40 protein-coding genes, 1 tRNA gene and 2 pseudogenes are annotated in these 52881 nt (G+C 70.0%); 24 read left to right on the top strand and 19 right to left on the bottom strand.

All coding sequences use genetic code 11. The features are described from left to right. Positions 1-27: 27 nt before the first annotated feature. From AN216_RS23675 to nth, 5 genes and pseudogenes are all read right to left on the bottom strand, one after another. A complete protein-coding gene (locus AN216_RS23675) occupies positions 28-2307 on the bottom strand; it encodes a transglycosylase domain-containing protein (protein WP_070198747.1) in 2280 nt (759 codons plus the stop codon). 165 nt (positions 2308-2472) lie between these two features. Further along, a pseudogene (locus tag AN216_RS23670) lies at positions 2473-3117 on the bottom strand (MarP family serine protease); the annotation flags it as partial. 59 nt (positions 3118-3176) lie between these two features. Continuing rightward, positions 3177-4376 (bottom strand): MarP family serine protease, encoded by a 1200-nt coding sequence (locus AN216_RS31170; RefSeq protein WP_070198746.1) that lies wholly within the window; start codon positions 4374-4376, stop codon positions 3177-3179. A gap of 123 nt (positions 4377-4499) precedes the next feature. Then, positions 4500-5213 (bottom strand): NUDIX hydrolase, encoded by a 714-nt coding sequence (locus AN216_RS23660; RefSeq protein ID WP_070198745.1) that lies wholly within the window; start codon positions 5211-5213, stop codon positions 4500-4502. A gap of 130 nt (positions 5214-5343) precedes the next feature. Then, entirely contained in the window at positions 5344-6354 is a 1011-nt protein-coding gene (nth, locus tag AN216_RS23655) for an endonuclease III (RefSeq protein WP_420855792.1), read from the bottom strand. A 200-nt stretch (positions 6355-6554) separates the two neighbouring features. Here nth and AN216_RS23650 point away from each other — a divergent pair, with 200 nt between their 5' ends. Beyond that, positions 6555-7229 (top strand): Crp/Fnr family transcriptional regulator, encoded by a 675-nt coding sequence (locus AN216_RS23650; RefSeq protein ID WP_070198743.1) that lies wholly within the window; start codon positions 6555-6557, stop codon positions 7227-7229. A 197-nt stretch (positions 7230-7426) separates the two neighbouring features. Here the strand turns inward: AN216_RS23650 and AN216_RS23645 are convergent, their stop codons facing one another. The 4 genes from AN216_RS23645 to AN216_RS28405 all read right to left on the bottom strand — a co-directional run bounded on the left by AN216_RS23645 (position 7427) and on the right by AN216_RS28405 (position 10069). Further along, positions 7427-8263, bottom strand: coding sequence for an MBL fold metallo-hydrolase (locus AN216_RS23645; RefSeq protein WP_070198742.1), 837 nt, complete (start codon positions 8261-8263; stop codon positions 7427-7429). Further along, positions 8260-9240: an NUDIX hydrolase gene (locus AN216_RS23640; protein WP_070198741.1), complete on the bottom strand. Its 981-nt coding sequence runs from the start codon at positions 9238-9240 to the stop codon at positions 8260-8262. The genes AN216_RS23645 and AN216_RS23640 overlap by 4 nt, the downstream gene beginning before the upstream one ends. A gap of 203 nt (positions 9241-9443) precedes the next feature. Then, positions 9444-9911, bottom strand: a complete 468-nt coding sequence (locus tag AN216_RS23635; protein WP_079166917.1) for a RidA family protein — start codon at positions 9909-9911, stop codon at positions 9444-9446. Next, positions 9908-10069, bottom strand: a complete 162-nt coding sequence (locus AN216_RS28405; RefSeq protein WP_107402080.1) for a Sp36 family protein — start codon at positions 10067-10069, stop codon at positions 9908-9910. The genes AN216_RS23635 and AN216_RS28405 overlap by 4 nt, the downstream gene beginning before the upstream one ends. Positions 10070-10174: 105 nt before the next feature. Between AN216_RS28405 and bagA the strand changes: the two genes are divergently transcribed. After that, a complete protein-coding gene (bagA, locus tag AN216_RS23630; protein WP_070198739.1) occupies positions 10175-11152 on the top strand; it encodes an ATPase BagA in 978 nt (325 codons plus the stop codon). A 140-nt stretch (positions 11153-11292) separates the two neighbouring features. Then, complete coding sequence (bagB, locus tag AN216_RS23625; RefSeq protein ID WP_107402083.1) at positions 11293-12621, top strand: ATPase BagB; 1329 nt, start codon at positions 11293-11295, stop codon at positions 12619-12621. Positions 12622-12772: 151 nt separating this feature from the next. On the opposite strand, the gene AN216_RS23620 is transcribed toward bagB, so the two are convergent. From AN216_RS23620 to AN216_RS23595, 5 genes are all read right to left on the bottom strand, one after another. Continuing rightward, positions 12773-13129 carry a WhiB family transcriptional regulator gene (locus AN216_RS23620; protein WP_070198738.1) on the bottom strand — a complete coding sequence of 119 codons (357 nt, stop codon included), beginning with the start codon at positions 13127-13129 and terminating at the stop codon, positions 12773-12775. A gap of 1069 nt (positions 13130-14198) precedes the next feature. Beyond that, positions 14199-15125, bottom strand: a complete 927-nt coding sequence (locus tag AN216_RS23610; RefSeq protein ID WP_079166914.1) for an alpha/beta fold hydrolase — start codon at positions 15123-15125, stop codon at positions 14199-14201. 4 nt (positions 15126-15129) lie between these two features. Next, positions 15130-15594 (bottom strand): phage holin family protein, encoded by a 465-nt coding sequence (locus AN216_RS23605; protein WP_070198735.1) that lies wholly within the window; start codon positions 15592-15594, stop codon positions 15130-15132. 658 nt (positions 15595-16252) lie between these two features. Continuing rightward, positions 16253-18217, bottom strand: coding sequence for an acetate--CoA ligase (gene acs / locus AN216_RS23600; RefSeq protein WP_070198734.1), 1965 nt, complete (start codon positions 18215-18217; stop codon positions 16253-16255). A 188-nt stretch (positions 18218-18405) separates the two neighbouring features. Then, positions 18406-20037, bottom strand: coding sequence for a SulP family inorganic anion transporter (locus tag AN216_RS23595; protein WP_079166913.1), 1632 nt, complete (start codon positions 20035-20037; stop codon positions 18406-18408). Between the two features lie 276 nt (positions 20038-20313). Here AN216_RS23595 and AN216_RS23590 point away from each other — a divergent pair, with 276 nt between their 5' ends. Next, positions 20314-21588, top strand: coding sequence for a polysaccharide deacetylase family protein (locus AN216_RS23590; RefSeq protein WP_070198732.1), 1275 nt, complete (start codon positions 20314-20316; stop codon positions 21586-21588). Positions 21589-21636: 48 nt separating this feature from the next. Here AN216_RS23590 and AN216_RS23585 read toward each other — a convergent pair whose 3' ends face one another. Beyond that, positions 21637-22635 (bottom strand): ATP-binding protein, encoded by a 999-nt coding sequence (locus AN216_RS23585; protein ID WP_070198731.1) that lies wholly within the window; start codon positions 22633-22635, stop codon positions 21637-21639. A 105-nt stretch (positions 22636-22740) separates the two neighbouring features. Between AN216_RS23585 and AN216_RS23580 the strand changes: the two genes are divergently transcribed. Further along, a complete protein-coding gene (locus tag AN216_RS23580) occupies positions 22741-23619 on the top strand; it encodes a Fic family protein (RefSeq protein ID WP_070198730.1) in 879 nt (292 codons plus the stop codon). Between the two features lie 436 nt (positions 23620-24055). On the opposite strand, the gene AN216_RS23575 is transcribed toward AN216_RS23580, so the two are convergent. After that, the gene (locus AN216_RS23575; protein WP_070198729.1) at positions 24056-24880 is read right to left on the bottom strand and encodes an HAD family hydrolase; all 825 of its coding nucleotides are present in this window, start codon (positions 24878-24880) and stop codon (positions 24056-24058) included. A gap of 454 nt (positions 24881-25334) precedes the next feature. On the opposite strand from AN216_RS23575, the gene ssd reads away from it, so the two are divergent. From ssd to AN216_RS30920, 7 genes and pseudogenes are all read left to right on the top strand, one after another. Further along, positions 25335-26489, top strand: a complete 1155-nt coding sequence (gene ssd, locus AN216_RS23570; RefSeq protein WP_070198728.1) for a septum site-determining protein Ssd — start codon at positions 25335-25337, stop codon at positions 26487-26489. Between the two features lie 71 nt (positions 26490-26560). Beyond that, the gene (locus AN216_RS23565) at positions 26561-27706 is read left to right on the top strand and encodes a TadA family conjugal transfer-associated ATPase (RefSeq protein ID WP_070198760.1); all 1146 of its coding nucleotides are present in this window, start codon (positions 26561-26563) and stop codon (positions 27704-27706) included. Continuing rightward, positions 27703-28632: a type II secretion system F family protein gene (locus tag AN216_RS23560; RefSeq protein ID WP_244502624.1), complete on the top strand. Its 930-nt coding sequence runs from the start codon at positions 27703-27705 to the stop codon at positions 28630-28632. Before AN216_RS23565 ends, AN216_RS23560 begins: the two co-directional genes overlap by 4 nt. A gap of 2 nt (positions 28633-28634) precedes the next feature. Further along, positions 28635-29465 (top strand): type II secretion system F family protein, encoded by an 831-nt coding sequence (locus AN216_RS23555; RefSeq protein WP_079166912.1) that lies wholly within the window; start codon positions 28635-28637, stop codon positions 29463-29465. Positions 29466-29546: 81 nt separating this feature from the next. Next, the gene (locus tag AN216_RS30750) at positions 29547-29762 is read left to right on the top strand and encodes a DUF4244 domain-containing protein (RefSeq protein ID WP_079166920.1); all 216 of its coding nucleotides are present in this window, start codon (positions 29547-29549) and stop codon (positions 29760-29762) included. A gap of 286 nt (positions 29763-30048) precedes the next feature. After that, positions 30049-30372 carry a TadE family type IV pilus minor pilin gene (locus AN216_RS23550; RefSeq protein ID WP_244502622.1) on the top strand — a complete coding sequence of 108 codons (324 nt, stop codon included), beginning with the start codon at positions 30049-30051 and terminating at the stop codon, positions 30370-30372. Next, positions 30369-30707, top strand: a pseudogene (locus AN216_RS30920) (Rv3654c family TadE-like protein); the annotation flags it as partial. The gene AN216_RS23550 and the pseudogene AN216_RS30920, both read left to right, overlap by 4 nt. Before the next feature lie 75 nt (positions 30708-30782). Here the strand turns inward: AN216_RS30920 and AN216_RS23545 are convergent. Beyond that, entirely contained in the window at positions 30783-33128 is a 2346-nt protein-coding gene (locus tag AN216_RS23545; RefSeq protein ID WP_070198727.1) for a DEAD/DEAH box helicase, read from the bottom strand. A 172-nt stretch (positions 33129-33300) separates the two neighbouring features. On the opposite strand from AN216_RS23545, the gene bldG reads away from it, so the two are divergent. The 12 genes from bldG to AN216_RS23485 all read left to right on the top strand — a co-directional run bounded on the left by bldG (position 33301) and on the right by AN216_RS23485 (position 50908). Continuing rightward, positions 33301-33642 (top strand): anti-sigma factor antagonist BldG, encoded by a 342-nt coding sequence (gene bldG, locus AN216_RS23540; RefSeq protein WP_070198726.1) that lies wholly within the window; start codon positions 33301-33303, stop codon positions 33640-33642. A 139-nt stretch (positions 33643-33781) separates the two neighbouring features. Continuing rightward, entirely contained in the window at positions 33782-34225 is a 444-nt protein-coding gene (locus AN216_RS23535; RefSeq protein WP_070198725.1) for an ATP-binding protein, read from the top strand. Positions 34226-34451: 226 nt separating this feature from the next. Continuing rightward, positions 34452-36845, top strand: coding sequence for a sodium-translocating pyrophosphatase (locus AN216_RS23530; protein WP_070198724.1), 2394 nt, complete (start codon positions 34452-34454; stop codon positions 36843-36845). A 248-nt stretch (positions 36846-37093) separates the two neighbouring features. Further along, positions 37094-37663: a small secreted protein gene (locus AN216_RS23525; RefSeq protein ID WP_070198723.1), complete on the top strand. Its 570-nt coding sequence runs from the start codon at positions 37094-37096 to the stop codon at positions 37661-37663. 220 nt (positions 37664-37883) lie between these two features. Then, positions 37884-39485: a DUF7059 domain-containing protein gene (locus tag AN216_RS23520; protein WP_070198722.1), complete on the top strand. Its 1602-nt coding sequence runs from the start codon at positions 37884-37886 to the stop codon at positions 39483-39485. A 198-nt stretch (positions 39486-39683) separates the two neighbouring features. Continuing rightward, positions 39684-39881, top strand: coding sequence for a hypothetical protein (locus AN216_RS23515; RefSeq protein WP_070198721.1), 198 nt, complete (start codon positions 39684-39686; stop codon positions 39879-39881). Positions 39882-40245: 364 nt separating this feature from the next. Next, positions 40246-41031 carry a class I SAM-dependent methyltransferase gene (locus AN216_RS23510; protein ID WP_079166910.1) on the top strand — a complete coding sequence of 262 codons (786 nt, stop codon included), beginning with the start codon at positions 40246-40248 and terminating at the stop codon, positions 41029-41031. A 207-nt stretch (positions 41032-41238) separates the two neighbouring features. After that, a complete protein-coding gene (gene topA / locus AN216_RS23505) occupies positions 41239-44154 on the top strand; it encodes a type I DNA topoisomerase (RefSeq protein ID WP_070198720.1) in 2916 nt (971 codons plus the stop codon). Positions 44155-44331: 177 nt separating this feature from the next. After that, the gene (gene tmk / locus AN216_RS23500) at positions 44332-47508 is read left to right on the top strand and encodes a dTMP kinase (RefSeq protein WP_070198719.1); all 3177 of its coding nucleotides are present in this window, start codon (positions 44332-44334) and stop codon (positions 47506-47508) included. Between the two features lie 185 nt (positions 47509-47693). Further along, complete coding sequence (locus tag AN216_RS23495; protein ID WP_079166909.1) at positions 47694-49031, top strand: DNA polymerase III subunit delta'; 1338 nt, start codon at positions 47694-47696, stop codon at positions 49029-49031. Between the two features lie 64 nt (positions 49032-49095). Beyond that, positions 49096-50718: an alpha/beta hydrolase gene (locus AN216_RS23490; RefSeq protein WP_070198718.1), complete on the top strand. Its 1623-nt coding sequence runs from the start codon at positions 49096-49098 to the stop codon at positions 50716-50718. Positions 50719-50834: 116 nt separating this feature from the next. Then, positions 50835-50908, top strand: a tRNA-Thr gene (locus AN216_RS23485). A gap of 43 nt (positions 50909-50951) precedes the next feature. Here AN216_RS23485 and AN216_RS23480 read toward each other — a convergent pair. Further along, positions 50952-52349 (bottom strand): tyrosine-type recombinase/integrase, encoded by a 1398-nt coding sequence (locus tag AN216_RS23480; protein WP_070198754.1) that lies wholly within the window; start codon positions 52347-52349, stop codon positions 50952-50954. 62 nt (positions 52350-52411) lie between these two features. Continuing rightward, positions 52412-52615: a helix-turn-helix domain-containing protein gene (locus AN216_RS23475; RefSeq protein ID WP_070198717.1), complete on the bottom strand. Its 204-nt coding sequence runs from the start codon at positions 52613-52615 to the stop codon at positions 52412-52414. Positions 52616-52881 lie beyond the last annotated feature (266 nt).

Here is a 52881-nt window from a genome sequence, read left to right as displayed (position 1 = left end):
ACGGGCCGGGGCCGGGGCCGCGGGCCGTTAGCGGGGCTGCGGCCAGCCGCCGTTGCCACCGCCATTGCCGCCGTTCCCGCCGCCGCCGATCATGCCGGGCGGCAGGGTGATGTCCGGCAGGGGGTTCTCAGGGGCCTCCGGAAGCTCCGGCACCTCCGGCACCCTGGGTGGCTTCGGGTCGTCCGGTTGGTCATCCTCCGCGTCGTCGTCGCCCTTGTCCTCGTCCTTCTTGCCGCCCTTGTCCTTGTCCTTGACCTCGACGGTGGGCAGCTTGCTCGCGGGCTTGTCCGCCAACGCGCCGTTCATCGCGTCCCGCCAGATGGGGCCGGGCACGCCACCGCCGAACACCTTCTCGTGGTACTTCCCGCCGATCGTGATGTCGACCATCCGCCGCTCGTGGGCCGGGTCGCCGACCCAGACCGCGCTGGACGCCTCCGGCGTGTAGCCGACGAACCAGGCGGCGTAGCGCTCGTCCGAGGTGCCCGTCTTGCCGGCGCTGTCCCGGCCGCTCAGCCCGGCCTTCTTGCCCGTACCGTCCTCAACGACGCCCTTCAGCAGGGAGTTCACGGTGTGCGCGGTCTTCTCGGACATGGCGCGCTTGCAGGTGGACTCGGGCACCTTCAGCGACTTGCCGCGGGCGTCGGTGATCGACTCGATGGCGATCGGAGTGCAGTGCACGCCGTTGTTCGCGAAGGTGGCGTACGCCTCCGCCATCGTCAGCGGCGTCATCTCCTGCACGCCGAGGGTCATCGAGGGCACCTGCTGCAGCTGTTTTCCGTCGGCCCGCTCCAGGCCCATGCGCTCGGACAGCTTGGAGACCGGGCAGATACCGATGTCGCTGATCAGCTGGACGTAGTAGGTGTTGACCGACAGGGCGGTCGCTTCCTTCATCCGGTACGGGCCCTTCTCCGTCTCATTCTCGTTCTCGACGGTGGAGCCACCCCCGGTCCACTGCTCGCCGCCGCACTTGCTGACCGGACTCGGGTATTCCATCTTGTACGGCGCCGAGTACTTCTTGTACGGGCTCGTCCCCTGCTCCAGCGCCGCCGCCGCGACCACCGGCTTGAAGGTGGACCCCGGCTGGTAACCGCTGCCGCCACCCATCGAGCGCTTGACGGAGAGGTTGATCTCGGTCTCGTCCTCCCCGTAGCCGTACGGCCGGGACTGGCCCATGGCGAGGATCTTGCCGGTGCCGGGCTCCACGATCGAGGTCGCCGCCGCGACCTGGTCGGAGCTGCGCACGTGCTTCTCCAACGACGCCTGGACGGAAGCCTGGGCGGTCGGGTCCAGGGTCGTCTTGATGGTCATCCCGCCCCGGTCCCAGCGCTTCGCCCGCTCCTTGCGGCTCTTGCCGAAGGCCTTGTTGGTCAGGAAGACCTCACGCACGTAGTCGCAGAAGAAGCTCGCGCCGTCGACGGCGGTGATGCAGCCGTTCTTCGGCTGGCTGACCTGGAGCCCGAGTGGTTCCTCCTTCGCCTCCTTCGCCTCCTTCTTGCTGATGTCGCCCAGCTCGGCCATCCGGTTCAGCACGACGTTCCGTCGCTTCTCGGCCGTTTCCGGGGAGCTGACCGGGTCGTACGCGCTGGGTGACTGCACCAGGCCGGCCAGCAGCGCGGACTGCGCGATGCTGAGTTCCTTGGCGGAGGTGGAGAAGTACCGCTGGGCGGCTGCCTCGACGCCGTACGCCTGCCGCCCGAAGAAGGTGATGTTGAGGTAGTTCTCCAGGATCTGCTTCTTGCCCAGCTCCTCCTCGACCTGGATGGCGTACTTCAGCTCCCGGATCTTCCGGCCCACGCCCTCGGGCCCGGTGCGCTGGGTCGCCTCGGCGATCTCCTCCTGGTCGTTGCCCGCCTCCTCGACGAAGACGTTCTTGACGTACTGCTGGGTGAGGGTCGAAGCGCCTTGGACCTCGCTGGACTGGCGGTTCTGGTTCAACGCGCGCAGGATGCCCTTGAGATCGATGGCGCCGTGCTCGTAGAAGCGGGAGTCCTCGATGGCGACGATCGCCTTGCGCATGTGCGGCGAGATCTGGTCGAGGTCGACGACCGTGCGGTCCCGGGAGTAGACCTTGGCGATCTCCTCGCCGTCCGCGTCCAGGATGGTGGTGCGCTGGCTCAGTGGCGGACGTTTGAGGTCCGTCGGGATCTCGTCGAAGCTTTCCACCGAGCCCTTGGCGGCGAGCCCGGCCAGCCCCGCGCCGGGCAGCGCGAGCCCGGCCAGCACCGCGCCGGAGAGCACGCTCACGCCGAGGAACTTGGCGGCCTGCTGAGGGACGGTCGGCCCACTGCCGGGACGCTTCGAAGCCATGCAGAGCAGCTTAAACCGTCCGGCCGCCCGGATGCCGCCGGCGTCCCTGGTCCGCACGGGACGCGGCGAGGAGACGTACGGCGGCTGGTACGAGCCCGGGCGCGCGGCCGGGCGGTGCGGCCGGGCGTACGGCAGCCGACGCGGCGCCGGGTGCGGCGTACGGCGTCAGAGCGCGCAACCCTGGCTGTCCACGGGGCGTTCGGCCGTACGACCCCGCTGGATGTCCGGGCGGATCTCGTCCACCGTGAGGGCGTAGCCGGTGTCGTCGTCCTCCATGGACTTGGCGAAGATGACGCCGTAGACCTCGCCTTGCGGGGTGAGGAGCGGTCCGCCGGAGTTGCCCTGCCGGACGGTGGTGTGCAGGGAGTAGACGTCCCGCTGCACGGTGCCGCGGCGGTAGATGTCCGGCCCGCCGGCGTCGATACGGCCACGCACCCGCGCCGCGCGCACGTCGTACGCGCCGTTCTCCGGGAAGCCGGCGACGATGGCGCTGCTCCCGGTGCCGGCGTCCTCCTCGGCGAACTCCAGCGCGGGGGTGTCCAGTCCGGGTACGTCCAGGACGGCGATGTCCCGCTCCCAGTCGTAGAGCACCACCTTCGCGTCGTGCAGCGGGCCCTCACCGCCGATCTGCACGGTCGGCTCGTCGACACCGCCGACGACGTGAGCGTTCGTCATCACCCTGCCCTCGTCGAAGACGAAGCCGGTGCCCTCCAGTACCTTGCCGCAACTCGTCGCCGTCCCCACCACCTTGACGATGGACCGCTTGGCCTGGGCCGCCNCTTGGCCGTACAGCAGGAGCCCGGGCGCGCGGCCGGGCGGTGCGGCCGGGCGTACGGCAGCCGACGCGGCGCCGGGTGCGGCGTACGGCGTCAGAGCGCGCAACCCTGGCTGTCCACGGGGCGTTCGGCCGTACGACCCCGCTGGATGTCCGGGCGGATCTCGTCCACCGTGAGGGCGTAGCCGGTGTCGTCGTCCTCCATGGACTTGGCGAAGATGACGCCGTAGACCTCGCCTTGCGGGGTGAGGAGCGGTCCGCCGGAGTTGCCCTGCCGGACGGTGGTGTGCAGGGAGTAGACGTCCCGCTGCACGGTGCCGCGGCGGTAGATGTCCGGCCCGCCGGCGTCGATACGGCCACGCACCCGCGCCGCGCGCACGTCGTACGCGCCGTTCTCCGGGAAGCCGGCGACGATGGCGCTGCTCCCGGTGCCGGCGTCCTCCTCGGCGAACTCCAGCGCGGGGGTGTCCAGTCCGGGTACGTCCAGGACGGCGATGTCCCGCTCCCAGTCGTAGAGCACCACCTTCGCGTCGTGCAGCGGGCCCTCACCGCCGATCTGCACGGTCGGCTCGTCGACACCGCCGACGACGTGAGCGTTCGTCATCACCCTGCCCTCGTCGAAGACGAAGCCGGTGCCCTCCAGTACCTTGCCGCAACTCGTCGCCGTCCCCACCACCTTGACGATGGACCGCTTGGCCTGGGCCGCCACCGGGCTGTTGGCCAGGCCCGGGTCGGGGGCGGGGACGTCGGTGATGGGCTCGTTCGAGAAGGGGGAGAAGACCTGGGGCAGGCCGTTCTGCGCGAGCACCGAGGAGAAGTCCGCGAACCAGCTGTTGGCCTCCTCCGGGACCACCTGCGAGACACCGTGCAGCACCTTGGAGGCCCGTGCCTCCTTGCTCAGCGTCGGCAGCGCGGACTGCGCCAGCGACGCCCCGATCAGCCAGGCGACCAGCAGCATCGCCAGCACGTTGACCAGCGCGCCGCCGGTGGCGTCCAGTGCCTTGGCCGGGGACCAGGTGATGTAGCGGCGCAGCTTGTTGCCCAGATGGGTGGTGAACGCCTGGCCGACGGAGGCGCAGACGACCACCAGGGCGACCGCCGTCACCACGCCGAGCGTCCCCGGTGGCGCGTCGTCCGTCAGCTCCGCCCACACCACGGGCAGTACGAAGATCGCCGCGAGCCCGCCGCCGAGGAAGCCGACGACCGACAGCACGCCGACCACGAAGCCCTGGCGGTAGCCGACGATCGCGAACCAGACGGCGGCGAGCACGAGCAGAATGTCCAGCACGTTCACCGCGTCACCCTCCAGAGTCGTCGGCACCGCGCCCAGCGCCGCGCGGGCGGCGGCGGGCGTACGGGGCAGCGTACGGGCAGGGTACGGGCGGCGGCTGGGTGGGGAACCGGCGTGCGGGGGCCATCAGGAGTGCCAGTCGAGCGGGAGGTGCCGGTCGGTGTCCCAGGGGACCTCCCAGCCCGCGAAGTGGAGTATCCGGTCGATGACGCCGGCGGTGAAGCCCCACACGAGCGCGGACCCCACGGTGAACGCCGGTCCGCGGTAGCCGCTCGGGTGTACCGCCGTCGCGCGGTTCCCGGGGTCGGTGAGTTCGCTGACGGGCACGGTGAACACCCGGGCGGTCTCGGCCGGGTCTATCGGCGCGACGGGCGTACGCTCCCGCCACCAGCCCAGCACCGGCGTGACGACGAACTCGCTGACGGGGATGTAGAGCGCCGGCAGGGTCGCGAACACCTGTACCCCGTCCGGGTCGAGCCCGGTCTCCTCCTGGGCCTCGCGCAGCGCTGCCCGTAGGGGCCCGGCACCAGCCGGGTCGCCGTCCTCCGGGTCGAGCGCGCCACCGGGGAAGGACGGCTGGCCGGCGTGCGCGCGGAGGGTGCTGGAGCGTTCCATCAGCAGCAGTTCGGGCCCCTCGGGGCCGTCGCCGAACAGGATGAGTACGGCCGACGGGCGCCCCGCGCCGCCCGCTGGCGGCAGGAACTGGCTGAGCTGTCTGGCCTCGACCGAGTGTGCCGCGCGGTCCACGGGCTCCAGCCAGCCGGGCAGGCCGTCACTGTGGATCGTGGGCGTTGGGAACGGGGTCGGGGCCGGGTCGGGACACTGGCTGGCGCGGGTCATGCGCACCGCCGCCCGGCCGCCATGGTGGGCCGTACCGCCGCCAGGGCGCGTGAACCCACCGCGCCCGCTGAACGCTCCGCGCGCACTGGCTTCTCCGCTCGCTGCCCGAGCCGCAGCGAGCGAAGCCTGCTCACCGGCCCTCCAGCGGCGGGGCTGGCTGGCCCGGGAAGTCCGGTGGCGGCCTGAGCCGTTGGCCGGGTCGGCCACCCAGCTCGTACTTCAGCAGTTTGCGTGCCTTGTCCGGGTCCAGCTCCCCCTCGCCGTACGCCGGGCACAGCGTCGCCAGCGGGCAGGCGCCGCAGGCCGGCTTGCGCGCGTGGCACACCCGTCGGCCGTGGAAGATGACGCGATGCGACAGCATGGTCCAGTCCCGCTTGGGGAAGATCTCCGCGATCTCGGACTCGACCTTGTCCGGGTCCTCCGCGGTCGTCCAGCCGAAGCGCCGCACGACGCGCCCGAAGTGCGTGTCGACGGTCAGGCCCGGCACCCCGAAGGCGTTCCCGAGGACGACGTTCGCCGTTTTGCGGCCGACGCCGGGCAAGGTGACCAGGTCAGCGAGCTTCCCCGGCACCTGGCCGTCGAAACGGTCGCGCAGCGCCACCGCGATGCCCTGTACGGCCTTCGACTTGGCCCGGAAGAAGCCGGTGGGGCGGAGAATCCCCTCCAGCACCTCCGGATCGGCGACGGCCAGGTCCTCCGGGGTCGGATAGGCGGCGAAGAGCGCGGGCGTGGTCTGGTTCACCCGCAGATCCGTCGTCTGGGCCGAGAGCACCGTCGCGATCAGCAGTTCGAAGGGGTTCTCGAAGTCCAGCTCGGGATGGGCGTACGGATACATCTCGGCCAACTCGCGGTTCATACGGCGCGCACGGCGCACCATCGCGAGCCGGGACTCCGCCTTGCGGCCACCGGCCCGTTGAGCTGGCGACCGTTTCGAGGGCCGGCCGGAAGACGGTCCGGACTCCGCTCCGGTCCGTTCAGCGTCGGACGCCTCCGTACCGGATGGCTCCGCACCGGCCGCCGCGTCGCTCGCCGCCCCTCCTGCCGTCCTGCCGCCCTTCGTCCGGGCGTGTTCGCCCACAGCGGAACCCTCTGACGCCGTCACCCGCGCGGCCCCCTCTCTCCGAGCTGCACCGCTCTCCACCGGCTACTGGACACCCGGCCAGCGTAGAGGGGACAACTGACATTCGCCCCGTACGGAGCGGAATCACGCCCCGATCCGACCCCTGCCGCACGATACGGGCGGGTAGTGCGTCAAACTTGTGACTGATCGCACTGCTTTACCGTCCGGCATCATGGGGTGCCACAGCGCCCCTCATGGGCAGGTCGACAAGGAGAGAACTCGTGGACGACGTTCTGCGGCGCGCCCCGCTCTTCGCGGCGCTCGATGAGGAGCAGGCCGCTGAGCTGCGCGCCTCCATGACCGAAACGACACTGGCGCGCGGCGAGGTGCTCTTCCACGAAGGGGACCCCGGCGACCGGCTCTATGTCGTCACCGAAGGCAAGGTGAAGCTCCACCGCACCTCTCCCGACGGCCGGGAGAACATGCTGGCCGTGCTGGGCCCCGGCGAGCTGATCGGCGAACTGTCGCTGTTCGACCCCGGGCCGCGTACGGCCACCGGCTCCGCGCTGACGGAGGTCAAGTTGCTCGGCCTGGGGCACGGTGACCTGCAGCCCTGGCTGAACGTGCGGCCGGAGGTGGCGTCCGCGCTGTTGCGCGCGATCGCCCGCCGGTTGCGGCGTACGAACGACTCGATGTCGGACCTGGTCTTCTCCGATGTGCCGGGCCGTGTCGCCAAGCAGCTCCTCGACCTCTCGCGGCGGTTCGGCGTGCAGTCGGAGGAGGGCATCCACGTGGTGCACGACCTCACGCAGGAGGAGTTGGCCCAGCTGGTGGGCGCCTCCCGGGAGACCGTCAACAAGGCGCTGGCGGATTTCGCGGGCCGCGGTTGGCTGCGGTTGGAGGCTCGCGCGGTGATCCTGCTGGACATCGAGCGGCTGGCGAAGCGCTCGCGCTGACTCCGGGTCCGACCCTGGAGGCTGACCCGTGGTTCACGGACCGGCCAGCGGGCGGGTCCCGCGGCTGGGTCGGGAGCCCGGCCCGCCCCCGGCCGTACGGTATGACCGGCGGCGCAGGCTGGCATGGTGGCGCTGGCACGGCACCGGCTGGCATGGCGGCGGTGGACGGCGCGGCCTCGGGGAGGGGAAAGCGGCGTCTACGGCCGCGTCAGCCCGTGTTCCCACAGATAGTCGAGCTGGGCTCGGACGGACAGCTCCGCGGCCGGCCACAGCGAGCGGTCCACGTCCGCGTACACGTGCGCCACCACCTCCGGCGCCGTCCGATACCCGCTCTCGACAGCGGTCTCCACCTGGGCGAGCCGCTTCGCCCGGTGGGCCAGATAGAACTCCACCGCTCCGCGCGCGTCGGCCAGCAGCGGCCCGTGGCCGGGCAGCACGGTGTCCACCCCGTCATCCACGGTGAGCGAGCGCAACCGGCGCAGTGAGTCCAGGTAGTCGCCCAGCCGCCCGTCGGGATGGGCCACGACGGTGGTGCCTCGTCCGATGACGGTGTCGCCGGTGAGGACGGCGCCGTCGGCCGGCAGGTGGAAGGAGAGCGAGTCCGCGGTGTGCCCCGGGGTCGGCACGACGCGCAGCTCCAGGCCGCCCGTGGTGACGACGTCCCCCGCCGCCAGTCCCTCGTCCCCCAGCCGCAGTGCCGGGTCCAGCGCGCGTACGGGCGTACGGGTCAGCTCCGCGAACCGGGCCGCGCCGGCCGAGTGGTCCGCGTGGCCGTGCGTGAGCAGGGTCAGCGCGACCCGCCGCCCCGCTCGGGTGACGGTGTCCACGACCGTCCGCAGGTGGGTCTCGTCCAGCGGCCCGGGATCGATGACGACGGCCCGGTCCGAGTCCGGCTCGGTGACCACCCAGGTGTTCGTGCCGTCCAGGGTCATCGCCGAGGGGTTCGGCGCCAGTACGCACCGCGCGCGGGTGGTGCCGGTGCCGTCGATGGGGCCGCCGCGCGGTTGCCCGGGGAGAGCGGCTGCGTCGGTCACGGTGTGTCTCGTTTCGTGGGGTGCTCGGTGCCCGGAGGCCGCTCGGCGGACTGCTCCGGTGCCCGTACGGCATGGGGCTCCGCTGCCCGTACGGGATGAGGTGGTGGGACCCGCTTGGTGAACTCGGCGTGCCCCGGCCAGCTCAGCACGATCTCCCCGTCCTCCAGCCGGGCCCGCGCCACCACCGGAGCCAGGTCGCGCTCCGTGCTGCCGGCCAGCGCGTCGGCCGCGCGCTCGTAAGGGCGCAGCTGGCGCAGTGTGGCGATGGTCGGGGGCATCATCGTCAGCTCCCCGCGGTCGTACCCCTCGGCGGCCCGGGCCGCGCTCGTCCAGACCGTACGGTCGGCCTCGGTGGAGGCGTTGCGGGTGCGCTGCCCCTCGGGGAGTACGGCGACGAAGAACCACGTGTCGTACCGCCGCTCCTCGAACTCCGGGGTGATCCAGCGGGCCCACGCCCCCAGCAGGTCGCTACGCAGCAGCAGGCCACGGTGGTGGAGGAAGTCGGCGAAGGAGGTCTCCCGGTTGACGAGCGCGGCTCGGTCCGCCTCCCAGTCCGTGCCGGTGGTGTCGGACACCACGGTGTCCGCGTCCGGCCCGGCCAGCAGGACGCCGGCCTCCTCGAAGGTCTCCCGGACGGCCGCGCACACGATGCTCTGGGCGGTGGCCTCGTCCGTGCCGAGCCGTCGGGCCCACGCGGACCGGGAGGGGCCGGCCCAGCCCAACGGCGGCCGGCCCGGCTGCGACTCGGCGTCGCGCGGGTCGACGGAGCCGCCTGGGTAGGCGTACGCGCCGCCGGCGAACGCCATGGACGTCCTCCGGCGCAGCATGTGCACCTCGGGCGGGCCCTCGGCGGAGTCCCGCAGCAGCATGACGGTGGCCGCCCGTCGCGGGAGCTCCGGGGTGATCTCGCCGGCCGCGTGCGCACGGATGCGCTCGGGCCATTCCGGCGGATACCACTGGCCGTTGGGGGAGGACATGAGCGGATGCTACGGGCTCCGCTCGGGATGTTCGAGACCCCGGCCCCGGCCCCGGTCCCGGGGCTCCGGACACCCACGCCCCGTGCGTAAGTCCCGTGCACGGGTCGAGGCCACCGGCTGAACGCGCGGGTGTGCCCCGCCGGACGCGCGCTCCTTGCGTCCGGCGGGGCTGGCTGCGGCCGCCTCGCGTGCCGGGAGCTGGTTCAGTCGGCCAGTTCCACCTGGATCTCGACCTCCACCGGCGAGTCCAGCGGAAGCGCCGCCACCCCGACGGCGCTTCGCGCGTGGACGCCACGGTCGCCCAGCACCTCGCCGAGCAGTTCGCTGGCGCCGTTGATGACGCCCGGCTGCGCGGTGAAGTCGGGGGCCGAGGCGACGAATCCGGTGACCTTCACCACCTGTGCGATCCGGTCCAGGTCGTCCACCACCGAGGTCACCGCGGCCAGCGCGTTCAGCGCGCACACTCCGGCCAGCTCCTTGGCCCGTTCCGGCGTGACCTCGGCGCCGACCTTGCCCGCGGTCAGCAGCTTCCCCTCCACCAGCGGCACCTGGCCCGAGGTGTAGACGTACGGCCCGCTGCGCAGCGCCGGAACGTACACCCCGGCCGGTGCGGGGACCTGAGGCAGGGTCATGCCAAGCTCGGCGAGCCTGCTCGTCACCCGCCCGCTCAAGACTGCTTCTCCCGCTTGAGGTAGGCCACCAGTTGCTCGGAGCTGTTCGGCCCCGGCACCACCTGCACCAGCTCCCAGCCGTCCTCTCCCCAGGTGTCCAGGATCTGCTTGGTCGCGTGCACGAGCAGCGGCACGGTCGCGTATTCCCACTTCGTCATGCGCCCGAGCCTATGCCTCCGCCCGGCACCCGGGACAACCGGACGGGCTACCGGGCGCGGCCGGGTGCTGGTTCGACCGATCCGCGACGAATTAGGGTCCGGAGAGTGAGCAGGTTGCACGTAGTGACGGGCAAGGGCGGCACCGGGAAGACGACGGTCGCCGCGGCACTCGCGCTCGCCCTCGCGGCGGAGGGCCGCCGGACGCTGCTGGTGGAGGTCGAGGGTCGGCAGGGCATCGCGCAGCTCTTCGAGACCGAGCCGCTGCCGTACGAAGAACGCAAGATCGCGGTGTCCTACGGTGGTGGCGAGGTGTACGCCCTGGCCATCGACGCCGAGCGGGCACTGCTCGACTACCTACAGATGTTCTACCGGATGGGCAGCGCGGGCCGGGCGCTCCGCAAGTTGGGCGCCATCGACTTCGCCACCACCATCGCTCCCGGGCTGCGCGACGTACTGCTGACCGGCAAGGCGTGCGAGGCCGTACGCCGTCGGGACAAGCGTGGTCGGCGGGTGTACGACGCGGTGGTGATGGACGCGCCGCCCACCGGCCGGATCACCCGGTTCCTCGGGGTGAACGACGAGGTCGCCGGTCTGGCCAAGGTCGGTCCGGTGCACAACCAGGCGCAGGCGGTCATGCGGGTGTTGAAGTCCTCGGAGACCGCGGTGCACCTGGTCACGCTGTTGGAGGAGATGCCGGTGCAGGAGACCGTGGACGGGGTGGCGGAGCTGCGGGCCGCCGGGCTGCCAGTGGGCAGCGTACTGGTCAACATGGTGCGGCCGGCCTCGCTGTCCGGCACGGACGTACGGGCGGGCGCGGGGGCGGTGCCGGAGCTGGCCGCCGCCCTCGCCTCGGCCGGGCTGGCCGGGGGCGAGCGCGGGGGGCGCGGGGAACGCCTCGCCGAGGCTTTGTTGCGGCAGGGGCGGGAGCACGCCGAACGGGTCGCGCTGGACGAGGAGCAGCGGGCCGAGATCGACACGCTGGGGCTGCCGGTGCACGAGCTGGAACTGCTGCCGGACGGCGGTGACCTGGCCGGCTTGTACGGCCTGTCCGTGGTGCTGCGGGAACAGGGGGTGCGGGCGTGACGGCCGCGCCGAAGGCGTACGGGAGCGGGAAGGCGTACGGGGGCGGGAAGGCGTACGGGAGCGAGGCGGGGCACGGAAGCGAGGCGGGGCACGGGTCGAAGCCCGCGTCGGCGCGGGGGAGCGGCTCGGGGCGCACGGAGCTGGACGACGTCCCCCGGCTCGAGCTGGACCCGCTGCTGGACGATCCGGAGACTCGGATCGTGGTGTGTTGCGGGGCCGGTGGCGTCGGCAAGACCACGACCGCGGCGGCCCTCGGGGTGCGCGCGGCGGAACGCGGACGCCGTGCGGTCGTCCTGACCATCGACCCGGCGCGCCGGCTCGCCCAGTCCATGGGCCTGAGCGAGTTGGACAACACCCCACGCCTGGTCCCCGGGGTCGACGGCTCGGCCGGTGGCGAACTGCACGCGATGATGCTCGACATGAAGCGGACGTTCGACGAGATCGTCGAGACGCACGCGGACGAGGAGCGCGCCCGCGCCATCCTGGAGAACCCGTTCTACGAGTCGCTGTCGGCCGGATTCGCCGGCACCCAGGAGTACATGGCGATGGAGAAGCTCGGGCAGCTGCGCGCCCGGGAGGAGTGGGACCTGATCATCGTGGACACCCCGCCCAGCAGGTCCGCGCTGGACTTCCTGGACGCGCCGAAGCGGCTGGGGTCGTTCCTGGACGGCACGTTCATCCGCTTGCTGACCGCTCCGGCGAAGGCGGGCGGTCGGGCGGGCATGAAGTTCGTCAACATGGGCATGGCCGGGCTGTCGATGTTCACGGGCCTGCTCAACAAGCTGCTTGGCGCTGGGCTGTTGCGGGACGTGCAGACCTTCGTGGCCGCGATGGACACCATGTTCGGCGGATTCCGCACGCGTGCGGACGCGACGTACCGGCTCCTGCAGGCGCCTGGTACGGCGTTCCTCGTGGTGGCCGCTCCGGAGCGGGACGCGTTGCGGGAGGCGGCGTACTTCGTGGAGCGCCTGGCCGCGGACCGGATGCCGCTGGCCGGGCTGGTGCTGAACCGTACGCACGAGACGGACGCGGTCGGCCTGAGCGCGGAGCGGGCACTGGCCGCCGCGGAGAGCCTGGAGGAGGGCGCGGGCCCGGACCTCGAAGCGGACGCGGATCTCGATGGGGGAAACGCTTCGGAATCGGCGGCGTCCGCGGCGTCCGCGGCGCCCGCGGAGGCTGAGGGGGCCGCGGAACGCCTGGCGGCGGGGCTGCTCAGGTTGCACGCCGAGCGGATGCGGGTGGTGGCTCGGGAGCGCCGCACCCGGGAGCGATTCGCGGCGCTCCACCCGGAAGTGCCGGTCACCGAAGTCGCGGCGCTCAGCGGGGACGTGCACGACCTGAGCGGGCTACGGGCCATCGGGCACCGCCTCGCCGCCACCACGCCGGATGTTCAGGACGTTCAGGACGTTGCGGATGTTCCGGCGGACCCGGGCGATCCGAAGGGCGCGACGGGGCGCCCCGCTTCGTAGTGGGTTCTCATGGCCGGTCAGATGCGGACAGGCCAAGGCCCCGGGGCCGAGCCCGCGCCTGTCCACGACACGTGCCAGACCCGCCGCGGGTGGGCCTGGCACATCCGGGCCCGCCGGGCCGATGCTCAGCCGCGGGTTGTCGTGTGTGGATTCAGCCGGCCGCCACGGCGTAGCCGGCACGCTCCTCCCCGACCGCGTCGAGCTCCATGGGCAGCGGGTTCTCGCCCGTGCCGCGCTCGTACTCGCTGCGTGCGGTCTCGAGCAGGCGGCGCCACGAGGTGACTGTGGGGCGGCGGCGTAGCAACGCTCTCCGCTCCCGCTCGGTCATACCACCCCAGACGCCGAACTCCACCCGGTTGTCCAGGGCGTCGGCCAGACACTCCGTACGCACCGGACATCCGGTGCAGACTGCCTTGGCGCGGTTCTGGGCCGCCCCTTGTACGAATAGTTCGTCCGGATCCGTCGTGCGACAGGCTGCCTGCGCACTCCAGTCGGTTACCCAGCCCATAGCCGGTGCCGTCCTCTCCCGAATCGAGGCTCCCCCACGGCGGCAGCGGCATATTCACCGTTGCCAGTTGAGGACGTTACGTAAGGCGCGCAGGGTGCAACACCCCCGCGCGGCCCAATCTTGGATGGCCCGAACGGACTATGGGTGCGCGCCAGATCACCCACCGGAGTGACATGGCGGTGAGCTGCGGGTTTTGGGCCGCCGAGGGATGTTCAACTGTCAGTTGATAAACCGGGCGCAGGTGAAGAAGCAGTGAAAATCGGGCGGTTGAGTGGGCGCCTGGAGTCTAGGCGAACATCTGCGCGCCGGCCGGGATTTCGTGCGACCCCACAAGCCGTCACGCGTACGGAAGCTGGTCGGGACCGCGATCCGGCCGTGGTGCCCACGGACCCTGTTGCACCGGGCCTGGTACCCCGTTCGTGGCCTCGCACGCAGGGCTCGCGCTCCTGATGCCCGTACTCGCGACACATGCCTTCGGCGCCTGCGGCTTCGGCACTCACGCACGACGCGGGGCCGGGGACGGGTGCGTAGCCTCGCGGGATCTCACGCGTGCCCAGGGGCGCGTCGCCTCGCCCCGCCCCGGTCGCGACTCAACCCCGCGGGTGCCGCATCCTCGCACCAACCCAGCGCGCGCGACGACGCAGAATGCGCGGTATGCCGCCAGGGGAGTTGGCTCTCCGGGCAGGTCGCTGAAGGAGTCGGTTCGGACGTCGGACCGGGAGGAACCGCTCCGACGCACTGCCGGGATCGTCTGTCACGTCACGATGACCGTGCGTCCAGCTCATTCCCGCCTCATGCCCGTGGCACAAGGTCCATAACCATCAGACGGCCGCTCGGCCGAGTCCACATGTACGGGCAGGTCAGCCGTAGTTGAGGTGCCGGGCTGCGTCCGCCGCCCCCTTCGGTCGCCGTCGGTCCCCCTGCGCGTACGCCTCCTCGCCGTGCCCGCATCCGGTCTGGCTGCGTAGGGGCGTGGGCCCCGGTCCCCGGTCTCCGAACTCGGTCCCCGGGCGTGCGAGACCGAACTCGGCCCCCGGGCGTACGAGCTGCCGCGGACCCGAACGCTGGCTCACCGGTCCGGTTCCGGATCGCGCAGCCAGTCGATCAGCTCGCCGGAGAACGCCGTCGGATCCTCCTCCTGCGGGAAGTGCCCCAACCCGTCGAACAGCCGCCAGCGGTAGGGCGCTTCCACATACTTCCCGGAACCAGCCGCGCTCCGCGTGCGGAGCACCGGATCAAGAGAACCGTGCAGATGAAGCGTAGGCACCCGAACCGGCCGCTTCATGCGCCGATTGAACTGGAAACCGTCCGGTCTGCCCAGCGAGCGGACCAGCCAGCGGTACGGCTCCACCGAGCAGTGGGCCGTGGACGGCACGCACATCGCCCGCTGATAGTTCTCCACCGCCATCGACGCGCCCTGCGCGGGCCCGGACCATTCCCGGATCAGTCGCCCCACCAGGGCCCCGCCGTTCGCGACGAGTTGACGTTCGGGCAGCCAGGGCCGCTGGAAGCCCCAGACGTACGCGCCCGCCACGGTCTGCCGCACATCCCCGAGCATCGCCGCTCGCCACCGCCGTGGATGGGGCATGGAGGCAACCACCAGCCGGCGGACCAGCTTGGGCCGCATCACTGCCGCTGTCCAGGCCAGATAGCCACCAAGGTCGTGTCCGACGAGCGCCGCGTCCGACTCGCCCAGCGAACGGATCACTCCGGTCACGTCCAGCGCGAGGTTCGCCGGATCGTAGCCGCGGGGCGTACGGTCACTGCCGCCGACACCGCGCAGGTCCATGGCCACGGCGCGGTATCCGGCGTCCGCGAGTGCCGTCAACTGCGCTCGCCAGGTCCACCAGTACTGCGGGAAGCCGTGAAGCAGCAGGACCAGCGGTCCGTCTCCCAACTCCGCGATGTGGAACCGTGCTCCGTTTGCCGCCACATCGCGGTGTGTCCATGGCCCCGGCGGGCGTACGACTGGTTCCGCGCTGTCCGGAGCCCTCATGCGTTCAGCGTGTCACAACCGTGGGCTCCGTGGCGGTCCCTTCGGCCGCTCCCCTCGTGTCACCGCTCGCACGCGGGTGCGGCTTCGCGTGGGAGAGCACGGAGGCGGACTGCTTGGCCGAGGCGATCGTGCGCTTCGGCGGCTCGATGCGCTTCAGGATGATCTTGGCCACCAGTGCCAGCAGCAGCGCCAGCAGGATGAACGCGCCACCGACGATCAGGAACGACCAGGCCAGACCAAGGCCGAGGTTGTGGATGCCGTACGCCGCGGCGAAGCTCAACACCGGCAGCGAGAAGAGGATCAGCACGATGGCGACGATGCCGGCCCCGCTGCCGATCACCCCGCGCTTGACGTCCTGCCGAATCTCGACCTTGGCCAGCGCGATCTCGTCGTGCACGAGTGCGGACAGCTCGGTGGTGGCCGAGGCGACCAACTGGCCGAGGCTGCGGCCGTCGTCGGCTGCGCTCATCGGTGTCTCCTGTCATTTGTTCTGTGCTGTGGCGAGGCGTGAGGTGAGTGCTGGCGCACGGTCGCCCGTGCGTCGAGCGGTCCCTCAGATCATGCCGGACATCATCATCCGCCGCGCCGCGGTTCCTCAGCCGGCAGGGTGGCCCGCGCCTGACCGTACGTCCCCAACCGACCGTACGCCCCTGCGCCGCACGGGTTACCGACCGGTCCGCCCCCCGGCGCGCCCGCAAGGGTCGGGGTGCGGGCCGGCCCCGGCACCGCCGTCGTCCGACCTCCGGTGCTGGTCGCCCGACCTCTGCCGCTGGTACGCCCGGTCTCTGCTGCCAGAAAGCCGCTCTTCCCGCGGTCGTACACCGGCCGGTGGCGAGCGCACGTCGGGCGAGGACGGCGTGCGACCCGGGACGGTTGGTGGCACTCGCCGAGGCGGGGCCGCGCTGTACGCCACACCCAGCCCACACACACGCGTGCGTCCACATCCACGTGTACGCCTACGTGGCCCGCGGCATCCGGCCCAGCTGGTCAGCGCGGTCTCGTCGTCACGCGCCCACGGGCGGGACCCACGGTCACCCGCCCGTGGGCCGCGTCGACATGTACCTATTCGTCCGCGTACCCGCCTGCGCACTCTCCTGTGTGCTGGCGTGTGGGTGCATAAGCGGCCGTCAGTCGTCGTCCGCACCCGGCAGCTTGGCCTGGATCAGGTCCATCACCGAGGTGTCGGTCAGTGTGCTGACATCACCCAGCGCGCGGTTCTCCGCGACATCGCGCAACAACCGCCGCATGATCTTGCCCGACCGGGTCTTCGGTAGCTCAGCCACGGGCAGAATCCGTTTCGGCTTGGCGATCGGCCCGAGTTGCTTGGCGACGTGCGTGCGCAGCTCCTCGGTCAGACCTTCCGCCTCCGTCACGGCGCCACGCAGGATGACGAACGCGCAGATCGCCTGAGTGGTTTCCGGGTCGGTGGCGCCGACGACCGCGGCCTCGGCCACCTTCGGGTGTGCCACGAGAGCCGACTCGACCTCCGTGGTGGAGATGTTGTGTCCGGACACGAGCATCACGTCGTCCACCCGGCCCAACAGCCAGACGTCGCCATCCTCGTCCTTCTTCGCGCCGTCCCCGGCGAAGTAGCTGCCCTCGAAGCGGGACCAGTAGGTGCTCCGAAAGCGCTCGTCATCTCCCCAGATCGTGCGCAGCATGGCCGGCCACGGATCAGTGAGCACGAGATAACCGCCCCCACCGTCCGGCACCGCTTGTCCCTCGTCGTCCACCACGGTCGCGGAGATACCCGGCAGCGGCACCTGAGCCGAGCCCGGCTTCGCGTTGGTCACCCCCGGCAGCGGGCTGATCATGATGCCGCCGGTCTCGGTCTGCCACCAGGTGTCCACGACGGGCGTACGGTCGCCGCCGATGTGGTGCCGGTACCAGACCCACGCCTCCGGATTGATCGGTTCCCCGACCGAGCCCAGGATGCGCAGGGAGGTCAGGTCGAACTTCGCCGGGATCTCGTCGCCCCACTTCATGCAGGCACGGATCGCGGTCGGCGCGGTGTAGAGCAGCGTGACGCCGTACTTCTCGACGATCTCCCACCAGCGGCCCTTGTGCGGTGAGTCGGGCGTGCCCTCGTACAGCACCTCGGTCGCGCCGTTGGCCAGCGGTCCGTAGACGATGTACGAGTGGCCGGTCACCCAACCGACATCGGCGGTGCACCAGAAGACGTCCGACTCGGGCTTGAGGTCGAATACCGCATGGTGCGTGTAGGCGACCTGGGTGAGGTAACCGGCGGTGGTGTGCAGGATGCCCTTCGGCTTACCGGTGGTGCCGGAGGTGTAGAGGATGAACAGCGGGTGTTCGGCGTCGAAGTCCTGTGGAGTGTGCTGCTCCGGCTGCCGATCCACCACCTCGTGCCACCACAGGTCACGCTCCTCATGCCACTCGACGTCCGGCTGTCCGGTGCGGCGCACCACCAGCACATGCCGCACACGCTCCGTCCCGGGCCGGGTCAGGGCCTCGTCGACGGCTGGCTTGAGCGCGCTCGGGTTGCCCTTGCGGAAGCCGCCGTCCGCGGTGATGACGACCCGGGCGTCGGCATCCTCGATACGAGTGGCCAGAGCGTCCGCCGAGAAACCCCCGAAGACGACCGAGTGCGGCGCTCCGATCCGGGCACAGGCCAGCATCGCGACGATCGTCTCCGGGATCATCGGCAGGTAGATCGCGACCCGGTCGCCCGCGGTGACGCCCAGCTCTGTCAGAGCGTTGGCCGCCTGGGACACCTCGCGCTGCAGGTCGGCGTAGGTGATCGTACGGGTGTCCCCGGGCTCGCCCTCGAAGTGGATCGCCACCCGGTCGCCGAGTCCCGCCTCGACGTGTCGGTCCACGCAGTTGTACGCGACGTTGAGCTTGCCGTCGGCGAACCATTTTGCGAAGGGGGGGTTGGACCAGTCCAGAGTCTCGGTCGGTTCGGTGCCCCAGGTGAGCCGACGGGCCTGCGTCGCCCAGAACCCCAATCGGTCGTTCTCGGCCTGCTCGTAGGCGGTAGCGGTGACGTTGGCGCGCGCGGCCAGCTCGGCCGGTGGTGTGAACCTCCGCTCCTCCTTGAGCAGGTTGGCGAGGGAAGGACTCTCGTTCATATGGGGCTCCCGGTTCTCGCAGTGGTGTAGACCAGTAACCGCATGCTTAGTGATCAATGCAGACAAGGTCAACCCTGCCGATCCTGGCACTAACGGCCGTACGGGTACAGCGTCCACTCGAGACCTGTGGATAACTTGGCTCCCGGCGGCCCGGCCATGAGTCGCCCAGCCGCTCGTGCCAAGGGGAGTCAGCTGGTCGCGTGGGCGCCAGGCCCGACCCGTCCGCCGTGCCACGCGCCGTCCCCGCCGCCGTCGCCGTGCCCGCCACCGCCGCGATTGCCGACAGCACCGCCCTCCCCGCCGTCACCGGGATACCGGCAGTTCGCGGAGATCCGTACGCTGCCGCCGTGCGCGGCGTGCGTCGCCTGCCACTCGTCGAGCGTCTCGTACGCCGCGTGGTCCATGAAGGAACCATCCAGGTCCAGCAGCACGTGACTGCCCTCCGGCAGGCGCCCCAGCACCCGGCTCAGCCGGGGCACCGCGAGAAACGTCAACTGCCCGTGGACCTGCACGTGCTGGCCTTCGTCCGTTACGCGGTGGACGACGCGTGTGCGTGCCAGTCGGTGCAGAGCCATCGTCACCGCGACCACTCCGCCGACCGCGATCCCCTGCAGCACGCCCAGCAGCACCACGCCGACGGTCGTGGTGACGTACACGAGGGCCTCTCGGTGCCGGGTCACCGCGCGGATGTGCGTGCGCTTGACCATCCGTACGCCGACGACCAACACCAGTGCCGCCAGCACCGCGAGGGGGATCAGCTCCAGCACCGGAACCAGTAGTCCGGCGGCCAGCAGGACCCACAGGCCGTGCAGCATCGTGGAGTTGCGGCTCATCGCCCCAGCCGCGACATTGGCCGCGCTGCGTACGGCGACGCCTGCCACCGGAAGGCCGCCGAGCGCGCCGGAGACCATGTTGGCGGCGCCGAGGCCGCGCAGTTCGCGGTCCAGGTCAGCGCGCGGCACCCGCTGCTCCTCAGAGCGCCGCGCGGTCAGCTTGTCCATGGCCACCGCGGACAACAGGGACTGGACGCTGGCCACCAGCGCCACCGTGAGCACTCCGGCGAGCAGGCCGAGTACGGGGCCGTCCGGGGGTTCGGGGAGCGCGTGGCTGTGCCAGGAGGGCAGATGCACGAGGGGAAGCGACGCACCGCTGACCGTCGTCACGATCGTGCCGAGCACCACCGCGACCAGGGCGGCGGGCAGGAGCGTCAGCGCCCGCGTCAGCGGCCGATGTTGCGGAAGCCGCCCGTGCAACCACGGCCACGCCAGCAGTACACCGACGGTCAAAGCGCTCGCCGTGAGCGCGCCGGGCCGCGGATCGGCGAGCTGGCCGGGCAGTGCCGTTGCGTTGGCGAGGGGAGAGTGCCCTGGCGTGCCGCCAAGCATGATGTGTGCCTGGGCCAGCGCGAGCGTGACACCGATGCCGGCCAGCATGCCGTGCACGATCGCCGGGCTTACGGCGAGCGCGGCGCGGGCGACGCGTAGGCACCCGAAGGCCAGTTGCAGCACCCCGGCGCCAATCGTGATCGCGCAGGTGGTGCGCCAGCCGTAGAGGTGGATGAGGTCCGCGGTGATCACGGTGAGCCCAGCCGCGGGGCCGGTGACCTGGAGTGCGGAACCGCCGAGCGCGCCACCGACGACACCGCCCACCGCGGCGGCGACGAGACCGGCCTGGAGTGGGGCGCCGGCCGTCAGGGCGATGCCGAGGGAGAGCGGTAGGGCGATCAGGAAGACCGCCACCGAGGCGGAGAGGTCAGCAGCGTGCGGTCGGGTCTTCGATAGACGCCGGGCGATCTGTCGGGCAGTGCTGGGTGAGGGCATGGGGTTGCTCTCCTACGAGGACGTCGCAGGTCAAGGGGACTTGGATGCGCTCGCGCGGTGGCGGGGGTGACCGCGTTTGTGGCCGCTGACAGTAAAAAGAGCGCAACGAAGCGTAAAGACCTCGTGAAGCGGCCCACCACCATCTCGTCCGGTGCTAACCCCAACGGGTGAAAAAATATGTGGAACCGCTTGTCATACAAATCCCTCTCTCTCAGCGTGCAACGTTGGATCCGCATAAAGACGTTCATCGCACAATCATGAGAATGGGGTGAGGCAATGACAGCCGCTCGACGCGTGGCTGCGTGCACGGCGGGGCTGACCGCGTTGGCGGTGCTGCTTGGTGGATGCGGGAGCGGGACGGACGACGCCGGCAATCCCGGGTCGGACGGGGACGCCAACAACGACGGAAGGAAGGCGAAGCCCCGGCTCATCGGAGACGGTTCCACCGCTGACACGGGCAAGCAGCCCAACCAGCCCACTCCCAAGAAGCTCAAACCAGGTGAGAAGCCACCGCAGTTCGTCGTCTTCTCGTGGGACGGGGCCGGCGAGGACAGCAACGCGCTCTTCTCCCGCTTCCGTGAGCTGGCCAAGAAGTACGACGCCTCGATGACCTACTTCCTCACCGGGATGTACCTCCTCCCGGAGGACGAGAAGAAGCGCTACCACGCACCGGGTCACGACCCGGGTGACGCGGACATCGGCTACCTCAAGGACGAGAACATCAGGTCCACGCTGAAGCAGACCCGTAAGGCGTGGCTGGATGGCAGCGAGATCGGCACCCACTTCAACGGTCACTTCTGCGGCCCCGGCGGCGTGGACAGTTGGTCGTCGAAGCAGTGGAAGAGCGAGATCCGCCAGGCCAAGTGGTTCGTGAAGAACTGGAAGACGACGACGGGTTGGAAGGACATGGAGCCGTTGCCGTTCGACTACGAGGAGGAGCTGATCGGCGGCCGTACGCCCTGCCTCGAGGGACGTACGAACCTGCTTCCGGCCGCCAAGGACATGGGATTCCGCTACGACTCCAGCGGTAACGGCACCCAGGTGTGGCCGGACAAGGAAGCCGGCCTCTGGGACCTGCCACTCCAGCAGGTCCCGATGCCTGGTGAGTCGTTCGAGACCCTCTCCATGGACTACAACTTCCTGGCGAACCAGTCCAAGACGCCGGACGGCCCGCCCGCGAAGTGGCCCGCGTACCAGAAGCAGATGCACGACGGCCTGATCCAGGGCTTCCAGCGGGCGTACGAGGGCAACCGTGCCCCGATGATCATCGGCAACCACTTCGAGCAGTGGAACGGCGGCATCTACATGGACGCCGTGGCCGATGTGATCAAGGAGATCTGTGTGAAGGACGATGTACGCTGCGTCTCCTTCGAACAACTCGTCAACTGGCTGGACGCGCAGGATCCGAAGGTCCTCGCGAAGCTGCGCGGCCTGCCGGTCGGCCAGGAGCCGGCTGAGGGCTGGAAGAAGTTCCTCAGCAAGCCCGCCACATCGGAGACGGACTCCGCCGACACCGGCGAGCCCGCGGGGTCCGCCGGGGCCGGCGGGTAGTCACCCCTCCCGCGTCTCCGTCGTGGTCCTCGTCGACCCGGAGGGTGGTCAGGTCACCTGAGCCGGGTCGACGCGGACGGGAGTACGCTCCGTCAGTACGAAATCGGGGTCGACCTGCGCTGCCAGGTCGGCTCCGGTTCGTGCGTTGCCCCAACTCTCGGCGTTTCGCAGGTGGAAGTGCACCATCTGGCGTGTGTAGCGCTGCCAGTCGCGTCGGGCGTACGCCTCGTCGGCTGCTCCCCGAAGCGCGCGGATGGCCTCCTGGTTGGCGGACTCCAGCTCGACGAGCGGGCGTTGCCGACCCTTCTCCATGGAGCGCACCCAGTCCGAGTGTCCGAACGTGACCATCAGGTCCTCGCCCACCTCCTCACGGAGGAAGGAAAGATCGTCCTTGGTCTGCACCTTGTTCCCCACGACCCGAAGCGTGACGTCGTAGTCGCGGGCGTACTCCTTGTACTGGCGATAGACGGCGACGCCCTTCCTGGTCGGCTCGGCCACCAGGAAGGTCATGTCGAAGCGAGTGAACATGCCGGAGGCGAAGGAGTCACTGCCCGCCGTCATGTCCACGACCACGAACTCGTCGCGGCCGTCAACCAGATGATTCAGACACAGCTCAACGGCCCCGACCTTGGAGTGATAGCAGGCCACGCCAAGATCCGATTCGGTGAAGGGGCCCGTCGCCAGCAGGCGGACGCTGCCGCCCTCCAGCAGGACCGAGCGGGCGCAGGCGTCGTAGACCGGATTGGCCTCGGTGATCCGGAGCAGTCGTGAACCCGCGCCGGGCGGAGTGGTTTTGATCATGGCCTCCGCGGAGGTGATCCGGGGATTGCCCCCACGGAGGTAGTCCTTGATCAGTGGGAGCTTGGCGCCCAGAGCGGGCAGCGCCGCCGCGTCCCCCTCCTCCATGCCGAGGGCGACGCCCAGGTGCTGGTTGATATCGGCGTCCACCGCGAGCACGGGGAGATCCTGGGCCGCGAGCCCCCGGATGAACAGCGCGGACAGCGTGGTCTTGCCGCTGCCGCCCTTGCCTACGAAAGCGATCTTCATGTTCGTTAGCGTAGTCATGCGGATGCACTGCGTGGTGATTCGGAGTGAACAAGACCACCCGATCGAGGGGGTTCGGCGACGGAGTCGATGCGTAGGGTCATACGCATGAGTAACAGCACTGACCCGCTGGCCCCGTTGACCGAGCTGCCTGGCGTGCCAGAAGCGGTGGCCGGCCTACGGAAGGCCGTCGACCGGCTGTACGGACATCGTGTGATGCGTCGGCGCAGCAGCGAGGTCAGCGCGGAGTCGGCCCTGCGCGGGGCGCGTGCCTCCGCGGCGCTGGCGGGCGCGGACTGGGCGTTGGAGGAGGTTCGACGGCGCAGTGACTTCGGGGCGGAAGCGGAGGCGCGTACGGTCGGCGCCGCTCTGCGGGTGACTGGTGAGTGCGGACAACTGCTGGAGGTGTGGCGGCATTCGCCGCCCAGTGTCCTCGCCCGGCTGCACCTGGTGGCGGCAGGTGGCGTGGCACCGGCCGACACCGTGGGCCGGCCCAGGCTGGCGGGCGAGACGGTCTCCGACGAGGGCGCGGAGGCCGCCGAGGCGACTGGCGCGGCAAGCGCGTGCGACATGAGCGCTTCTGGGGCCGAAGTGGCGTTGCCCGACGTGGACGAGGTGTCCGCCCGGCTCGACGCGCTGGCGCGGCTGGCCACGGGAGGCACGAACGTCCCGGCCCTGGTGCTCGCGGCGGTGGTGCACGGTGAGTTGATGACTCTGCGACCGTTCGGCTCGTACAACGGCGTGGTGGCGCGGGCCGCCGAGCGAACCGTACTGGTGGCGAGCGGGCTCGACCCCAAGGCGGTGTGTCCCGCCGAGGTGGGGCACGCGGAGGGGGGCGTCGAGGCGTACGCGCGGGCGCTGGCCGGTTACCGCTCCGGGGAGCCAGCCGGCATGGCGACATGGATCGGGCACTGCGGCCGAGCCGTGGAGTTGGGGGTGCGCGAGAGTACGGCGGTGTGTGAGGCGATGCAGCGCGGAGCGGCCTGAGGGCGGGCGAGTCGGTACCGCTCGCACGCTGCTCCGTGAGGCGTTGACCGACTGGCCTGGTGCCGCACGAGGTGCGGCGGCGCCGCTTCAGGCGCGACGCCGCCGCCAGCATGTCCACCGGGGTACCAGTGCGTGCTCACTTTAGTGTCCATCAGGTCGGGACTGTGCCCGTCTCCTGGTGCGACTGGCCCGTATCGCGGGTCGGCTGCGCGTGGGTTCCCGGTTTTCATGCTTCCGGTCCGTGGGGCCTTCTGCGTGATCCGGAGTCCTTTTCGATCGATCCGGACGGTCTCGCGGGCCGTTGACTCCTTTGTACCTCGGAGGGAGATCAGGTGGAACCCCCTCATGGAGAACTTTGCCTTCTGGACTTTCTCGCCTCGAATCGGGCAACAGGGCACTCCGCGGACCGTCGGTGCCGAAAGCCCTCCGAACTCGGTCAGTCGCGGCGCTTGCTGGCGTACCAGACCAGTCCCGCCGTGGTCGCCGCCGCCGCTATGGCGGCGCCGGCGACGGCGATCACCGGGCGGGACGGCATCGACAGCGAGGGCACCCGTTGCTTCAGTCGGACGGGTCGTGAGAAGGAGAGCACCGGCCAGTCGCGAGACAGTGCCTCCTTGCGCAGCGCGCGGTCCGGGTTCACGGCGTACGGGTGGCCGACGGACTCCAGCATCGGAACATCCGTCGCCGAGTCGCTGTACGCGAAACTGCGTGACAGGTCGTACCCCTCGGAGCGGGCGAGTTCCTCGATCGCCTCCGCCTTCGTCGGGCCGTAGGCGTAGTACTCCACCTCCCCGGTGAAGCAACCCCCCTCCACGACCATGCGGGTGGCCACCACGTGGTCGGCGCCGATGAGCCTTCCGATGGGCTCCACGACCTCCGCCCCGGAGGTGGAGACGATGACGACGTCCCGCCCCGCGAGGTGATGTTCCTCGATCAGTGAGGCGGCTTCGTCATAGATAATGGGGTCGATGAGGTCATGGATCGTTTCGGCGACGATCTCGCGCACCTGTTGGACGTTCCAGCCTCGGCAGAGAGCCGAGAGGTACTCGCGCATCCGTTCCATCTGGTCGTGATCCGCGCCGCCGGCCAGATACACGAACTGGGCGTAGGCGGTACGCAGCACGGCGCGGCGATTGATCAAGCCACCGCGGTAGAACGACTTGCCGAAGGTGAGGGTGCTCGACTTCGCAATGACCGTCTTGTCCAGATCGAAGAAGGCAGCGGTACGGGGTAGCGACGGGATTTCCACAAGAGCGAGCATAAGCGCCAACCATTCGGCGTAAGCTAGAGCACGTTGGTTTGCTTGAGAAGGCTCTCGGGTACACCATGGAAGTCACGGATCGTTCGCGACCGTGCTACCCCGGTCCGACTCCTCCCCCCCGAGTCGGCCGTGGGGACGACCCCCGCTCTCCCCCCCGGCGGGGGTCGTCGCATGTCGGGGGCTTTTTCATGTCTCGGCCTCCTGGTTGCCGTTTCTCCGCCCGGATCGGGTGCGTTCCGCTGCCCAGTAAACCCGTCACGGTGTGTAATCGGCGAAAGTCTCTGCGAAACTCACTAGTTTGAGCGATCGAATAATTCACAGCCCCTAAGTTATCCACAGTTTCGGCGCAAGATCACCAAGCGTTTTCGGCGCGACGCACAGTGATTCCACGCAGCGACCGTCCGAGCCCGCGGGCCGGACGGCCAGCTATTGGAACCACGAGGGAGCGTTGGCCATGGCCGAAACCATCCTGATCGTCACAGAGGACGACGAACTACTCGATGACCTACTGCGACTCTGTGCCGCCGCCGGAGCAGCGGCCGAAGTGGCACACGGCGCGCCCGTGGACCGCACGGCATGGGCGAGTTGGGGTGCGGCGGCGGCATGGGAGCGGGCGCCGCTGGTGTTGGTCGGTGACGACTGCGCCGTGGGCCGCGCCGGCTTGGACGGCACGGGCACCGGCCCGCCCGGCAGCGCACGGAGGGCGGGTGTGCTCCTGGTCGGCAGGGACCCGGACGACTCCGGTGTCTGGGAACGCGGAGCACGCTTGGGGGCGGAGGGCGTGGTCATCCTGCCCAACGCCGAGCGGTGGCTCACCGGACGCATCGCGGACGCCCTTGAGGGGACGGGGAGCCCGGCCCTGACCGTAGGGGTGCTGGGCGGGCGCGGCGGTGCGGGAGCCTCGACGCTCGCCTGCGCGCTCGCGGTCACCGGCGCGGGTACGGGTCGGCGCACCATGCTGATCGACGGTGATTCGTTCGGTGGTGGCCTCGACGTGCTGCTCGGCGGCGAACGGGAGGAGGGGCTGCGATGGTCGGCGTTCACCGAGTCGCATGGGCGGGTCGGCGGTGTGGCGCTCGAGGAGTCACTGCCGAGACTGCACGGCTTGAGCGTGCTCAGCTGGGATCGCGGAGACACGGTGGTGGTCTCGGAGCACGCGATGAGGTCCGTGCTCGGCGCGGCCCAGCGGCACGCCGAGATCGTGGTGGTGGACCTGCCGCGCAGGATGGACGAGGCGGTCGCCGAGGCACTTGCGCATCTCGACCTCGGTTTGCTGGTGGTGCCCGCGGAACTGCGCGCGGTCGCTGCCGCGCAGCGCGTCGCCACGCGTACCGGGATGGTGCTCCGGGATCTACGCGCGGTGGTGCGTGCCCCGGTCGGGCCCGTCACGCGGCGCGCTGGTGAGGAGTACGCTGCCGGCCTCGACGACGAGGAAGTGGCACGGCTCCTTGACCTGCCACTGGCCGGAGAACTGCCCTGGGAGCCAGGACTGTCGGCGGCTGCCGAACGGGGGGACCCGCCCGGCTCCGAGGCAGCAGGCCCGGTCGCGCGCTTCTGTCGCGAGTTCTGGAAGCTGTCGCTGCCAGCCGGCGGAGGTGCTGAGGCATGAACGGACTCGCGCTCTCCTCTCCGTCGGTCGTGGAACCTCCCACCGGTGCGGATCCCGCCACCAGCAGGGCACTGCTTGACGCCGTGCGGCTGCGGCTCGCCGAAACGGACTCCGAACCCACGCCCGCGCACGTCGCGGCGGCCCTCAGAGCACAGGGACGGCTACTCGGAGACAGCACCATCCTGCGGGTGGTGGAAGCGCTGCGCTCGGAGATGGTCGGTGCCGGGCCTCTTGAGCCTCTCCTGGCAGACCCGGACGTGACGGACGTGCTCGTCACCCGGCCCGATCAGGTGTGGGTGGACCGGGGGAAGGGCCTGGAGCGGGCGGAGGTGAAGTTCCCCGACACCTCGTCCGTGCGCAAACTCGCACAACGCTTGGCCACGTCTGCGGGACGCCGGCTCGATGACGCCCGACCCTGGGTCGACGCCCGTCTACCCAGCGGTGCGCGCCTGCACGCGGTACTGCCGCCTGTGGCGGTCGGTTCGACCTGCCTCTCGTTGCGGGTCGTGCGGCCTCGGGCGTTCGGCCTTGCTGAGCTGATGGCGGTCGGCACCCTGCCGGCCGGTGGCGACCGACTGCTTCGGGCGATGCTGGACGCTCGGCTGTCCTTCCTGGTCAGCGGCGGCACGGGGGCGGGAAAGACCACCCTGTTGAGCAGCCTGCTCGGACTGGTTGGTGGGGGCGAACGGATCATTGTCGCAGAGGAGTCGGGGGAGCTGCGGCCCGACCACCCGCACGTGGTGCGCCTTGAGTGCCGACCGGAGAACCAGGAGGGTGTTGGCCGGGTTGATCTCCGCGACCTGGTGCGACAAGCGCTGCGGATGCGACCAGACCGCCTTGTGGTGGGAGAGGTGCGCGGCGCGGAAGTGACGGACCTCCTGCTCGCGCTGAACACCGGACATGAGGGCGGCGCGGGCACTGTCCATGCCAACGCCGCGGCTGACGTGCCGGCACGTCTGGAAGCGCTCGCGGCTACGGCTGGCCTGGATCGGGCGGCCCTGCACAGCCAGTTGGCTGCCGCGTTGGACGCGGTCGTGCACCTGGTGCGGGACCGTACGGGACGTCGACGGATCGCCGACATCCATGTTCTGGAGCGGGACCGGGCCGGACTGGTGACGACACTACCCGCGGCGTCCTGGAGCCAGCACGGTTTCGCTGAGGAAGCGGGACACGCACGGCTGGAGCGACTGTGCGCGCGAGCCGGAGGTGCCTGGTGAGCGCGGGAACGAGCGTGGTGTTCCTGGCCGCGACGCAGCTGCACGATCCGGAGACACTGCGGATGAGCCTGGCTACGGCCTGTGTGGGAACTGCCGTATGGCTGCTGACCGGGCCGGGAAGCCCGGCCAAACGTGCTCGACCGCTGTTGGCGGAAGGCATCGCCCACACTCCGCCGGGCAAGGGAGCGTTCGCGCGGGCACGGGAGTCGTGTCGCGGGGCGTTGCCGTCCGTGGCTCGGCGAGCGGGCCATGAGTGGTGGTGCGTGGTGGCTGGTGGGGCGGTCGGACTGGTTGGTCAGTCCGTGCTCCCCCTGGTCGCCGGAGCGCTGGCCGTTCCCCTGGTGCGCCGTCATCTCCGGACCCGCCGAGCTCGGCGTACGGCTGAGGAGCGACAGATCGCCGTCATCGACCTGTGCACGGGCGTGGCCGGCGAGCTACGTGCCGGCGCCCTTCCGGAACACGCGCTGCTCACCGCTGGGGTCGGCGGTCTCGGCACCCCGGGGACGATGGTGCTGGCCGCCGCACGACACGGCGGCGATGTGCCGGACGCGCTACGTGCTGCCGGAGGTCTGCCCGGTGCGGCGGGACTGCGCGGGGCTGCCGCCTGCTGGCAGGTGGCTACGGACAACGGAGCGGGGCTCGCCGATGCCCTGGACCGGGTCGCTGCCGCGTTGCGGGCTGAACGGGACCAGACCGAGGAGTTGCGAGCTCACCTGGCGGGTGCCAGATCCACCGCGATGCTGCTCGCGATGTTGCCCCTGTTCGGCATCCTCCTGGGCAGTGCCATGGGCGCCGAACCCTTGTGGGTGCTGTTGCATACCCCGGCTGGCCTGGCGCTCCTCACCGTGGGCGGATTCCTGGAGTGGGCCGGACTGACCTGGGTCGCCTGGATCGTGCGGCTGGCGGAAGGGAGCGGGTCGCCGTGAGCATGGACTTGTTCCCCAGGATGTGGATGATCGTGGCTCTGCTCCTCGCGATCGGCTGCTGCTCCAGCGCTCTGATGAGTCGTCGATACGAGCGCGCGTTGCGGTGCCGAACGGCGAAGCTCATCGACTCGCCGCACGGCATGAGTCGTGGTCCCGGAGGCGGGACCACCGGCAGCGCGGTACGACAGGCAGTCGTACGGATGCGTGGCGGCCTCCTGGCCCGGTGCGGCCGGAGTTGGAGAAGGGAGCCGGCGGCGGCTTTGACCTCGACGCTGCTGGGCTGGCTGATGGTGGGCGGGGCCGTCGGCTTGCTGGTCGGCGCGACCGGTGGAGGGGCGCTCTGCTGGTGGTTGCGCCGCCGCACCGAGGCGACACCGGCGGAGAGCGCGCAGGCTGACGCGGTGAACGAACAACTGCCGCTGGTGGCTGAACTGATGGCCGCCTGCCTCGCCGCTGGCTCGGCGCCCGAGCAGGCCGCCGGGGCGGTCGGCGGGTCGGTCGGTGGCCCGTTGGGCGACCAGTTGCGCCGGGTCGCGACAGAGCTGCGGCTGGGCGGGGAACCAGCGGTGGTCTGGGAGAGGTTCGGTTTCTCACCGGGCTGTGGCGCACTGGCCCGCTGCATGGAGCGGGCCGGCACGGCAGGAGTACCAGCAGTGGACTCCGTCACCCGACTCGCTGGCCGGACCAGGGCTGATCGCACGCGCGCCTCGTCCGCGCGTGCCCGCCGTGCCGCTGTCCGGGTGGCCGGTCCGCTGGGGTTCTGCTTCCTTCCCGCCTTCTTGGCCGTGGGGGTGGCACCCGTCGTGCTGGGGCTGACCAACTCGCTGCTCTGAGCGGCCGGGGACGAAACGCGTCGCGCCGCCATCACACGCCGGTTGGCGGGCCGGCACACGTACCTCACGAAGGGGAAGAGGATGACAGTTCACGTTCGCCGTGCGGTTTGGCTGTGCCGGGGCCGGATTCGACGGACTCGACTTGAAGCTGACCGGGGCATGAGCACAGCCGAGTACGCCGTCGGCACCCTGGCCGCCTGTGCCCTCGGCACCCTGCTGTACAAGCTGGTGACGAGCGATGTGATCCAGGGCGCGCTGCAGGAACTGCTCACGCAGGCGCTGCATGTCCCGGCGTGAGCCGCGGGGCTCGCTGGGTTCCGTGGCGGGTGACCTGCCTTGGTGGCCGATCTTGGCCCCCAGCGGCCCCTTCACCCGTACGGCATGCGACTCCGGCGCCGCTGGGGCGGTTTCCGGACGTTGCTGGTGGCCGGCACCATTCAAGGATCGCCAGCCGAGACCCCGGCCCTGTGCTGAGCTGCTCCGGTTCCTCGTAGCTGGTAGGAGGCGGACGGCTTTCCACGGTGCTCCGCGCACCAGCGGGAAGATTCGCGACGACTCCGGTTACGTCACGGCGGAGCTCGCGGTGGCGCTGTCCACCCTGGTGTTCGTGGTGGGCGTCCTCCTGTGGGGCATCGTGCTCGGGGCGACGCAGATCCAGTGTGTGGACGGCGCTCGGGTCGGTGCTCGTGCGGCGGCGCGAGGCGAGCCAACGGAGGCGGTGCGCGACGCGGTTCGGTCCGTGGCACCGGAGAACAGCGACATCGCAATCTCCACCGAGGGCAGGAGCGGGGCGAGAAAGGTCCGGGTCACCGTGCGAGCCGGCATGGACGGGCCCGGCCCGTTGACGCTGCCCCTGGAAGCGGAGGCTGTCGGGTTCCTGGAGCCGGGAGCGGGGGCCGATCCGTGAGTGACACACCGGCTGTCGCCCGGGCGCGGGACGATGACCAGGGCTCCGCCTCGGTGTGGGTCGCCTTCTGCGCCATGCTGCTGTGCCTCGCGTTCGCTCTGGTACTGGCTTTCGCCGAGGTCGTGGAGGCCCGGCAGCGGGCAGCCTCCGCCGCGGACCTCGCGGCGTTGGCGGCGGCCGGCCAGGCTCTACGAGGCGAGTCGGTGGCCTGCGCGATGGCCCGGGACATCGCGCGGGAACAGCAGGCTCGAGTGACCCGCTGTGCCGTCATCGGAGAGGTGGTTGACCTCTCCACGAGCGTGCGAACCGGCCCCTACACGGCGCGTGCCCGCTCGCGGGCCGGCCCGGTCGATGCCCAGGCGGGGGCCGGAGATGAGCGGCAACTACCGCCGTGGGGCCGAACGGTGACGTCAGGGGCGGCCGGAGAGGAACTGGGCAAGCAGCCGGATCGCGCCTGCCTTGTGCAACGGGTCGTTGCCGTTACCGCACTTGGGCGACTGAATGCACGACGGGCAGCCGGCTTCGCACTCGCACGAGGTGATCGCCTCCCGAGTGGCCGTCAGCCACTCGGGAGCGGTGTGGAAACCGCGTTCGGCGAATCCGGCTCCGCCCGGGTGACCGTCGTAGACGAAGACCGTGGGCAGTTGGGTGTCGCCGTGGCTGGGAAAGGAGACGCCACCGATGTCCCAGCGGTCGCAGGTGGCGAACAACGGCAGCAGGCCGATGGAGGCGTGCTCGGCGGCGTGCAGCGCTCCGGGCAGTGTCTCCGGTCCGATCCCGGCGAGATCGAGCTGCTCCTCGGTCACTGTCCACCACACGGCGCGGGTGCGCAGAGTGCGCGGCGGCAGGTCCAGCTTGGACTCTCCGAGGACCTCGCCGGTGATGAGCTTGCGCCGGAGATAGGAGACGACCTGTTGGGTGACCTCGACGGAGCCGAAGTGCAAGCAGCCCTCGGACCAGGCGACCTGGGTTTCGGTCTCCAGGATGGTCACGGACGTGGTGTCGCGGGCCATCGTGGTCCAGGGCGGACTGGACTCCTCGACCAGGGCGACGGCGTCCTCGAGGTCCAGGTGCCGTACGACATAGGTCCGGCCTTGGTGGAGGTGGACGGCACCGTCGTGGACGGTGGTGTGCGCCGCCCCGGCGTCGACGGTGCCCAGCAGCCGCCCCGTGGCAGTCTCGACCACCTGTACGGGCCGTCCGCCGCCGCCGCGGATGTCCGTGAGGTCGGCGGCACGTTCCCTCTTGGTCCAGTACCAGGACACCCCTCTACGCCGCAACAGTCCGCGCGTCGTCAGCTGATCCGTCAGCTTCCCGTACTCCGGTCCGAAGAGGTGGGCATCGGCCCCCGTCAGGGGAATCTCGGAGGCCGCGGCGCACAGGTGCGGCGCGAGCACGTAGGGATTGTCGGGATCGAGGACAGTCGATTCGACCGGATGACGGAAGACCGACTCGGGGTGGTGCACCAGATACGTGTCCAGTGGGTCGTCCCGGGCGATCAGCACCGCCAGCGCGCCCTGACCAGTGCGGCCGGCACGTCCGGCCTGCTGCCACAGGGAGGCTCGAGTGCCTGGATAGCCCGTGATGAGGACAGCGTCCAGACCGGAGATGTCGATGCCGAGTTCGAGCGCGTTGGTCGCGGCGAGCCCGAGAAGTTCCCCGGAGTGCAGGGCCCGTTCCAGTCCACGGCGCTCCTCGGGGAGGTAGCCGCCCCGGTAGGCCGCGATCCGGGCGGGTAGCGTGCGGTCGATCTGTGTGAGCCTTTCCTGAGCGATCACCGAAACCAGTTCGGCCCCGCGTCGGGAACGCACGAACGCGACGGTCCGCGTGCCCTGCACAGCCAGGTCGGCGAGCAACTCGGCGGTTTCCGCGGTGGCGGTGCGCCGTACGGGGGCGCCATGTTCTCCCTCCATCTCGGTGAGCGGGGGCTCCCACAGAGCGAAGACCAGTTCGCCGCGTGGGGAGGCGTCGTCGGTGACGGCGGTGACCGGTACGCCCGTAAGTCGGCTGGCCGAGCTTGCCGGGTCCGCCGCGGTGGCGGAGGCGAGCAGGAACACCGGCTCCGAGCCGTAGTGCGCGCACAGGCGCCGCAAACGGCGGAGGACCTGTGCCACGTGCGAGCCGAAGATTCCGCGGTAGGTGTGGCACTCGTCGACGACGACGTAGCGCAGCGCGCGAAGGAAGGAGGACCAGCGGGAGTGCGCTGGCAGCAGACCGCGATGGAGCATGTCCGGGTTCGTGAGCACGTAGTTGCCGAAGAGCCGAATCCAGTCGCGTTCCTCGGTTGGGGTGTCTCCGTCGAAGGCCGCGGCTCGTACGGCGTCGCCCAGCGGGGCCGCGAGGGTGCTGACCGAGCGGCGCTGGTCCGCTGCCAGGGCTTTCGTCGGGGTCAGGTAAAGGGCACAGGTGCCGCGACCGTTGGGCGCTTCGGCACCGTCTACCAGGGTGCTCAGTACGGGCGCGAGATACGCCAGCGACTTCCCGGAGGCGGTTCCGGTGGCCACCACCGTGGAGACACCGCGCAGTGCCTGATCCGCGACCTGAGACTGGTGGGCCCACGGCTGTTGGATGCCGGCAGCCTGGAAGGCCGCGATCACTTCCGGCCGGATCGGTTCAGGCCAGGCCGCATGGCGACCGGAGCGTGCGGGGACGTACTCCGTGTGGGTGATGCGCGCAGCTCGGTCCGGAGTGGCGGCGAGACGTTCGAGCACTGTCGAGGGCTCGTGGGTGTTGGCCATCGCCGTCGAGTTTGTCATCGCCGCGAACGACAATCGTCGGAAGGCGTCGTGCACGCCTGCCGGTAAGTGATTGAATGCTTCTGCGGCTGCCGATCCGTCCCCTGCCGTTGCCCCGCGTGGGTGACCAACGAGGCGCCCCAGCTGGGGTACTCCGGGGCGGGCCGCTCGATAGCAAGGTGCTGGAGGATCCGTGGACCTGTCCCTGTCGACCCGTACTGTTGGCGATCGCACGATCGTCGAGGTCGGTGGCGAGATTGATGTATACACCGCGCCCAAGTTGCGCGAGCAGCTCGTCGAGCTTGTGAACGACGGCAGTTACCACCTGGTCGTGGACATGGAAGGTGTCGACTTCCTGGACTCCACCGGTCTCGGTGTGCTCGTCGGTGGTCTCAAGCGTGTGCGGGCCCATGAGGGGTCCCTGCGTCTGGTCTGCAACCAGGAGCGCATCCTCAAGATCTTCCGTATCACCGGCCTGACCAAGGTGTTCCCGATCCACAGCTCGGTGGACGACGCCGTCTCGGCCACCGACTGACGGCTTACCGCTCCCACCCCCCGTGGGGTGGCGCGGGCCGGCGGTGGCCGGTCCGCTGGTCGACTGTGGCCGCCGCTGACCCGGTGGCTCGTGACCGTGTACGCATAGCTGTAACACCGCCCGTAGACAAGGGGATGGCATGGCCACCGTGGAGCTCCGTTTCAGCGCGCTTCCCGAGCACGTACGGACAGCGCGGCTGGTGGCTGCCGCGGTGGCTCGCCGAGCCGGGGTCGACGAGTCCGTGCTGGACGAGGTGCGACTGGCTGTCGGGGAGGCGTGTACCCGGGCCGTGGGTCTCCATATCAGCAACGGCGTTGGAAGTCCCGTACGGGTGGCCCTGATCGAGGACGAGAAGGTCTTCTCCATCGAGGTGGGTGACGAGGCCCCGGGGGCGAACGGCGCACTGGTGCCGGGCGCTCGTGACGAGCTCCCGGAGCCGGCCGCCGAGGACGACGAGGCCGAGGGCGAGATGGGTCTCGCCGTGATCAGCGGGCTGGTCGATGATGTCGAGATCACGGCTGACGGTCAGGGCGGAATCATCCGTATGAGCTGGCCCGCGACGCCGACTCCGTCCGTCCCGTAATAGATCAATTAAAGATCATTAATTGCCGCGGTCAATTCGGCCGCTTCCCTCTAAAGAGGGAATTATTCCGGTGCAGTCCATTCGATCTTCGCTGTCTGGCGGGCGAATTGGCTGATGCCGCACTCTGTGCTGATCCAGTGGTGCTCCCTAGAATCCGTCCACATCTTGCAGCAGGACGCCTGAGCGTGCTTGCGCGCGCCCATGTGCCAAACGTCAAGGAGGACGAATGGCGGGGCAACTCAGCCCACTTCAGCTTCAGCAGCACCACCATCTCGCTGAAGCCGCACTGACGAGCGGCAACCGCGGTCTTGTCATCGTGATCGCGGTTGTCGCCCTCGCGGCTCTCGGTCTCGGATTGGTGCTGGTGCGACAAGTACTCGCGGCCGACGAGGGCACAGAGAGCATGAAGAAGATCGCGGCGGCTGTGCAGGAAGGCGCCAACGCCTACCTGGCACGGCAATTGCGCACGCTCGGCGTATTCGCCGTGGCGGTCTTCTTCCTGCTCTTCCTCCTGCCGGCCGATGATATGACCCAGCGCCTTGGTCGATCATTGTTCTTCCTGGTCGGCGCTGCTTTCTCGGCGGCCACTGGCTATATCGGCATGTGGCTGGCGGTGCGCAGTAATGTGCGTGTGGCGGCAGCGGCGCGTGCGGCGACAGTGGATGCGGAAAGGGAGCCGGCCGCGGATCTCAAAACCGTGGCTCACGCGGCAACAAAGATCGCTTTTCGCACCGGTGGCGTCGTCGGAATGCTCACGGTCGGGCTCGGCCTCTTCGGCGCCGCTGTCGTCGTGTTGGTGTACGCGAACGACGCTCCCAAGGTGCTCGAGGGTTTCGGCCTCGGCGCGGCGTTGATCGCGATGTTCATGCGAGTCGGCGGCGGCATCTTCACCAAGGCCGCCGACGTCGGTGCCGACCTCGTCGGCAAGGTCGAACAGGGCATCCCCGAGGACGACCCGCGCAACGCCGCCACCATCGCCGACAACGTCGGCGACAACGTCGGCGACTGCGCCGGCATGGCAGCCGACCTGTTCGAGTCGTACGCGGTGACCCTGGTCGCGGCGCTCATCCTCGGTACGGCGGTGTTCGGGGACGCCGGCTTGGCCTTCCCGCTGGTCGTCCCAGCGATCGGAGTGATCACCGCGATGATCGGTGTCTTCGCCGTCGCGCCCCGCAGCTCGGACCGGAGCGGCATGACCGCCATCAACCGCGGCTTCTTCATCTCCGCGGTGATCTCGCTGGTGTTGGTCGCCGTCGCGGCCTTCAGCTACCTCCCCGCCAGCTACGCGGATCTGGCGAACGTACCGGCGGCGATCCAGTCGCATGACGGCAACCCGCAGGTGCTCGCCGTGACCGCCGTCGCCATCGGTATCGTGCTGGCAGCGTTGATCCAGCAACTGACCGGCTACTTCACGGAGACCACCCGCAAACCCGTCCGGGACGTCGGCCAGACCTCGCTGACCGGCCCCGCCACGGTGGTGCTCTCCGGCTTCTCTCTTGGCCTGGAGTCCGCCGTCTACACGGCCCTCCTGATCGGGCTCAGCGTCTACGGCGCCTTCCTCCTCGGAGGCGGCACCCTGATGTTGGCCCTGTTCGCCGTCGCTTTGGCGGGCACCGGACTCCTGACGACGGTCGGGGTGATCGTGGCCATGGACACCTTCGGGCCGGTGTCCGACAACGCCCAGGGCATCGCCGAGATGTCCGGTGACGTGGACGGTCAGGGCGCCCAGGTGCTCACGGACCTCGACGCGGTCGGCAACACCACCAAGGCCATCACCAAGGGCATCGCGATCGCGACGGCCGTGCTGGCGGCGGCGGCGCTGTTCGGCTCGTACCGGATCGAACTCGCCAAGGCCCTCGGCGAGGCGGGCGAAGGTGCCGCGGAGATGCTGGAAGTGCTCGACATCGCACAGCCCAGCACGCTAGTCGGGCTGATGCTGGGAGCGAGTGTCGTCTTCCTGTTCTCGGGGTTGGCGATCAACGCGGTGTCCCGGTCCGCCGGTGCCGTGGTGTTCGAAGTACGCCGGCAGTTCCGGGAGAAGCCCGGGATCATGGACCACACCGAGAAACCGGAGTACGGCCGGGTGGTGGACATCTGTACGAAGGACGCGCTGAGGGAGTTGACGACACCGGGACTGCTCGCGGTCTTCGCGCCGATCTGCGTCGGTTTCACCTTCGGGGTCGGCGCGCTCGCCGCGTTCCTCGCCGGAGCGATCGGGGCGGGCACGCTGATGGCCGTGTTCCTCGCCAACTCCGGGGGAGCGTGGGACAACGCGAAGAAGATGGTCGAGGACGGCCACCACGGCGGCAAGGGCAGCGAGGCGCACGAGGCCACGGTGATCGGTGACACCGTCGGTGACCCCTTCAAGGACACCGCAGGCCCGGCCATCAACCCACTGTTGAAGGTGATGAACCTGGTCGCGCTGCTCATCGCACCCGCCGTCGTGCAGTTCAGTTACGGCGATGACAAGAGTGCCGGGGTACGGGCGGCGGTCGCGGTGATTTCCGGCGCGATCATCGTCGGTGCCGTCTACGTGTCCAAGCGCCGTGGTATCGCGGTGAGTGAGGAAGGCAACACCGAACGGGTCACGCAGTCCGGCGAACCAGTCGCGGCCTCCTAGCCGCAACTCGCGCGGTGGGCGGCGCTGACCTGCCGTAACACCGGGGCGGGCGGGGCGTACTGGCGCCGTGCCCGCCCCCACGCACGTCCTCCCGCCCGCATGAGAGTGGAGTTGAAGCGCTGTGTGACGGGAACCGAAGTGTGCTGCAATCGGCTCAACCGAGGACAGAACTGTCGTCCGACTCCTCGTCGGTGGCTGCCCGGCGTGTATGTTCCGGGCCGGAAGAGCCATGGAAAGGGACCGATCCGGTGAAGAAGAAGCTCACGGCCGCGCTGTCCGGCAGCGCGGTGCTCGTACTGGCGCTGACGGGCTGCGGCAGTGACGACGGCAGCGAGGAGACGGACAAGTGGGCCAAAGAGGTCTGTGACCAGGTGAAGCCCCAGGTGAAGAAGATCCAGAAGGCCAACACCTCCATCAACGAGGCTTCGCAACAGCAGAAGTCACCCGAAGAGGTGCAGAAGACCGACTCCGCCGCCTTCCAGGACATCTCGGATGCCTACAAGTCCCTCGCGAACGCGGTCAAGAGGGCCGGGGAGCCACCGGTGGACGACGGCGCCAAGCTGCGCAAGAACGCCGTCGGCGAACTCAACGGCCTGTCCAAGGAGTACGGGAAGCTGAAGACGGCCGTCGACGAGTTGGACACCAAGGACCAGTCGGAGTTCGCCTCCGGGCTCAAGGACGTGGCGACCAAGCTCGGCCAGCTCGGGAAGAGCGGCGACAAGTCGCTGCAGAAGCTGCAGTCGGGCGAGTTGGGCGAGGCGATGGCCGATCAGCCGGGCTGTAAGCGTGCGTCTCCGGGAGAGACGACGGACGCGTAGCGCGCTGGCGTCGGGGTGTCGTCCGCGATCGCTGTCGCGGGACGCGGGCGACGGCCGCCGTCAGCCGCGACTCTTCGGCCCCGAGGCTCTTCGAGTGGGGGACGACCGACGGGCACGGACGGCGGTACGCCGGCGGGAGGTTGTCCTGTTCGAGTGAGCACGGCGCTCTCCTGGCGCGGCCTCCAGCCGTGCGGCACCCGTACGTCAAGATGGTGCGGTGATGCTCCCGCTCCCCGAACCCACGCCCGATGCCACCGCCCGGCTCCGGTCGGCGCTGCTCGCCGCTCGCTACACCGCTGACGGCCTCCTGGAGTTGCTCGGCGCCACGGCGTACGCGGCGCTCGGCCGCGGTGAGACCGTGCCCGCTCTACGAGCGACTCGGACGGGCGGCCCGCTGGCCACGCTCGTCCGGCTCTTCCTGCTACGGCAGACCGTCGACCTCGCCGAGGCGCGAGCGGCGCTGCCGGTGGACGAGGCGTTGGCCGGCGGTTGGCTGGTCACCGCGGAGTCGGCGCACCCGTCGTCCGAGCCGGGGGCGTCCGCGGCCGCCGTACGAGCCGCCGTCGACGTCCGGCCGTACGGCGGGCCGGATGGCGACGACTGGTGGATCGTCTCCGACCTCGGCTGCTCGGTCGGTGGCGCCGGGGGCCTGACTCCCTCGACGGAGGCCGGTCCGGACGGGGACCAGCACGACTCGCCGCAAGGCCCGGACCGGTCCGAGCTCGTGCTCGGCGTGGGTGGCGCCGCCACCACCCTGGCCGGGATCACGGTACGTACGCCCGCTGCCCGGGCTCTGGACCTCGGAACCGGTTCCGGTATCCAGGCACTGCACGCCGCTCAGCACGCCACCCACGTCACCGCCACCGACGTCAATCCGCGTGCGCTGCGCTTCGCCTGGCTGACCCTGGCACTGTCCGGGGCTCCCGAACCGGAGCTCCGGGAGGGCTCGCTCTTCGAGGCCGTCGCGGACGACGGGCCGTACGACCTCATCGTCTCCAATCCGCCCTTCGTGATCTCGCCCGCCGCCCTCGGCGACCGCCTCAGCTACCGGGACGGCGGCATGCGCGGCGACGAGCTGTGCCGCAGGATCGTGCGGCAGGCCTCCGACCACCTGGCCGAGGGCGGCTACTGCCAGCTGCTCGCCAACTGGGAGCACCAGGAGGGGGAGGACTGGCGGGAACGGGTCGCCGGATGGGTGCCCTCCGGCTGTGACGCGTGGATCGTGCAGCGCGAGGTGCAGGACGTCACGCAGTACGCCGAGCTGTGGCTGCGTGACGCCGGTGACCACCTGCGGGACCCCGCGGAGTACGCGCGACGGTACGGCGCCTGGTTGGACGAGTTCGAGGCGCGCGGCACGAAGGCCGTGGGCTTCGGCTGGATCATCCTGCGTGCTACCGACGCCGAGCACCCCTCCATCACCGTGGAGGAATGGCCCCACCCGGTTGAGCAGCCGCTCGGCGAGGTCGTACGCGCCCACTTCGACCGGCAGGACTTCCTTCGGAGTACGGATGACGCCGCGCTGCTGACCTGGCACTTCCAGTTGAGTCCCGAGGTGGTCCAGGAACAGGTGGGGCTGCCGGGAGCCGAGGACCCGGAGCATGTGGTGCTGCGGCAGCACCGCGGGATGCGCCGAGCCAGCAAGGTGGACACCGTGGGAGCGGGCTTCGCGGGAGTGTGTGACGGCTCGCTGCCGGCGGGGCGGATTCTGGACGCTATCGCCCAACTGCTGGGGGAGGACTCGGTGCAGCTGCGGGACCGTACGCCGGAGGCGATCCGGCTGCTGGTCGAGCAGGGCTTCCTGATCCCGGTGCCGGTCTCCTAGGGTCCTGGCCGGTCAGCCGGTCAGCCGGTCAGCCGGTCAGCCGGTCAGCCGGTCAGCCGGTCAGCCGGTCAGCCGGGCAGCCGGGCGCCGGGCAGCCGGTTCGCCGGTCAACCAGTCGCACGCCACGTTCACCCGGATTTCGTACGCGGGCCCGGCGCGCGTCCCGGCGCGGTGGGTCCCCGCTGTCACCGTGCTGGCATGACGAGTGGACCCACGCTGCTGGGCGGTTCGTCCTTCGCGCTGTTCGGCGTGGGACTGCTGCTGTGGACGGTGACCAGGCTGTGGCAGCGCCTGCCGGTCGCGGCAGGCGTGCCGCAGGTCACCGCGGCCACCCTGGCCGGATGTGTCGGCGTGCTCTCGGCCGCCGTCGGGGGTTGGCTGCTGTTGTCCGGCTGACAGCGGTGGCTGGAGCTGCGGGCTCCGGGCTCCGATCTCGTGACTCCGGGCTGTGGGATCGGCCGCTGACCGTCGCCGCAGGCGGGCTGCTCGCGTCGGGTTGCCGGGGTGGAGCCGGTCCCGGGCCGGGCATCCCGTGCTACGGTTCCCCGGCTCGTACGCCGAGAGCGTGCGGGAGCGCGCACGCCCTACGACACGTGGTCCACGGCGCGCCCGGATCATACGGACACGGAGGAAGCGGAGGTGAGAGCGATGTGCCCGATGGCGACAGCTGCCCTGGGTGGCACAGGAGTCGTTCTCATCTCCCGGGCTGTGCTCTGACGCGTACGGCGCTGACACGGCCCCCGACACCACGGGAATTCCGTTGTCCGACATCTTCAGTGACCCCGACGTCCTCGAGGCGTCCCTGACCATCCACCGTGACCTGCCCCGGCAAGGGCCAGGCTCGGACGCGACGACCCGCGCGCTGTTCGCGCTCGCCGGCCCGCTGCCACCGTCGCCCCGAGTCCTGGACCTGGGCTGCGGGCCCGGTCGGGCCGCGTTGCTGCTGGCCGAGGAGGCGGGGGCGGAGGTCACGGCCGTCGACCTGTACGAACCCTTCCTGATCCAGCTGCGGCAGGAAGCGGAACGTCGCGGGCTCGCGGACCGCATCCATGCCGCGCCCCTCGACTTCGCGAGCCTGCCGTATCCGGCCGGCTCGTTCGACCTGGTGTGGGCCGAGGGCTCGGTCTACAACCTCGGTTTCGCCACCGGCCTGCGCATCTGGCGGCGACTGCTCGCACCAGGCGGCACGCTGATGGTCAGCGAGTGTGAGTGGCTGGTTCCGGAGCCATCCGCTCCGGCCCGCGCCTACTGGGACGCGCTCTATCCGCTCAGCTCCCCCGCGGCGAACATCGACACCGCGGTGCACGCCGGCTACACGGTGATCGCCAGCCGTACCCAGCCGGACAGTGACTGGTTCGAGGAGTACTACACCCCACTCCTCGAACGGATGGCCGGGCTCGACCCGGATCTTCCGGGCATGCGGGCGGCCATGGATCTCCAGCACCGCGAGATCGACCTGCGACGTTCGTACGGCACGGAATACGGCTACACGGGCTACGTGTTGCGGCCACAGGCGGAGTCCGCGAAGCCTGCGGGGCCCCGCTGACGAGCTTGGCGGAGTGCGGGCGCCAGTGCCCGACTGGACGTAGCCTGCTGTGTACGACCCGCGCCGCGGGGCCGGTGTACCGTACCGCGAGAAAGCGCATCGGATTACCGTTCGAGTGGCGTTGTGGATATTTCCCGTTTGACATGGAGGCGGGGGGTAGCGTCACACTCCGCAGCGTTGCCCAGCCGACCGGAGAGAAGAGCGAACTTGTCCCCGACCAGCGAGACCGCGGACGGCGGTCGCCGACTCGTGATCGTGGAGTCGCCAGCCAAGGCCAACACGATCAAGGGCTATCTGGGCCCCGGTTACGTAGTCGAGGCCAGCGTGGGGCATATCCGCGATCTTCCGAACGGCGCCGCAGAGGTCCCCGCCAAGTACAAGGGTGAGCCCTGGGCGCGTCTCGGGGTGAACGTCGATCACGACTTCGAGCCGCTCTACGTCGTCAACAGCGACAAGAAGGACCAGGTCAAGAAGCTCAAGTCGCTGCTCGCGGAGTCCGACGAGCTGCTGCTGGCCACGGATGAGGACCGTGAGGGCGAGGCCATCGCCTGGCACCTCCGGGAAGTGCTCAAGCCCAAGGTGCCGGTCCGCCGGATGGTCTTCCACGAGATCACCAAGGACGCCATCCGGGAAGCTGTCAACAACCCGCGGGACCTGAACCAGAAGCTCGTCGACGCCCAGGAGACCCGCCGCATCCTCGACCGGCTGTACGGCTACGAGGTCTCCCCGGTGCTGTGGAAGAAGGTCATGCCGCGCCTCTCGGCCGGCCGGGTCCAGTCCGTCGCCACCAGGCTGGTGGTCGAGCGGGAGCGCGAGCGCATGGCGTTCCGCAGCGCGGAGTACTGGGACCTCACCGGGGCGTTCGCCACCGGCCGAGCCGGCGACACCTCGGACCCGGGCACCTTCGGCGCACGGCTGACCACCGTCGACGGGCGACGCGTCGCGCAGGGCCGTGACTTCGGCTCGGACGGCGTGCTCAAAAGCGCCAGCGCGGACGCCCAGGTGCTGCACCTGGACGAGGCGACGGCCCGGTCACTCGCCGAAGGGCTGGCGGACGCCTCCTTCACGGTGCGTGCGGTCGAGTCCAAGCCGTACCGCCGCTCGCCGTACGCCCCGTTCCGTACGACCACGCTGCAGCAGGAGGCCAGCCGTAAGCTCGGCTTCGGCGCGAAGGTGACCATGCAGGTGGCGCAGAAGCTGTACGAGAACGGCTTCATCACCTACATGCGCACGGACTCCACGACCCTCTCGGACACGGCCATCGCCGCGGCCCGCTCGCAGGTCAGCCAGCTCTACGGAGCCGACTATCTGCCGGAGCGCCCGCGGACGTACAACTCCAAGGTCAAGAACGCCCAGGAGGCGCACGAGGCGATCCGCCCCTCCGGGGACCGCTTCCGCACGCCCGCCGAGACAGGACTGACGGGTGAGCGGTTCAAGCTCTACGAGCTGATCTGGAAGCGCACCGTCGCCTCCCAGATGAAGGACGCGACCGGCCAGTCGGTGACCGTCCGGGTCGGTGGGCGCAGCGCGGACGGCCGTGACGCCGAGTTCAGCGCCACCGGCAAGGTCATCAGCTTCCACGGTTTCCTCAAGGCGTACGTCGAAGGCGCCGACGACCCCAACGCCGAATTGGACGATCGGGAGCGGCGGCTGCCCCAGGTGTCCGAGGGCGACACGCTGACCGCGGACGAGCTGACCGTGGACGGGCACGCGACCAAGCCGCCCGCGCGATACACCGAGGCGACCCTGGTCAAGGAGCTGGAAGAGCGGGAGATCGGCCGGCCGTCGACCTACGCCTCGATCATCAGCACGATTCTGGACCGGCGCTACGTCTTCAAGAAGGGCACCGCCCTGGTGCCCTCCTTCCTGTCCTTCGCCGTCACCGGGCTGCTGGAGAAGCACTTCGGACGGCTGGTGGACTACGACTTCACGGCCAAGATGGAGGACGATCTCGACCAGATCGCCACCGGCGACGCCGAGTCCGTGCCCTGGCTGCGGCGCTTCTACTTCGGGGAGGGCGAGTCGAGCGGTGCCGCCGCCGACTCCGGCAACGGCGACGGTGACCACCTGGGCGGTCTGAAGGAACTGGTCTCCGACCTGGGGGCGATCGACGCGCGGGGTATCTCCTCGTTCCCGTTGGGTGAGGGCATCACGCTCCGGGTCGGACGTTATGGACCGTACGTGGAGAAGTCCGCGGAAGATCCGGAGGAGCCAGGCAAGCGGGCCGACGTGCCGGACGACCTGCCACCGGACGAGCTGACTCCGGCGTACGCGGAGGAGCTCCTGGCCAAGCCCAGCGGCGACTTCGAGCTGGGCACCGACCCGGAGACGGGCCGGCCGGTGGTGGCGAAGGACGGACGGTACGGCCCGTACGTCACCGAGGTGCTGCCGGAGGGCACGCCGAAGACCGGCAAGAACGCCGTCAAGCCGCGCACGGCCTCGCTGTTCACGTCGATGACGCTGGACACCGTGACGCTCGCGGACGCGCTGCGGTTGTTGTCGCAGCCCCGTGTGGTGGGCACGGACCCGGAGTCGGGCCACGACATCACCGCGCAGAACGGTCGTTACGGCCCCTACCTCAAGAAGGGGACCGACTCCCGCTCGCTCGAGAGGGAGGAGCAGATCTTCAGCGTCACCCTGGAGGAGGCGCTGGCGCTCTACGCCCAGCCGAAGCAGCGTGGGCGCGCGGCGGCCAAGCCTCCGCTCAAGGAGTTGGGCACGGACCCGGAGACCCAGAAGCCGGTGGTCGTGAAGGACGGCCGGTTCGGTCCGTACGTCACGGATGGCGAGACGAACGCGACCCTGCGAAGGGACGACGAGGTCGAGACGATCTCGGCGGAGCGCGGTTTCGAACTGCTCGCGGACAAGCGGGCGAAGGGGCCGGTCAAGAAGAAGGCCACAAGCAAGAAGTCCACGACGAAGTCGGCCGCGAAGAAGACCGCGGCGAAGAAGACGACGGCGAAGAAGACGACGGCGAAGACGACCGCGAAGAAGGCCACGGGCAAGAAGGCCGCGTCGAAGACCACCACGAAGGACACGGGTAAGACGGCGGCCAAGAAGACCGCCTCCACGAAGGCGCCGGCGGAGTCCGAGGATGCCGCCACGGGTCCGCCGGGGGAGTAGCGCTCTTCGCGGAGCGCGACGCAACGCGCTACCCGCCCGTGTGACCTGGCGTTTCCGTCGGTCGTACGAGCGTGGTGCGCCGGTCGGGGAGCCGGCGGCACCACCGTCGACCGTCTCCGCCGCCCAAATGTTCGGGCGGGGCCGCGTACTGTCCGTGGCTCCCTATACGCTGGCAGGATGAGCAGCGGAGCAGAGCAGCAGCCAGGCGGGGACCCGGGAGGGCCCGTCGCAGACGACGCACTCGCCGCGGAGTCCCGCGCGGGCGCCGTGCGGGCACTACTGCGGCACGCTCCTGTGCGGCGGTTGTGGGGCGCCCAGTTCACCAGCGGCATCGGCGATGTCCTCACCGTGTTCGTGTTCCTGCTGCTGACCGCGCAGGCGGTGGTGGGCACGACGCGGTCCGGGGCCGACCCGGCCTTCGGCTCCGGGTATCAGGGGGTGGCCTTCGCCATCGCCACCGTGTTCGGCGTGCGGCTGCTGGCGACGGTGCTGTTCGGCGCTGTGCTCCTCGGCCCGCTCTCCGCACTTACCGCGCCGGCGGGCGCCTTGGACCGCCGCTGGACCATGATCGTCGCGGACGGGTTGCGGGTCGTCGCGATGATCATCGCGCCGCTGTGGATCGACTGGACCCCGGACAATGCCGTCGCCGCGCTGTTGACGACCGTGTTCCTCGCCGGTGTCGCCGAGCGCTTCCACACGGTGGCGAAGGACAGTGCCGCGCCGGCGTTGCTGCCGGCGCCGCCCCCGGAGGGCTCCGCTATCCGCCCGCTCCCGGACCAGCAGGACGCGTTGCGCCGGCTGTGGGCACGTTCCGGTTTCCTCGCCGTGCCGCTCGCCGCCGCGGGGCTTGTCGGGATCACCCTGCTCAGCAACGTTCTGGGCGGACTCGGTCTCGACTGGTTCCACGAGCACCAGGCGGCGCTCGGCTCGTACCTCGCCGCCGGTCTCTTCGCCGGCGCGCTGTCCGTGCTGTACTTCCTGGAGTTTCCCGACACCGAGACGCCACGTCCCCGTTCGCCCCTGGAGGGGCTGCGGCGCCCCAAGACCGGTGACCTGCCGGACAAGGGGCGTACGGGCGCCATCCCCCTCCTGGTGCTGGCCATCGCCGCGACGGCTGCCGCGATCGGCGCCAGCGTCGCGCTCGCGGTGTTGCAGGCAGCGGACCTCGGGGGCGGACCGGTGGGCTTCGGCCTGATCACCCTGACCCTCACGGGTGGCGTCGTCGGTGGCATCCGGCTCGCCCCGCACACCCTTCCGACGCTCCCCCGCCGGCGGCTGCTCCCCCTCGCCATCGCCCTCACCGGGGTCGCGCTGTTGGTCGCCGGACTCACCACGGACATGGCGACGGTGCTGCTGCTGACCACCGTCGCCGGTCTCGCGGCCGGCATCGCGGCGCACACCGGGCACGCCCTGCTCGACCAGGAGACCGAGGACTCCCGCCGCGTCCGTACGACCGAGCACCTGCACGCGGTCGTGCGTCTCGCGTTGGGGCTGTGCGTCCTGGCGGCGCCCGTGCTGGCGGGGCTCATCGGGCTGCAGCGTATGGAAAGCGGCTCGTTCGTCTTCGAACACGGCGGCGCCGCCTTCGTGTTGATGCTGGTGGGCGCGTTGCTGCTGCCCGTCGCGGCGCTGCTGCTGGGCCGCGTCGACGACCGACAGGGCGTGCCGTTGCGTCGGGACCTGCGCGAGGCGCTGAGTGGGGGGAGTCCAGCACAGGCGCCGGCGGACAACGGCTTCTTCATCGCTGTCGAGGGCGGCGACGGCGCGGGCAAGTCGACCCAGACCGAGGCGCTCGCCGAGTGGATTCGCAACAAGGGCCACGAGGTCGTGACGACCCGGGAGCCCGGCGCCACCGCCATCGGCAAGCGACTCCGCTCCATCCTCCTGGACGTCTCGTCGGCTGGCCTGTCCGACCGTGCGGAGGCCCTGCTGTACGCCGCCGACCGCGCCGAGCACATCGACTCCGTGGTGCGTCCCGCGCTGGCGCGAGGTGCCGTCGTCATCTCCGACCGGTACATCGACTCCTCGGTCGCGTACCAGGGCGCCGGGCGTGAGTTGTCGCCGACCGAGGTCGCCCGAATCTCCCGCTGGGCCACGGACGGGCTCGTCCCGCACCTCACCGTGCTGCTGGACGTCTCACCCGAGACGGCGCGGGAGCGGTTCACCGAGGCGCCGGACCGGCTGGAGTCCGAGTCCGGGGCCTTCCACCAGCGTGTGCGTGCCGGGTTTCTGACCCTCGCCGCGGCCGACCCCACCCGCTATCTGGTCGTCGACGCGGGGCAGGAGGCCGAGGAGGTCACCACACTCGTCCGGCACCGGCTCGACCAACTGCTGCCGCTCTCCGAGGCGGAGATCAAGGCCCGCGAGGAAGCCCGTAAGGCGGCCGAGGAGGAGGCGCGCAGGAAGGCCGAGGAGGAAGCCGCCCGCAAGGCCGAGGAGGAGCGCGTAGAGCGCGAACGGCAGGAGCGGCTCGAACGGTTGCGTGTCGAGGAGGAGGAGCGCCAGCGCCGTGAGGCCGAGTTGGCTCGGCAGCGCGAGGAGGCCCGCCGCGCGGAGGAAGCGCGCAAGCGCGCCGAGGAGGAGCGTCGTCGCGCGGAGGAGGAGCGGCAGCGCCGTGAGGCCGAGGAGGAGCGCCGCCGCGCGGAGGACGAGCAGCGGCAGCGGCAGGCGGAGGAGGAAACCCGGCTCCGGGCACAGGCCGAGGAGCGGCGTCGGGAGAAGCAGCGTAAGGCCGAGGAAGCGCTCTTGCTGGCCGAACGGCACCGTACCGGCGGTGGCGACGGGACGGGCGGCGACACCGGATCCGCGGGCCGTACCACCACTGGCGAGGACGAGGCGGACACCGCGCAGCTCCCCGTCGTCGGCGACGTACGCCCCGGGCAGTCGCTGGACGACAGCTCGCAGACCATCCCGATCCCGAAGGTGGAGGCGTCGGGTCAGCCAGCGGGGCGGACGGGCGGCACGCGCGAGGCCGACACCCAGGGTGCCTCAGCGCCCTCGGGCGCTTCGGATATCCCGGATAACGAGGAGACCACGCAGCTTCCCCAGTTCGACGACTCCGCCACCGGGGCGGAGGACGAGACGACGGTCATGCCGGCCGTACGCCCCGAGAGCTCCGCGGAGGAGGAAGTGGAGCGTACACGGGAGTTGCCACAGCAGGAGCCACCCGCTTCCGGCGCGGTCGACTCCACGAGCGGGTCCTCGGACAGCGGGCCAGTCCAGCGGGCCCGCCCGGCGTGGGCGGAGGAGACACCCCTGGATGACGCCCCCACGCTCGCGGATGAACTCCTCGGCACGTCGCCCGAGGGCGATGAGACCCGGCAGGGCCGTGGCGGGGAGAACCGCCGCGGCTGAGCCCCGTCTATACGGGACAGGTGGCTGGCCACGAGCGGAGAACTCCGCGGGACGGCGTGCTGGGTCGACGGGGCGTTGCGACGGCGGGGTGCCGGAGTGGAGCGAGCGGGACCGCGCGGGAGTGTCAGTGGTGTCCCGCAGAATGAGCGGGGTGAGGCGTGCGACGCTGAGGAGCCAGGAGGGCCATGAGCGCGTGGGATGACCTGGTCGGCCAGGACCGGGTGAGCGGTCAGTTGCGGGCCGCGGCGCGGGACGCCGACGCGTACGTCACCGCGGCGGCCGAGCGCGGTACGGACCGCGCTCCGACGGACGGCACCGCCCCCGCACGTGGCGGCCCTGATTCGGGCAGCCCGGACTCCACGGGCGTGGGGGCCGATGAACCGGGTTCCCGAGGGCCTGGTCCCGAGGAACCGGGCGGGCCCGTCGCCTCGCGTGGTTCGGCGATGACGCACGCCTGGCTGTTCATCGGGCCGCCCGGCTCGGGCCGAGCCACCGCTGCCCGCGCCTTCGCCGCCGCACTCCAGTGCGTCAGCCCGGATCGTGCCCTCGGCGGTCAGCCCGGCTGCGGCTTCTGCGAGGGCTGCCACACGACCCTGGTGGGCACTCACGCGGACGTCGAGATCGTGCGTACGGACCTGCTCAGCATCGGCGTGAAGGAGACTCGTGAGCTGGTCCGACGGGCCCAGATGTCGCCGGCCGGCGGCCGATGGCAGGTCATCGTCCTGGAGGACGCCGACCGGTTGACCGAGAGCGCGGGAAACGTCCTGCTGAAGGCGGTGGAGGAGCCCGCACCGCGCACCGTGTGGCTGTTGTGCGCCCCTTCCACCGAGGACGTGCTGCCCACCATCCGCTCCCGCTGCCGCACCCTCGCACTCCGTACTCCGCCCGTGGACGCGGTCGCGGACGCCCTGGTGCGCCGGGACGGCGTGGAGCCGGCCGCCGCGGCGACAGCCGCCCGAGCCACCCAGGGACACATCGACCGGGCCCGCCGGCTGGCCACCGACGAGCGGGCACGCGCTCGGCGTACGGCCGTGCTGCGGCTGCCCACCCGGGTGACGGACGTGGGGGACGCGCTGCGAGCCGCTCAGGAGTTGATCGACGCGGCCGCCGAGGACGCCAAACAGCAGGGCGAGGAGCGCGACGAGCGGGAGACGGAGGAACTCCGCGCCGCGCTGGGCGCGACCGAGGGCAAGCGCCTGCCACGCGGCACCGCCGGCGTGATGAAGGACCTGGAGGATCGGCAGAAGAGACGCGCCACCCGCGCCCAGCGGGACTCACTGGACCTGGCGCTCACCGACCTGACCGCGTTCTACCGAGACGTGCTCGCCCGGCAGTTGGGCTCGACCGTCGCGATGGCGAACGAGGACGTGCGGGAGTCCGTGGAACGCCTCGCGGGCAGCTCCGCACCCGAGCACACCCTCCGGCGCATCGAGGCGGTGCTCGACTGTCGCGGCGCGCTCGACCGTAACGTCGCTCCGCTGCTCGCCGTCGAGGCGATGGCGATGTCGCTGCGGGCCGGGTGAGGGTCGAGGCGGCTACGCTCCTGGGATCGTCGTATCGCTGTCGTATCGCTGGGGATGAGTGTCTATGCGCACCAGGCGTCCGCTCCGCACCGCGTCGGCCCTCCTGGTCGCCGCCGTGCTGTTGGTGTCCGGCTGTTCCTCCGGAGGCGAGGGCGACGAGGACGGTACGGAGACCAGCGACAGCGCCGTCCCCAGCCCCACCCGATCGCCGGGGGGTGACGCCGAGCCCCTGAAGGCGCTGCCCACCAAGATCCCGTCCGAGTTGCGGCCGTACTACGAGCAGCGCCTGGAGTGGAGCGAGTGCGACGTCATCGGCTTCGAGTGCGCCAAACTCCGGGTGCCGCTCGACTATGACGACCCGCGGGAAGGCGAGGAGTTGCGACTCGCCGTCTCCCGCAAGAAGTCCTCCGGCTCCGGAAAGGACAAGCGGATCGGCTCGCTGCTGGTGAACCCGGGTGGTCCGGGCGGCTCAGCGATCAAGTTCCTACAGGAGGCCGCGGCCGTCAGCTTCCCCCCGCAATTGCGCGAGCGCTACGACATGGTCGGCATGGACCCGCGCGGGGTGGGCCGTAGCGAGCCGGTGGAATGCCTCTCCGACCGGGAGATGGACGAGTACGTCCGTACCGACCAGACGCCGGACGACTCGAAGGAGGTCGACCAGCTCGTCGAGGCGTACAAGGGCTTCGCCAAGGGGTGTGAGCAGCGCTCCAGCGGCCTGCTCGGGCATGTCTCCACCGTCGATTCGGCGCGGGACATGGACGTGTTGCGGGCCGTCCTCGGCGACGAGAAGCTGCACTACTACGGCGCCTCCTACGGCACCTTCCTCGGCTCCACCTACGCCGGGCTGTACCCGCAGCGCGTCGGCCGCCTCGTACTGGACGCCGCGATGGACCCCTCGCTCACCTCGCGGGAGGTCAACGTGCAGCAGGCGGGGGGCTTCGCCACCGCGTTCAAGGCGTTCGCCAAGGACTGCGTGGGGCAGTCCGACTGTCCACTGGGTGACGAGGGAGTCAAGGATGCCGGGAAGAAGCTTCGGGCCTTCTTCGAGAAGCTGGACAGGAAGCCGATGAAGACCGGCACCGACCGCACCCTCACCGAGTCGATGGCCACCACCGGCGTGATCCAGGCGATGTACAGCGAGCAGCTCTGGCCACAGCTGCGTCAGGCGCTGACCGCCGGGATGAAGAAGGGCAAGGGCGGGGAACTGCTGGCGCTCGCTGACCAGTACTACGAGCGGGACACGGACGGTTCGTACGCCAACATCATGTTCGCGAACCCGGCGGTGAACTGCCTGGACCTGCCGCCCGCGTTCGACGGGCCGAAGGAGGCGAGGAAGGCCGTCGACGACTTCGAGGAGACGTCACCCGTATTCGGCCGAGGCTTCGCCTGGTCGGCGCTGAACTGCACGTACTGGCAGCAGGACGCGACCGGCGAGCCGCACAGCATCGCGGCGAAGGGCTCCGAGCCCGTCGTGGTGATCGGCACCACTCGGGACCCGGCCACTCCGTACGCCTGGGCACAGGGCCTTGCCGGACAGTTGTCGAAGGGGCGGCTGCTCACGTATGAGGCTGACGGGCATAGCGCCTTCCTGCGGGGCAGCCGGTGCGTCGACGAGAGCGTGCTGGCGTACCTGCTGAAGGGGAAGGCGCCCAAGGACGGCAAGCGCTGCAGCCCGGGCATGACGTGAGCGGCTGACGGGCGTACGTCCCGGGGCCTGCCGTAGGGACGAACCTGGTCGGGGGCAGCGGTGGAAAGCCTGTAGACTTGTCGCCGCTGCCCCGGCCAGGATGGCTGACGCAGCTTGCCGCCTTAGCTCAGTTGGCCAGAGCGACGCACTCGTAATGCGTAGGTCGGGGGTTCGACTCCCCCAGGCGGCTCCGACGAACCCCAGGTCAGATGATTCTGACCTGGGGTTTTGTTTCATCGGATGCGGCGCCGCCGCTTATTCCGTGCGGCTCGGGACGCTCCGGTCTCAGTTTTGGTCTCAGTCCCGGCGTCAGGTGCAGGTGAGGGCGCGGGTAGGAAGACGTCGCCCATACGCCGCATGGCCTCCTTGGACAGCTCGGACCGACCCTTCACGTAACGTCGTGTCTGGCTGATCTGCGTGTGTCGAAGGATCTCCATGATCGTGGGCATGTCCACTCCGAGTTCATTGAGGATGGTGCCGGCGGTGTGGCGGCTCCCGTCGTAGAGACGTCGGTCACTGATACCCGCCTCTTTCAGCAGCTCCTTGAACTCCTCCCAATCCTGGCGTGGGTCGTACGGTCGTCCGTCCGGACGCGCGAAAACGGCGTCGTGCTCCTGCCACAGTTCCCCGGCCGATTCGCGATCCTCCTGTTGGGCCTCGCGTTGCGCGCGCAGGTACGGAACGAACGGGGGAGGAATCGGGACTGGCTCACTGCTCTTCCTCGTCTTGGGACGTGTGAAGGTCAAGCCGCCACCCTTACGTTCTGGGCAAACGCTGGCGTGCCGAGTGCAATCCTCAGGGCAGGGCGGGGGGCAGCCGCGCTTGTATTGCTTGTGCACCGAGCAGCTTTCAGGGCAGGGAGCGAATCGGTGCAGCCTGGCGCCGCAGGCATGCGGGTCGTCGCAGCCGTGGCGCCATGTAAGCCGTTGGAGTTGCCAACGAGGGTGAAACTGTTCGGCTTCGAGGTCCACGTATTTCCAGCGGAGGCCCAGGCATTCGCCCTGACGGAACCCCATGCCCACGCCTACGATCCACCGCAGAGACGTGGGTCGCTTCGCCGCAGCGAGCAAGAATGCCTTTGCCTCGTCCACGGTGAAGGGGTTCGCTTCGGTCTCATCGACAGAGGGCGGGTCCACCAGCATGGCCACGTTTTCCGTGACCATCCTGCGGCGGTGTGCGATTTTCAGTGCCCGCGACAGAATTCGGTGAACTTTCACCACGTGAGAGGGGGCGTGCCCCTCTTCCAGCATGTCAGCGTAGAGTTGTTCGAGATGCTCCGGGGTCAGCTTGTCGAGACGGTGCTGACCGATTCCAGGGATGATGTCGTTACGCGTTTTTGACCAGTAGTCATCCAGTGAGCGCGGTTTCAGCTTCAAACTGGCAATGGTAGTCAGGTAGGTCTTCATCCACTGCTCTACGGTGGGCTTTCGCCCGGCCTTCGGCGCTCGTCCTTCGTCACGGAGCCGTTCCAGCTCCTTGACCTTGTGCCGTACTTCCGTCTTGGTCTTGGCAGTACGGTGGCGACGGTCCGGACTGCCGTCGTTCTTCACGCCCATAGTGACTCGGCCGTGCCACCAGCCGTCACTTCCCAGGTAGATGGACGATTCCATGTTCTGTTTGCGCGGGGACATGCGTTCCTCCATGCGCGAGGCGCCCCGGAATGTTGTCCAGGGCGCCTCGTGTGTGCTGGTGTTCAGTGATTCTCGGGGCTCAGGTTTGCTACGTACTGTTCGAGAGCAGTCCGCCGTATTCGCCGGCAACGGCCCAACTTGACGTACTCCACGGTTCCGACACTCATCAGCTCGTAGAGCATTGAGCGGCCGATTCCAAGAATGTCGGCCGCTTCTTCGGGCTTGTAGAGAAGCTTGTCGGCGGGTGCGGTCATGGTGGCGCTCATCGTGGTGTGCCTCCTTGGCCGGGATGGGAGGGGCTGACTCCCGCTCAGCGTGTGTCCGAGGTGGGGATTTCTGCGTCATTGCGTCGTCTGCGTCACCTTGGTGGGTATGACCTGCTGTTTTGCGGTGACGCAGGGGCTACGGGGAACGTCATTGGTGACGCAGGGGCTTTGTCACTGGTGACGCGGGTGACGTGAGGTGACGCAGTGATTGGCGTTCTGCGTCACCGTTGTCGCGCCAGGTCACACGTCGTTTCTGATCTTCTGGT

This window comes from Streptomyces oceani, from assembly GCF_001751245.1.
GTDB lineage: Bacteria > Actinomycetota > Actinomycetes > Streptomycetales > Streptomycetaceae > Streptomyces > Streptomyces oceani.
Note: the sequence above shows the minus strand (reverse complement) of the source record. Positions and strands in the feature narration are given on the sequence as shown.

Excerpts from the sequence above, each read along its gene's own strand:
- AN216_RS23515 (WP_070198721.1), top strand. The coding sequence starts at position 39,684 with ATGACGAGTGGACCCACGCTGCTGGGCGGTTCGTCCTTCGCGCTGTTC.
- AN216_RS23530 (WP_070198724.1), top strand. The coding sequence starts at position 34,452 with ATGGCGGGGCAACTCAGCCCACTTCAGCTTCAGCAGCACCACCATCTC.
- AN216_RS23555 (WP_079166912.1), top strand. The coding sequence starts at position 28,635 with ATGGACTTGTTCCCCAGGATGTGGATGATCGTGGCTCTGCTCCTCGCG.
- acs (WP_070198734.1), bottom strand. The coding sequence starts at position 18,217 with ATGAACGAGAGTCCTTCCCTCGCCAACCTGCTCAAGGAGGAGCGGAGG.
- AN216_RS23475 (WP_070198717.1), bottom strand. The coding sequence starts at position 52,615 with ATGAGCGCCACCATGACCGCACCCGCCGACAAGCTTCTCTACAAGCCC.
- AN216_RS30750 (WP_079166920.1), top strand. The coding sequence starts at position 29,547 with ATGACAGTTCACGTTCGCCGTGCGGTTTGGCTGTGCCGGGGCCGGATT.
- AN216_RS23610 (WP_079166914.1), bottom strand. The coding sequence starts at position 15,125 with ATGAGGGCTCCGGACAGCGCGGAACCAGTCGTACGCCCGCCGGGGCCA.
- AN216_RS23535 (WP_070198725.1), top strand. The coding sequence starts at position 33,782 with ATGGCCACCGTGGAGCTCCGTTTCAGCGCGCTTCCCGAGCACGTACGG.
- AN216_RS23575 (WP_070198729.1), bottom strand. The coding sequence starts at position 24,880 with ATGCTCGCTCTTGTGGAAATCCCGTCGCTACCCCGTACCGCTGCCTTC.
- AN216_RS23595 (WP_079166913.1), bottom strand. The coding sequence starts at position 20,037 with ATGCCCTCACCCAGCACTGCCCGACAGATCGCCCGGCGTCTATCGAAG.
- AN216_RS23675 (WP_070198747.1), bottom strand. The coding sequence starts at position 2,307 with ATGGCTTCGAAGCGTCCCGGCAGTGGGCCGACCGTCCCTCAGCAGGCC.
- AN216_RS23495 (WP_079166909.1), top strand. The coding sequence starts at position 47,694 with ATGAGCGCGTGGGATGACCTGGTCGGCCAGGACCGGGTGAGCGGTCAG.
- AN216_RS23605 (WP_070198735.1), bottom strand. The coding sequence starts at position 15,594 with ATGAGCGCAGCCGACGACGGCCGCAGCCTCGGCCAGTTGGTCGCCTCG.
- AN216_RS23520 (WP_070198722.1), top strand. The coding sequence starts at position 37,884 with ATGCTCCCGCTCCCCGAACCCACGCCCGATGCCACCGCCCGGCTCCGG.
- AN216_RS23640 (WP_070198741.1), bottom strand. The coding sequence starts at position 9,240 with ATGTCCTCCCCCAACGGCCAGTGGTATCCGCCGGAATGGCCCGAGCGC.
- AN216_RS23545 (WP_070198727.1), bottom strand. The coding sequence starts at position 33,128 with ATGACAAACTCGACGGCGATGGCCAACACCCACGAGCCCTCGACAGTG.
- AN216_RS23580 (WP_070198730.1), top strand. The coding sequence starts at position 22,741 with ATGAGTAACAGCACTGACCCGCTGGCCCCGTTGACCGAGCTGCCTGGC.
- AN216_RS23660 (WP_070198745.1), bottom strand. The coding sequence starts at position 5,213 with ATGACCCGCGCCAGCCAGTGTCCCGACCCGGCCCCGACCCCGTTCCCA.
- AN216_RS28405 (WP_107402080.1), bottom strand. The coding sequence starts at position 10,069 with ATGACGAAGTGGGAATACGCGACCGTGCCGCTGCTCGTGCACGCGACC.
- AN216_RS23585 (WP_070198731.1), bottom strand. The coding sequence starts at position 22,635 with ATGAAGATCGCTTTCGTAGGCAAGGGCGGCAGCGGCAAGACCACGCTG.
- AN216_RS23490 (WP_070198718.1), top strand. The coding sequence starts at position 49,096 with ATGCGCACCAGGCGTCCGCTCCGCACCGCGTCGGCCCTCCTGGTCGCC.
- AN216_RS23590 (WP_070198732.1), top strand. The coding sequence starts at position 20,314 with ATGACAGCCGCTCGACGCGTGGCTGCGTGCACGGCGGGGCTGACCGCG.
- AN216_RS23480 (WP_070198754.1), bottom strand. The coding sequence starts at position 52,349 with ATGTCCCCGCGCAAACAGAACATGGAATCGTCCATCTACCTGGGAAGT.
- AN216_RS23620 (WP_070198738.1), bottom strand. The coding sequence starts at position 13,129 with ATGGGCTGGGTAACCGACTGGAGTGCGCAGGCAGCCTGTCGCACGACG.
- tmk (WP_070198719.1), top strand. The coding sequence starts at position 44,332 with ATGAGCAGCGGAGCAGAGCAGCAGCCAGGCGGGGACCCGGGAGGGCCC.
- ssd (WP_070198728.1), top strand. The coding sequence starts at position 25,335 with ATGGCCGAAACCATCCTGATCGTCACAGAGGACGACGAACTACTCGAT.